Origin of the sequence: uncultured Christiangramia sp., assembly GCF_913046405.1 — a bacterium.
GTDB classification, from domain to species: domain Bacteria; phylum Bacteroidota; class Bacteroidia; order Flavobacteriales; family Flavobacteriaceae; genus Christiangramia; species Christiangramia marina.
The window spans coordinates 1-41,401 of sequence record NZ_CAJWRQ010000013.1; the positions used below are offsets into that span (position 1 = coordinate 1).

The 41,401-nt window shown below is 38.0% G+C and carries 44 protein-coding genes, 1 pseudogene and 1 riboswitch; of the genes and pseudogenes, 24 read left to right on the forward strand and 21 right to left on the reverse strand.

Going from position 1 to position 41,401, the window contains the following annotated elements:
- The 5 genes from priA to nadC form a co-directional block, all read right to left on the reverse strand.
- The coding region (gene priA / locus QZ620_RS03105; RefSeq protein ID WP_295178991.1) for a primosomal protein N' at positions 1 to 2,269 on the reverse strand (2,269 nt) is incomplete at its 3' end.
- Between the two features lie 130 nt (positions 2,270 to 2,399).
- Positions 2,400 to 2,825 (reverse strand): DUF2147 domain-containing protein, encoded by a 426-nt coding sequence (locus QZ620_RS03110; protein WP_295178993.1) that lies wholly within the window; start codon positions 2,823 to 2,825, stop codon positions 2,400 to 2,402.
- A gap of 1 nt (position 2,826) precedes the next feature.
- Entirely contained in the window at positions 2,827 to 3,387 is a 561-nt protein-coding gene (locus tag QZ620_RS03115) for a chalcone isomerase family protein (protein ID WP_295178995.1), read from the reverse strand.
- 26 nt (positions 3,388 to 3,413) lie between these two features.
- Complete coding sequence (locus QZ620_RS03120) at positions 3,414 to 4,337, reverse strand: YihY/virulence factor BrkB family protein (RefSeq protein ID WP_295178997.1); 924 nt, start codon at positions 4,335 to 4,337, stop codon at positions 3,414 to 3,416.
- A gap of 2 nt (positions 4,338 to 4,339) precedes the next feature.
- Positions 4,340 to 5,197: a carboxylating nicotinate-nucleotide diphosphorylase gene (gene nadC, locus QZ620_RS03125; protein ID WP_295178999.1), complete on the reverse strand. Its 858-nt coding sequence runs from the start codon at positions 5,195 to 5,197 to the stop codon at positions 4,340 to 4,342.
- A gap of 51 nt (positions 5,198 to 5,248) precedes the next feature.
- Between nadC and rlmH the strand changes: the two genes are divergently transcribed.
- From rlmH to QZ620_RS03145, 4 genes are all read left to right on the forward strand, one after another.
- Positions 5,249 to 5,722, forward strand: a complete 474-nt coding sequence (rlmH, locus tag QZ620_RS03130) for a 23S rRNA (pseudouridine(1915)-N(3))-methyltransferase RlmH (RefSeq protein WP_295179000.1) — start codon at positions 5,249 to 5,251, stop codon at positions 5,720 to 5,722.
- An 8-nt stretch (positions 5,723 to 5,730) separates the two neighbouring features.
- Positions 5,731 to 6,303, forward strand: a complete 573-nt coding sequence (locus tag QZ620_RS03135) for a non-canonical purine NTP diphosphatase (RefSeq protein WP_295179077.1) — start codon at positions 5,731 to 5,733, stop codon at positions 6,301 to 6,303.
- A gap of 173 nt (positions 6,304 to 6,476) precedes the next feature.
- Positions 6,477 to 8,267: a DEAD/DEAH box helicase gene (locus tag QZ620_RS03140; protein WP_295179002.1), complete on the forward strand. Its 1,791-nt coding sequence runs from the start codon at positions 6,477 to 6,479 to the stop codon at positions 8,265 to 8,267.
- Positions 8,268 to 8,342: 75 nt separating this feature from the next.
- Complete coding sequence (locus tag QZ620_RS03145) at positions 8,343 to 9,101, forward strand: carboxypeptidase-like regulatory domain-containing protein (protein ID WP_141877886.1); 759 nt, start codon at positions 8,343 to 8,345, stop codon at positions 9,099 to 9,101.
- Here the strand turns inward: QZ620_RS03145 and QZ620_RS03150 are convergent.
- Together QZ620_RS03150 and QZ620_RS03155 are read right to left on the reverse strand one after the other, a co-directional pair.
- Positions 9,098 to 9,628, reverse strand: coding sequence for an SRPBCC family protein (locus tag QZ620_RS03150; protein ID WP_141877887.1), 531 nt, complete (start codon positions 9,626 to 9,628; stop codon positions 9,098 to 9,100). The genes QZ620_RS03145 and QZ620_RS03150 overlap by 4 nt on opposite strands.
- A gap of 33 nt (positions 9,629 to 9,661) precedes the next feature.
- Positions 9,662 to 10,315: an RNA methyltransferase gene (locus tag QZ620_RS03155; RefSeq protein ID WP_295179007.1), complete on the reverse strand. Its 654-nt coding sequence runs from the start codon at positions 10,313 to 10,315 to the stop codon at positions 9,662 to 9,664.
- A 220-nt stretch (positions 10,316 to 10,535) separates the two neighbouring features.
- Here QZ620_RS03155 and QZ620_RS03160 point away from each other — a divergent pair, with 220 nt between their 5' ends.
- From QZ620_RS03160 to purB, 3 genes are all read left to right on the forward strand, one after another.
- The gene (locus QZ620_RS03160; RefSeq protein ID WP_295179008.1) at positions 10,536 to 11,213 is read left to right on the forward strand and encodes an NAD-dependent deacylase; all 678 of its coding nucleotides are present in this window, start codon (positions 10,536 to 10,538) and stop codon (positions 11,211 to 11,213) included.
- A 144-nt stretch (positions 11,214 to 11,357) separates the two neighbouring features.
- Positions 11,358 to 11,747, forward strand: a complete 390-nt coding sequence (locus QZ620_RS03165) for a hypothetical protein (RefSeq protein ID WP_295179009.1) — start codon at positions 11,358 to 11,360, stop codon at positions 11,745 to 11,747.
- A gap of 62 nt (positions 11,748 to 11,809) precedes the next feature.
- Positions 11,810 to 13,147 carry an adenylosuccinate lyase gene (purB, locus tag QZ620_RS03170; protein ID WP_295179010.1) on the forward strand — a complete coding sequence of 446 codons (1,338 nt, stop codon included), beginning with the start codon at positions 11,810 to 11,812 and terminating at the stop codon, positions 13,145 to 13,147.
- 87 nt (positions 13,148 to 13,234) lie between these two features.
- On the opposite strand, the gene QZ620_RS03175 is transcribed toward purB, so the two are convergent.
- Genes QZ620_RS03175 through QZ620_RS03190 form a run of 4 tightly spaced genes read right to left on the reverse strand, consistent with a single transcriptional unit; the run spans position 13,235 to position 15,320 of the window.
- Positions 13,235 to 13,828: a DUF4252 domain-containing protein gene (locus tag QZ620_RS03175; protein WP_295179012.1), complete on the reverse strand. Its 594-nt coding sequence runs from the start codon at positions 13,826 to 13,828 to the stop codon at positions 13,235 to 13,237.
- A 4-nt stretch (positions 13,829 to 13,832) separates the two neighbouring features.
- Positions 13,833 to 14,360: a DUF4252 domain-containing protein gene (locus QZ620_RS03180; protein ID WP_295179014.1), complete on the reverse strand. Its 528-nt coding sequence runs from the start codon at positions 14,358 to 14,360 to the stop codon at positions 13,833 to 13,835.
- A gap of 11 nt (positions 14,361 to 14,371) precedes the next feature.
- On the reverse strand, positions 14,372 to 14,824 hold the full coding sequence (locus QZ620_RS03185; protein ID WP_295179016.1) for a hypothetical protein: 453 nt from the start codon (positions 14,822 to 14,824) through the stop codon (positions 14,372 to 14,374).
- Entirely contained in the window at positions 14,811 to 15,320 is a 510-nt protein-coding gene (locus tag QZ620_RS03190) for a sigma-70 family RNA polymerase sigma factor (protein ID WP_295179018.1), read from the reverse strand. The genes QZ620_RS03185 and QZ620_RS03190 overlap by 14 nt, the downstream gene beginning before the upstream one ends.
- Before the next feature lie 137 nt (positions 15,321 to 15,457).
- On the opposite strand from QZ620_RS03190, the gene QZ620_RS03195 reads away from it, so the two are divergent.
- On the forward strand, positions 15,458 to 16,963 hold the full coding sequence (locus QZ620_RS03195; RefSeq protein WP_295179020.1) for a S41 family peptidase: 1,506 nt from the start codon (positions 15,458 to 15,460) through the stop codon (positions 16,961 to 16,963).
- A gap of 71 nt (positions 16,964 to 17,034) precedes the next feature.
- Here the strand turns inward: QZ620_RS03195 and QZ620_RS03200 are convergent, their stop codons facing one another.
- A complete protein-coding gene (locus QZ620_RS03200) occupies positions 17,035 to 18,078 on the reverse strand; it encodes a DUF5074 domain-containing protein (RefSeq protein ID WP_295179022.1) in 1,044 nt (347 codons plus the stop codon).
- Between the two features lie 6 nt (positions 18,079 to 18,084).
- Positions 18,085 to 19,920: a TonB-dependent siderophore receptor gene (locus QZ620_RS03205; protein ID WP_295179024.1), complete on the reverse strand. Its 1,836-nt coding sequence runs from the start codon at positions 19,918 to 19,920 to the stop codon at positions 18,085 to 18,087.
- Positions 19,921 to 19,951: 31 nt separating this feature from the next.
- A riboswitch (cobalamin riboswitch) is annotated at positions 19,952 to 20,164 on the reverse strand.
- A gap of 69 nt (positions 20,165 to 20,233) precedes the next feature.
- Here QZ620_RS03205 and QZ620_RS03210 point away from each other — a divergent pair.
- Genes QZ620_RS03210 through QZ620_RS03250 form a run of 9 tightly spaced genes read left to right on the forward strand, consistent with a single transcriptional unit; the run spans position 20,234 to position 28,171 of the window.
- A complete protein-coding gene (locus tag QZ620_RS03210; protein ID WP_295179025.1) occupies positions 20,234 to 21,367 on the forward strand; it encodes an ABC transporter substrate-binding protein in 1,134 nt (377 codons plus the stop codon).
- On the forward strand, positions 21,367 to 22,398 hold the full coding sequence (locus tag QZ620_RS03215; RefSeq protein ID WP_295179027.1) for an iron ABC transporter permease: 1,032 nt from the start codon (positions 21,367 to 21,369) through the stop codon (positions 22,396 to 22,398). Before QZ620_RS03210 ends, QZ620_RS03215 begins: the two co-directional genes overlap by 1 nt.
- Entirely contained in the window at positions 22,398 to 23,192 is a 795-nt protein-coding gene (locus QZ620_RS03220) for an ABC transporter ATP-binding protein (protein WP_295179029.1), read from the forward strand. Before QZ620_RS03215 ends, QZ620_RS03220 begins: the two co-directional genes overlap by 1 nt.
- A 58-nt stretch (positions 23,193 to 23,250) precedes the next feature.
- Positions 23,251 to 24,648 (forward strand): DNA recombination protein RmuC, encoded by a 1,398-nt coding sequence (rmuC, locus tag QZ620_RS03225; protein WP_295179031.1) that lies wholly within the window; start codon positions 23,251 to 23,253, stop codon positions 24,646 to 24,648.
- Positions 24,649 to 24,661: 13 nt separating this feature from the next.
- Positions 24,662 to 25,795, forward strand: a complete 1,134-nt coding sequence (locus tag QZ620_RS03230; RefSeq protein ID WP_295179033.1) for a serine hydrolase — start codon at positions 24,662 to 24,664, stop codon at positions 25,793 to 25,795.
- 1 nt (position 25,796) lies between these two features.
- A complete protein-coding gene (locus tag QZ620_RS03235; RefSeq protein ID WP_295179035.1) occupies positions 25,797 to 26,162 on the forward strand; it encodes a 6-phosphogluconate dehydrogenase in 366 nt (121 codons plus the stop codon).
- A 1-nt stretch (position 26,163) separates the two neighbouring features.
- Positions 26,164 to 26,715, forward strand: coding sequence for an acyl-CoA thioesterase (locus QZ620_RS03240; RefSeq protein WP_295179037.1), 552 nt, complete (start codon positions 26,164 to 26,166; stop codon positions 26,713 to 26,715).
- Entirely contained in the window at positions 26,712 to 27,668 is a 957-nt protein-coding gene (locus QZ620_RS03245; RefSeq protein WP_295179039.1) for a bile acid:sodium symporter family protein, read from the forward strand. The genes QZ620_RS03240 and QZ620_RS03245 overlap by 4 nt, the downstream gene beginning before the upstream one ends.
- Before the next feature lie 23 nt (positions 27,669 to 27,691).
- Positions 27,692 to 28,171 (forward strand): hypothetical protein, encoded by a 480-nt coding sequence (locus QZ620_RS03250; protein ID WP_295179041.1) that lies wholly within the window; start codon positions 27,692 to 27,694, stop codon positions 28,169 to 28,171.
- On the opposite strand, the gene QZ620_RS03255 is transcribed toward QZ620_RS03250, so the two are convergent.
- The 3 genes from QZ620_RS03255 to rpmH all read right to left on the reverse strand — a co-directional run bounded on the left by QZ620_RS03255 (position 28,172) and on the right by rpmH (position 31,765).
- The gene (locus tag QZ620_RS03255) at positions 28,172 to 28,570 is read right to left on the reverse strand and encodes a DUF423 domain-containing protein (protein WP_295179043.1); all 399 of its coding nucleotides are present in this window, start codon (positions 28,568 to 28,570) and stop codon (positions 28,172 to 28,174) included.
- A 68-nt stretch (positions 28,571 to 28,638) separates the two neighbouring features.
- Positions 28,639 to 31,491: a carbamoyl-phosphate synthase large subunit gene (carB, locus tag QZ620_RS03260; protein ID WP_295179045.1), complete on the reverse strand. Its 2,853-nt coding sequence runs from the start codon at positions 31,489 to 31,491 to the stop codon at positions 28,639 to 28,641.
- Between the two features lie 115 nt (positions 31,492 to 31,606).
- Positions 31,607 to 31,765 (reverse strand): 50S ribosomal protein L34, encoded by a 159-nt coding sequence (rpmH, locus tag QZ620_RS03265; protein WP_011708966.1) that lies wholly within the window; start codon positions 31,763 to 31,765, stop codon positions 31,607 to 31,609.
- A gap of 146 nt (positions 31,766 to 31,911) precedes the next feature.
- Between rpmH and QZ620_RS03270 the strand changes: the two genes are divergently transcribed.
- Together QZ620_RS03270 and QZ620_RS03275 are read left to right on the forward strand one after the other, a co-directional pair.
- Complete coding sequence (locus QZ620_RS03270; RefSeq protein WP_295179058.1) at positions 31,912 to 32,427, forward strand: DUF2892 domain-containing protein; 516 nt, start codon at positions 31,912 to 31,914, stop codon at positions 32,425 to 32,427.
- A gap of 116 nt (positions 32,428 to 32,543) precedes the next feature.
- Complete coding sequence (locus tag QZ620_RS03275) at positions 32,544 to 33,251, forward strand: redoxin domain-containing protein (protein ID WP_295179060.1); 708 nt, start codon at positions 32,544 to 32,546, stop codon at positions 33,249 to 33,251.
- Here the strand turns inward: QZ620_RS03275 and QZ620_RS03280 are convergent.
- Both QZ620_RS03280 and QZ620_RS03285 read right to left on the reverse strand, forming a co-directional pair.
- Positions 33,248 to 34,210, reverse strand: coding sequence for a lytic transglycosylase domain-containing protein (locus QZ620_RS03280; RefSeq protein ID WP_295179062.1), 963 nt, complete (start codon positions 34,208 to 34,210; stop codon positions 33,248 to 33,250). The genes QZ620_RS03275 and QZ620_RS03280 overlap by 4 nt on opposite strands.
- A 10-nt stretch (positions 34,211 to 34,220) precedes the next feature.
- Positions 34,221 to 34,901: an alpha/beta hydrolase gene (locus tag QZ620_RS03285; RefSeq protein ID WP_366935428.1), complete on the reverse strand. Its 681-nt coding sequence runs from the start codon at positions 34,899 to 34,901 to the stop codon at positions 34,221 to 34,223.
- A 110-nt stretch (positions 34,902 to 35,011) separates the two neighbouring features.
- Between QZ620_RS03285 and QZ620_RS03290 the strand changes: the two genes are divergently transcribed.
- Positions 35,012 to 35,725, forward strand: a complete 714-nt coding sequence (locus QZ620_RS03290; protein ID WP_295179064.1) for a pirin family protein — start codon at positions 35,012 to 35,014, stop codon at positions 35,723 to 35,725.
- A gap of 10 nt (positions 35,726 to 35,735) precedes the next feature.
- Positions 35,736 to 36,032 (forward strand): N-acetyltransferase, encoded by a 297-nt coding sequence (locus QZ620_RS03295; RefSeq protein ID WP_295179067.1) that lies wholly within the window; start codon positions 35,736 to 35,738, stop codon positions 36,030 to 36,032.
- Here QZ620_RS03295 and mtaB read toward each other — a convergent pair.
- The 3 genes from mtaB to QZ620_RS03310 all read right to left on the reverse strand — a co-directional run bounded on the left by mtaB (position 36,029) and on the right by QZ620_RS03310 (position 39,002).
- Positions 36,029 to 37,357, reverse strand: coding sequence for a tRNA (N(6)-L-threonylcarbamoyladenosine(37)-C(2))-methylthiotransferase MtaB (gene mtaB, locus QZ620_RS03300; protein WP_295179068.1), 1,329 nt, complete (start codon positions 37,355 to 37,357; stop codon positions 36,029 to 36,031). The two genes, QZ620_RS03295 and mtaB, sit on opposite strands and share 4 nt — an antisense overlap.
- Before the next feature lie 111 nt (positions 37,358 to 37,468).
- Positions 37,469 to 38,641 (reverse strand): GlmU family protein, encoded by a 1,173-nt coding sequence (locus QZ620_RS03305; protein ID WP_295179070.1) that lies wholly within the window; start codon positions 38,639 to 38,641, stop codon positions 37,469 to 37,471.
- Positions 38,642 to 38,747: 106 nt separating this feature from the next.
- Complete coding sequence (locus QZ620_RS03310) at positions 38,748 to 39,002, reverse strand: type B 50S ribosomal protein L31 (protein WP_026916023.1); 255 nt, start codon at positions 39,000 to 39,002, stop codon at positions 38,748 to 38,750.
- A gap of 149 nt (positions 39,003 to 39,151) precedes the next feature.
- Between QZ620_RS03310 and QZ620_RS03315 the strand changes: the two genes are divergently transcribed.
- The 3 genes and pseudogenes from QZ620_RS03315 to QZ620_RS03325 all read left to right on the forward strand — a co-directional run.
- Positions 39,152 to 39,682 (forward strand): DUF4199 domain-containing protein, encoded by a 531-nt coding sequence (locus QZ620_RS03315; RefSeq protein WP_295179073.1) that lies wholly within the window; start codon positions 39,152 to 39,154, stop codon positions 39,680 to 39,682.
- Between the two features lie 3 nt (positions 39,683 to 39,685).
- Positions 39,686 to 40,645, forward strand: coding sequence for a glycosyltransferase family 2 protein (locus QZ620_RS03320; protein WP_295179075.1), 960 nt, complete (start codon positions 39,686 to 39,688; stop codon positions 40,643 to 40,645).
- A 49-nt stretch (positions 40,646 to 40,694) separates the two neighbouring features.
- A pseudogene (locus QZ620_RS03325) lies at positions 40,695 to 41,401 on the forward strand (phospho-sugar mutase); the annotation flags it as partial.

Sequence of the window (41,401 nt, forward strand, 5' to 3'; positions counted from 1 at the left end):
TCTCGTATCTATGGAAAACATTCTCCAATGCTCTTGCCAACCACTCTGCTGCTTCATTTGTTTTGGAAAAATCCCTGCTTTTTAGTGTCAACCGTACGAGACGATAAAATGGCGGGTATTGATACTGGTAGCGATCCTCCAGTTGTTCCTCATACATCTCTTTATATGCGCCAGTTGACACCTGCTGAATGATCTGGTGGTGTGGGTTGTAGCTCTGTATCAAAACCTTTCCTCTTTTTTTAGTTCTGCCCGATCTTCCTGCTACCTGCAACATCAACTGAAAACTTCGTTCATGCGCCCTGAAATCTGGAAAATTAAGAAGGTTGTCTGCATTCATAATCCCAACCAGGCTCACCTTTCGAAAATCTAGTCCTTTACTAAGCATTTGAGTACCAATAAGAATATCGGTTTCGTGATTTTCAAAGGCTTCGATTATCTTTTCATAAGCATATTTTCCTCGGGTAGTATCCTGGTCCATTCTACCAATACTGTGTTTTGGAAAAAGCGCTTTTAGTTCAGTTTCCACCTGCTCAGTTCCAAATCCTTTTGTGGTAATCTCATTACTACCACAAGCCATACATTGGTGCTGCATTGCAATATGATAACCGCAATAATGACATCGCAACTGGTTATTATGCGAGTGATAAGTTAAACTAACGTCGCAATTTGGACATTGTGGTGAATGCCCGCAGGTATTACACTCCAGAATTGGCGAAAAACCTCTGCGATTCTGAAAAAGTATCACCTGTTCGTTTTCCTTCAGACTGGACTTAATCTCTTCAATCATTCTTTCAGAAAAATGGCCGGTCATTTTCTTTTTCTTATGCGCAGTTTTAATGTCGACCACCTCTACTTCCGGCATTAATACATCTCCAAACCTACTATGAAGTTCGACGAGAGCATACTTACTATGTACAGCATTAAAATAGGATTCAACAGAAGGTGTGGCCGATCCAAGTATGATATTAGCCTGAAAAATATTGGCTAGAACCACCGCCGCATCACGAGCGTGATATCTTGGAGCAGGATCAAATTGTTTGAAAGTAGCTTCATGTTCCTCATCTACTACAATAAGTCCAAGATCCTGAAATGGCAGGAAAATACATGACCTTGCTCCTATTACGATTTTACCTTTATCCTTATTTTCTTTTACATGTCCATATATCTCTACCCGTTCATTTACCGAATACTTACTGTGATACACCAGTACTTTATCACCAAAGTAATTCTGTAACCGTTTGATCAGCTGAGTGGTTAGCGCGATCTCAGGTAATAGGTACAATGATTGTTTACCTTTTTCAAGAGCTGCTTCTATAAGCTTAATATAGATTTCCGTTTTCCCGGAAGAAGTTACACCATGCAACAAACACACATGATCTTCAGCAAAATTTTCTATGATCTCTGTAAATGCTCTTTGTTGCTCGCTGCTGAAATTTATTTCGTGGTTACTAATTTCTGAATTGAATTGAATCCTGTCTGTAGACCGGTATTCTTCAATTAATATTTCCTTCTGAATTAATCCCTTTATCACTGCAGCAGAAACTCCGGATTCATTGGACAGTTCCTTTAATTTTAAAGCTTTTCGAGATTTTGCAGTTAAACTGAAGTAGCTTAGCAAAGCCGCACGCTGTTTCGGCGCTTTGGATAAATCATCCAGCAGGCTATGCATTTCAGCTTCTGCTTCATACATAGGATTAAGACTTACATAACGAACTTCCTTAGGTTTGAACTGCTCATAAATTTCCTGGTTGAGTTCTACCAGATTCTTTGCTACCAGTTTGTTTATAATAGGTAATACTTTTTTCCTGTCAAGTAACTGCTCGATCTCCTGTATCTTCATCGAAGATTGCCTTTGCAAGGCTTCAGTAACCAAATACTCATCATCGGTAAGCATTTCGTCCTCAATTTTGACTTCCGAAGAAAGTTTTACGATGCTTTCGCTTTCGAGTAAAAATGCTCCGGGCAAGGCTGCTCTCATTACATCGCCTTCGGTACATAAATAATAGGAAGCGATCCAGTTCCAGAATTTCAACTGGTTATGAGTAAGCAGCGGAGTTTCATCTAGGATCTGGTGAATTGGTTTGGCCTCGTATACTTCTGGAGGTGTACCGTGAATTTTAGCCACGATGCCTGTATAAATCCTGTTCTTACCAAAAGGAACAGCCAATCGCATTCCTTCCTGAATGAATTCTGCCTCTTCATTGGTGACAGCATACGTAAACCTGTTGTCCAGTGGCATGGGTAAAATAAGATCTACAAATTGTGACATATAAACTGAAATTGATAAAAACGAAAAGCTGCCTGAACAGCGACTTTTTCCAAGAAATCAAAAGTATTAAGAAACTTTAATTCTATGAAAATAAGTCTGACTTTCCAGGCAGCTTTATGCTTGTAGTTTATTATTCGGCTCTTTGCCAGGTTCTGGTTTGGTAGAATAAAGCGATATATCCACGAATATTCAACACATCCGGTTCCTCTTCATCGATCCAGATCTTACAGCGGTATTCCTTACCAGTTTTTGGGTCTACAATGGTTCCGTCACTGTATTCTTCGCCGTCCTTCACCAGGCCCTGCATAATTTCCATTCCTTCAACCGGTTTATTCTTAAGATCACCCTCGCATTCTGTGCAGAGTCTATCCCTGTCTTCCTCGCGCATAATTCGATCTACTTTTCCGTAGATCTTACCATCTTTCTCATAAACCTCGATAATACTATTTACCACACCTTCTTCGTTTCTATTCTCCCATTTCCCCAGAACATCCTGTGCGCGAAGATTATGAGTGAATAGTGGAAGAATTAAGAGAACTAATAAAAACTTCCCCATATTATTTACCTAACATGGCATCTTTTAGATCATCATCTGCCGGGTTTTTCGACAACCAGATTCCAAACAAAGCTTTCTTAAATTCCATTCCAGCAATAGTACCTAGTTCTTTATCGTTCTTGTATGCTGTCACACCAGTTCCTGGAAGATAAACAATGTCAAAAACATCATTCTTAGTGATTTCTTCCATAAAGAAACCTTTGAATTTTTTGATCTCTGCAGCAAGTGGTTTAGTGTTTCCATTCATAGAACTTTCAAAACCATCATTCACAGCATCCACCATCTTATCGCTACTAATTAGTTTGCTTACGATATGTAATTTAATGCTCATTGGCTTGTCTGAAGACATAATAGCATCAGCACTGGAAGATTTTTCAGAAAGATAGAGTCCGCCTGCGTAAAGGTCGATCCATAATTTCTCTCTGACTCCTGCTCCATTGAGCTGAAGGGTTTTCCCTTGGAATATTTCAGAATTTGGAAGTTTTACACCACCAACTTCTGTTTGAGCTGAAGTTAAGCCGAAGCTCATCATTGCAATAAATAAAACTGCTAGTTTTTTCATGTTTGTAAGTTTAGTTTGGTTTAAAGTTATTTAAAATTCCTTTTCAATTTGATCAATGAAGCATTTAGTTCAAAACCAAGTAATAAAAGGTTGGAATTGAGCCATATATAAAACATAAGGATCAATAAAGCTCCAATAGAACCATATAATTCATTATAATTTGAAAAATTCGTAATGTATAAACTGAATAAAAAGGTAGCAATAATAATAAGAATGGTAGTAAAGGTTGCTCCTACAGAAAAGAATTTTGCCTTCCTTGCTTCCTTGGTCCCAAAGTAATAGAGTATCGCCACAGATGTATAAATTAGAATAACAAATCCAATGTATTTTAATAGATGTGCTCCAGTTCCTTCTTTACTAACCAATCCCAGATCTGTTAGATCGGCGATAGCATAAGTTGTATATACAGCACCTATAACTGATATAAGCAACAACAATGCCAATATAAGTGCAACCCCCAATGCAACAGCATATTGCCGGGGAATTGACCGGTTTTTATTGGTATGATAACTAAATTCAAAGCCTGTGAAAATTGCGTTTACACCGTTGGTCATTAAAAATACTGAAAGTATAAATGCTACAGATAATAGACCTCCCCTTGGTGTACTTGCTATATCCTCGAAAATAGTTCCGAAGAAATCTGAAGTTTCAGGAGGCAATAGAGAATCCATAAATACCAGAAATTCTATCTGGAAATCATCAATGAAAGTAATGTAAGGGATCAAATTCAGCACAAATAGCAGGAACGGAAAGATTGCCATAAAAAAGCTGAATGCAATGCTACTTGCCCGGGTAGAAAAAGTTCCTTTTACGATCCCTCCCCAATAAATGATCCATAAATTATAAAGCGTTAATCCATCCAGGCCGGGTAAAACAACCCCTTTCGACCAACGTTTCCACCAGTCAGAAAGATCCTTTAATTTGGAGTTAAACGCTTTTTTTGGTGCCATTATTAAACGGCTTTTAAACTCAGATCTAAATTGTACACAGAATGCGTCAACGCACCACTACTTATATAATCCACTCCGCATTCTGCATAAGAACGCGCAGTTTCCAGGGTGATACCTCCACTACTCTCTGTTAAACATTTTCCATTTATTAGATCCACAGCTTTCCTAGTGTCCTCATAATTGAAATTATCTATGAGTATACGATAGATTCCATCTGACTTTAATATCTCCCTGATCTCATTCATGTTTCTTGCCTCGACGATGATCTTGAGGTCGAGATCCTTATTTGAAAGATATTCTTTTGTTTTATCTATTGCCCTAGTAATACCTCCGGCAAAATCTATATGATTATCCTTTAACATGACCATATCGTAGAGCGCAAATCTATGATTTTCGCCACCACCAATCTTAACGGCCCATTTCTCCAGAGCTCGGATACCCGGTGTAGTTTTACGTGTATCCAGGATCTTAGTTCCAGTGCCTTCTAACTTTTCCACAAAAGTTGCGGTTTTAGTTGCAATTGCACTCATTCGCTGCATAGCATTTAAAACAAGTCGTTCTGCTTTAAGAATAGATTGCGAAGAACCTTCTACGTAAAAAGCAATGTCTCCCTTCGATATCCTTTGTCCGTCTCGAATTTTAAGATCGATAGATAATTCTGGATCTACGTGATGAAACACCTTTTCTGCAAATTTTACTCCTGCGATAAGACCCTGATCCTTTACAAGCAGTTTTGCTTTGCCTTTTGCAGACTTCGGAATACAAGCGAGAGAACTATGGTCTCCGTCACCAACATCCTCACGAATGGCATTTTCTATAATTAAATCTATTTCTTTTTCGAATTGTTCCGGTGAGATCATTTTCTCTGCTTATTTTTGTAAATGTAGTAAAGTCTGTACTAAAATCACGGGATGACCATAAAATTAGTGTGTGTCGGGAAAACCGATAAACGGGAGCTAGAATATCTTGTAAACATTTATTCTGAAAGACTTCAGCATTATATCAAATTTGAAATGGAAGTAATCCCGGACCTTAAAAAAACTAAGAATCTCGATGAAAATCGGCAGAAAACCAAAGAAGGTGATCTTATATTGAGCGGAACTCAGAATTCAGATTTTATGGTATTGCTGGATGAGAACGGTAAGCAGTATGATTCCATTGCATTTTCAGAATATATTCAGAAAAGAATGAACACGGGATTGAAGCGATTGATTTTTGTAATAGGCGGCCCATACGGGTTTTCTGATGCCATCTATACAAGAGCGAACGGAAAAATATCTCTTTCCAAAATGACTTTTTCTCATCAAATGGTGCGCTTATTCGCTACTGAACAATTGTACCGCGCCTTTACTATACTAAAGAACGAACCTTACCATCATAGATAATGAATTCTATCAAATTAGTTTTTGCAACACATAATAAAAATAAGTTCAGGGAAATCCAGGCTTTAGTTCCAGATCATATTAAATTACTAAGTCTGCAGGAGATTGGATGTAATGAAGATATTGAAGAAACCGGTGATACAATCGACGCCAATGCCATCATAAAAGCAGAATATGTAAGAACTCGATATGGTTATGACTGCTTTGCTGATGATACCGGATTGGAAGTTGAATCCCTGGCGGGAGCTCCAGGCGTTTACTCTGCCAGATATGCTGGCGAAATTAAAGATGATAGCGCAAATCGCAGAAAGCTATTGAATCAGCTCGAGGAGCGTGATGATCGCACTGCAAGATTGAAGACTGTGATCGCATTAAATTTAAAAGAGAACGAAAATCTTTTTACAGGGATTTGTGAGGGTTCGATCACTAGGGAAGAACGTGGAGAAAATGGTTTTGGATATGACCCTATTTTTCAACCCAAGGGATTTGATAAAACCTTTGCCGAGATGAATCTGGAAGAAAAATCGGAAATTAGCCATCGTGCAAAAGCTTTCAAAGAGCTCATAGACTACCTATCTATTTAATATTCAGATATTTAAATAAATTACTATAAATTAGTTTGCTTCAGATTTAAACGTATCTTTGCGGCTTGAAATTCCTCAGGGTGAGGATGTGTTACTGGAAGTTTAGGTTTAAGTATGTCGATTCGCTTCTTATGTAACACTTACATACGATAATCGAATACTTACAAAAAAGAATGAACGCATTCCAAGCACTTGGACTGGACGCAGATTTGCTACAGGCCATAAACGACATGGGTTTCGAAACCCCAAGTGAAGTACAGGAAAAATCAATTCCTATTCTTCTATCCCAGGAAACCGACCTGGTTTCTCTGGCACAAACAGGAACAGGGAAAACCGCAGCTTTTGGTTTTCCACTTATCCAGAAAATAGATTCGAATTCTAAAAAAACTCAGGCTTTAATTTTATCGCCAACTCGTGAACTGTGTTTACAGATCACCAATGAGTTAAAGAACTACAGTAAATACAAAAGATCTCTAAATGTGGTTGCCGTTTACGGTGGCGCTAGTATTACAGATCAGGCAAGAGCGATTGAAAGAGGAGCTCAGATCATAGTTGCAACTCCAGGGAGAATGCAGGATATGATTAGAAGAAATCTTGCAGATATCTCTTCTATTAACTATTGTGTTCTTGATGAAGCAGATGAGATGCTGAACATGGGATTCTATGAAGACATCAAAAGCATTCTTTCACACACTCCAAAACACAAAAAGACATGGTTGTTTTCAGCTACCATGCCTAAGGAAGTTGCCAAGATCGCTAAGAAGTTCATGACAGATCCTGTTGAGATCACGGTAGGATCAAAAAACATGGGTACATCTAACGTGACTCACGAATACTACCTGGTAAATCACAGAAACAGATATGATGCTTTAAAAAGGCTGGCAGATGCTAATCCTGATATCTTCTCTGTAATTTTCTGTAGAACAAAAAGAGATACTCAAAAGGTTGCGGAAAAGCTGATAGAAGATGGTTATAACGCTGCTGCGTTGCATGGTGATCTTAGCCAGAACCAACGTGACCTGGTAATGAAGAGTTTTAGAAGCAGACAAATCCAAATGCTGGTAGCTACAGATGTTGCTGCTCGTGGAATTGATGTAGATGATATCACTCACGTAATCAACTACCAGTTGCCAGATGAAATAGAAACCTATACTCACCGTAGCGGTAGAACAGGTAGAGCTGGTAAGAGCGGTGTATCTATGGTGATCATTTCCAAAAGTGAGGTTCGTAAGATCCGTACTATTGAAAAGATCATTCAGCAGAAATTTGAAGAAAAGCAAATTCCTGATGGAAAAGAGATCTGTAAGATCCAGTTATTCCATCTAGCGAATGATATAAAGAAAACGGAGATCAATCATGATATTGATCCTTATCTTCCTAATATCAATGAGGCTCTGGAAGATTTCACTAAAGAAGAATTGATCAAAAAATTCTTTTCGGTTGAATTTACTCGTTTCTTTAACTATTACGAGAAAGCTCCAGATCTTACTGCAGAATCTGCAGGAGGTAGACCAGAAGTTTCAGAAGGAAATACAAGGTATTTCATAAATGTTGGTTCAAAAGATGGTTATGACTGGAAGAGTCTTAAAGACTTCCTTACAGGCGAACTAAACCTTGATAGGGACGATATCTTTAAAGTAGACTGTAAAGCAAGTTTTTCTTTCTTTAATACAGACGAGAAGCACGCTGATCTAATACTTAAAACATTTACAGAATACCAGCAAAATGGTAGATATGTGAATGTGGAAATCACTAAAGACCAGAAGTCTGATAGCGGCGGTGGTCGTAAAAGAGAACGTGGCGGTGGCGGCGGTCGTAAAGGCGGCGGAAAAAGCTTTAACGATAAAGGAAGCTTCAGAAAAAGACGTAGCGGTTCAGATCGAGGAGATAAAAAAGGTAACCGGAAAGGAAGCCGAAACAAAAATGTCGAGAGTTCTATAAAAAGAAGAAGATCGAAAGCGTAAAATAAAAGGTGCCAAACTTAAACTAAGTTTGGCACTGTTTTTTATGAAGATTTTCTATTTTTAGGCTCGATTGCTATGAAAACATATTTACCCCTATTATTTTTTCTACTTACAGGTATCTTATCTGCACAGGAAGTAGATATTGTTGCCGGTACGGTAATGAATGCGGCTAATGACAAGCCTATTGAAAATGTACATATTGTGAACCTTAACCAGGTTAAAGGTTCTACTACTGGTGAAGAAGGGGAATTCAAACTTCAGGCAACTGTGAATGACACTTTATATTTCTCTTACCTGGGATTTAGATCGATTAGAGTTCGAGTCACCAATGACTGGCTTAAGTATGGTAATGTAAAAGTTAAGATGACCGAGCTGGGTTTTGATCTTGAAGAAGTAACGGTCACTTCCAATAATCTAACAGGCTACCTTGAGATCGACGCTAAAAACATTCCAATTTATGATAATTACCGCTATAGTATTTCTGGTTTAAACTCTGGATATGAAGGTGGTGACAAATCTCCCAATGCTGTAACGAAGGCATTACGCTCCCTTTCCAATCCTGCAGATCTCGTCTATAATATATTTGGCGCAAGACCAAAACAGATGCGGAAACTCAGGGAGATGAAGAAGGATGAAGATATTAAAGATCTCCTTCGGAACAAATTTGATCGGGAAACCTTAATGGCGTTATTACAGGTAAACCGCGCTGAAATTGATGAAATCCTGAATAATTGCAACTATTCTGAAGATTTTATGCGAACGGCAAATGATCTGCAAATCTTAAATGCCATCAACGGCTGTTACGAAGAATATAAAGTTCTTCAGAAGAATTAGCGATTTTCTAGAATCTGTTTTAATTCCTTTAATCCCTGATCAAGGTTATTTCCCATTGCTTTTTCGGGGGAATAAAAAATGCTAATGATAGTAAGCGGAAACGCAAGGTTTCCTCTAGTACCCCAGACCATCTTGGTTTTCTCGCTATCCAATTCCTTAACACCTATATACGTAAGGGCATTAACCTTAACCGGTTTTATAAAAAGTATTTTAGTTTCAAAAACCCTGCCCTGCTTGGTCTTCACTATTTTCTGTATCCCCTCTCCCACTTTGTTATTTCCTTTCCAATAGAAAGAAGCACCCTCTTTACCGTCTGGCCCCTTATATTTTAAAACCGCATTAGGATCACGCTGAAATAATGGGTTCCATAAAGGTTGATTTTTTAGCTGACGAACAAAGCCATAAACTTCTTCTCTGGACTTATTAATCACCACGGTCCTGCTAACATCAAAGTCCTTTTTGGCCCATGCGTGCAGAAATGCAAAAAAAGTAATTAAGGCAATAATTAAGTAGAAAAACAGGGTCATTGCTCGGCTTTAGGATTTAAAAGTTACGAATATTTACTGATTACGAAAACGTTCAATAATCTCCTCTGAATTTTTTATGGTTTTCTTTGTCCAGGCCAGCCTTACTTCTTGCATTCGTTTTTCAGAAAACTGCCAATCTATATTAGAAGTGTCAAGTTTTTCTCTTAAAGACTGAAGTATGATCGCTGCAGAAACTGAGATATTCAGGCTTTCAGTAAACCCATACATAGGAATTTTAATGCTTGCATCTGCCTCTCTGAGAATTTCTTCTGAAAGTCCGTTTTGCTCTGTTCCAAAAAATATGGCGGAAGGTTTTGCAATATCAAAATCTGCCAGCATTGTAGAATTATTATGAGGAGTGGTGGCTACGATCTGGTAGCCCTTTTGCCGTAATTCATGTAGACATTCCCTGGAGGTATTGTATCGATGTACATCTACCCATTTCTGAGCTCCCATGGCAATTTCCTTGTCGATTCGTCTAGGCAGGTTTTCTTCTATTACATGTAAGTTCTGGATCCCGAATACATCACAACTACGAACCACCGCACTGGTATTATGCAATTGGTAAACATCCTGGGCTACTACGGTAAAATGATCTGTTCTTTGAGTCAGAACTTTTTCGAAGAGATCGATCCTGCGCTGGGTCAACAATCCCTGCAAATGTTCAAGTAATTTCTGGTCGGTCATGGCTGTACTAAAATATAAAAACTGTGCTCTTTTAGAAGCGTTTCGCTGGTATTTATCTTCGACACCAATAATATACCTGATAACACCTGATTCTCAATAATTAATAGTTGAATAATTTTAAGGTAGATGAATTGAGAGTGCAATTATCTGGAAGCTTAATCATAATTTCTTTGTATTTTAAAACTTCAAGCTGACGTTACTAATCAGAAATCCTTAAGAAATGAAGAAAATAGTTGTACTAAGCGGAGCAGGAATTAGCGCTGAAAGTGGCTTAAAAACTTTCAGGGATGAAAACGGTTTATGGGAAGGTCATGATGTGATGGAAGTTGCCTCACCAATGGCTTGGGAAAATAACCAAGAATTAGTACTGGATTTTTATAATCAACGAAGAAGACAACTTCTGGAAGTAGAACCAAATGCCGCTCACGATGCCTTAGTAGATCTTGAAAAACAATATGAAGTACAAATCATTACTCAGAACGTAGATGATTTACATGAACGAGCAGGTAGCTCGAATGTATTACATCTTCATGGTGAATTATTAAAAGCCAGAAGTACTTTCGATGATAACCTGGTGATGGACTGGAGAAAAGATATTCGAAGTGGAGATTTCTGTGAACACAACAAACAACTTAGACCTCATATTGTTTGGTTTGGCGAGGCCGTTCCAATGTTTCAAAAGGCGGCAGATCATTGTGCAATGGCAGATATTCTTATCATTGTAGGCACATCCATGCAGGTATATCCTGCTGCCGGATTGGTAGATTTTATTCCGAAGAAATGTCCGGTATATTTTATCGATCCTAAACCAAATATTAGTGAAAATGCATCGCTTGAAATAATAAGTAAAAAGGCTGTGGAAGGTATACCAAAGCTTGTAGCACAATTATTAGCTTAATGCAAGAGTTGAGAAAATTCTGGAAAACACCAGTTTGAAACTTGCTTCCCGTCAGCATGCTTCAGAATTAGTCCTAACTAATATCTTTTGCCACAAACTATAGAATTCATCAAGCTCCCTCAGCAATTATCAATGAAGGCATGGATGATAATTGAGATAATTGGACGTGATAATGTTGATATACTGGGTGAATCTATTTCTGCTATTATTAATAGTGGACAATTGTATTCTGATGGCTCTTCGAAAAGGTGTATGATGAAAATATTCAGTTTTCTAGTTAAATCACATTTCCATAAAAGCTCTTCAATTCATCTTCATCATGCTGAAATAAAGGAAATTATCAGGCTTTCCTTTCAATATTCAATGAACGATGAGAAAACTGCAATAAAAGTTTTTGCTATGCAGAATATTTATGATCTCAGAAAGGAAGAAAAATGGATTGAAACTGAATTAATATCGCTTCTGGAAAAGAATATTTCTACTTCAACTCCGGGTTATAGATCACGGGCTTTGAAGATCCTGAGGAAATTGTAACATCTGTTTTTTAGTCAATCAGGAAGAAGTATCTTTATGCTTTAATTTTTTAAAACCAAAAAATGACATCGCTCTCTGCAGTATCTCCAATAGATGGAAGGTATAGATCCAAAACCAAGCAACTTTCAGCATACTTTAGTGAAGAAGCATTGATACGCTATCGTATCCTGGTAGAAGTTGAATATTTTATTGCACTATATGAACAGGGCTTACCTCAACTTCAGGATGTAAATTCCGCAAACTTCCCGAAGCTAAGAGAGCTGTATCAAAATTTCACTTCGATAGATGCACAGGCTATAAAGAAGATCGAAAAGGTTACTAATCATGATGTGAAAGCAGTTGAATATTTCTTGAAAGAAGAATTTGAAAAGCTTGGAATGCAGGATTCGAAGGAGTTTATTCATTTTGGTCTTACCTCTCAGGATATTAATAACACGGCCATTCCACTAAGTTTAAAAGAGGCTACGGAAGAGGTATACCTTCCAGAACTGGATGAAATTGTAAAAAAACTGGAATCCCTGGCTGAAGAATGGGAAGATATTCCGCTCCTGGCGCGTACCCACGGTCAACCAGCTTCACCTACCCGACTTGGAAAAGAAATTCAGGTATTTGTAGTTCGAATCAAAGAGCAGCTACGATTTTTTAAAGATATTCCTAACGCAGCTAAATTTGGAGGAGCAACTGGAAATTTCAACGCTCACAAAGTAGCATACCCAGATACCGACTGGAAAGCTTTTGGACAAAATTTTGTAGAATCGAAATTGAAGCTTCACCACTCCTTCCCTACTACACAAATAGAACATTATGATCATGCGGCATCATTATTTGATGCTTTCAAACGCATCAATAATATTTTACTGGATCTGGATCGCGATATCTGGACTTATATTTCGATGGATTACTTTAAGCAGAAGATCAAAAAAGGTGAGATAGGTTCTTCAGCAATGCCACATAAAGTAAATCCAATAGATTTTGAAAATTCAGAAGGAAATCTTGGTATTGCCAATGCGATATTCGAACATCTTTCAGCAAAATTGCCGGTAAGCAGGCTACAACGTGATTTAACCGATAGTACAGTTCTTAGAAACATTGGTGTTCCAATGGGTCATACGATCATCGCTTTTAAATCCACCTTGAAAGGGCTGAATAAATTGCTCCTAAATGAAGATAAACTACATGCAGATCTCGAGAATAACTGGGCTGTTGCTGCTGAAGCTATTCAGACGATTCTAAGAAGAGAAGGTTATAAAAATCCTTATGAAGCATTGAAAGGTCTTACAAGAACCAATGAAAGAATTACGAAGGAAAGTATTTCCAGGTTTATTGACGAGCTGGACGTGACTGAAGAAGTTCGAACTGAACTTCATAAGATAACGCCACAAAATTACACCGGAATATAAATATCTCTTTTCAACTCATTAAAAAAGCCTCCGGACGTTCCGGAGGCTTTTTCTTTCAACTAACTAAAAAAAATACTATTTACTATTCTATAAAGTATCTGCAGCTATTTCCATTTCAACTTCAGTAGAATCTTTTTGCTTCGGTTTAGAATTCCCGAAAATATCGATCACTCCTTTTATTCCGCCTGTATTAATATCTTCAGATTTTAATGATTGCATCATTTCCATGATCTTCTCAGGATCCATATTTTCCCCTAATACCCGAGCAACTCCAAGCCCTTTTTCATTATCATATCCATATACGATTAGCTCATCGATAGCATCTTCCTCACCAATAAAGTACAGAGCCGCCTTGCGGTCGCTACCACCGTATCGCATCAACAATTGATATTTCTCATCCTGGAAGATCTCATCCAGTTTAATTTTTTCTTCTTCAAATTTCTGAGGATTCGCCTCTTTTTCGAGAGCCAGTACATTTATTTTCTTGATAGTTTCCATGGTAGACTTTTGCTCTTCATCAAGCGCATCTGCATTGGTGAATAAACTGGTAGGAACATCTACAGCGAGAAAGTCGGTGTCCTGCTGATTCTCTACATAATACTTCTGTAAAGATTTTTCGTTATTACAGGATACTGCAAGTAAGGTAATGGTGCTTAAGACTAATAATTTGATTGATTTCATAAGATTAAGATTTTTTGTTAGCTTTCTTTAATTCTTCGGCTCCAGGAACTTTTAGGTCTGCCGTTAATTTCGATAATTGTGAAAGATCGATCTGGCCCGTAATGCTAAGAATGATATTCATAGGCTCTGATCCTTCGGTTCCTTCAAGAAACATAAAAAGTTCGCTTACATAATTATCATTCTTTCCAGGCAGAGAATAAAATTTAATATTCTTACCATCGTCATTCACTCGCATGAGCTCTTCAAGACTGCCTTTAGCCAGGTAAGATTTTACATCACTTGACATTTGGGACATCACTTTAGGGTTTGATGATTTATAGATCTGGATTCTTTCCAAATTCTCTATAAGCTTCATATACTGTTGAGATTCCGGATCATTTTCACTGAGGTCTACTTTAGCCAGCATTTTAAACATTTTACTGGTCATCACCATCGCATCGACTTCTTTCATATTCTCATATTTCTCGAAGTTTTGAGCCTGGCTAAACATTGGAGCTGCAGCTAACAGCAGGGCAATTACTAACTTATTCATATTTTATAGATTTAGTTTAATTCAATTATTTGATTTTTAGTTTTATTAAATTCCTGCAAATAAACAAGGTCTGCGGTGCCTTCATTCATCATTGCTGAAACCATTTTCAAGGTTTGTTTCGTCTTTTCAAGAACTTGCTCCTGTTCGGTGATAGAACTCATTTCCGAATTTGTTAAAGATGCCTGTGGCTGGTTGAAGTAAAAAAGACCTAAGGCAACGATGATCACTGCAGCTATTGAAGTCCATGCAAACCAGTAGTTTCTCTTATCTAGTTCTATGGGTTCACTCTCCTCATATGTAGTGCTACTTTCTTGTGATTGAAATTTGAAAAGCAATGCATACGTTTCCAAATGTTCAGGTATTTCTTCCTGACTAAAATATTCTCTCAACTCCTTTTCTTCAGCAAGAGTTGTCTCACCTTCCTCATACCGACTGATTAACTTTTCTAACCTATTTAATTCCATAGTTATGTTTTTTTATCAGCTTTTCTCTTATAGCTTTTCTGGCTCTGGAAAGCGCAACGCGTATAGCTGTATGATTCATATTTGTAATTTCAGCGATTTCATCGTAGTCATATTGTTCCACATCTCTTAGCTGAAAGATCAATTTTTGTTGTTCAGGCAAACTGTCAACAATCCTGCCTAACCACTGCATTTCATCATTTACTTCAATTTCTGTCTGTAAAGGAATTTGTTTGCTTTCATAATTTTGATGTACAATTCTCAGATTATTATTTTGCTTTAGTTTTAATTGATCCAGACAGTAATTTTTGGTGACCGTCATCGCAAAAGCTTCTACATTGGCATAATGCTTGATCTTATCCTTTCGGCTCCATAGTTTTAATATCACTTCCTGAGTAGCATCTTCTGCCGCATCTCTTGATGTGAGGAGTCTCAACGCCAATCGATATATTTTATCCTTTACAGGATTAATATAATTAAGAAAGATTCGCTCTTGCATTAAATGTTGGTTAGTTTGATACTGCCTCGTTATACTTACGACGAATAGGAACTAGAAATGTTACAATAAATTTTTTATTTGCCTTTATGTAAGTATTTTTAAAAAAAATTTAGAAAAATTTAACCCTTTATTATATTATGAAAATAAGTAAATACTTAATGCTTTTTGCTGTTGCAGGAAGTTTACTTACCGGATGTTCTAGTGATGATGATGGATCTGGAGTAACTGAAAAACCCGTAGAGCCACCAGTAACTGGTGAAACTCCAGAAGAAAATCTTGAATTGGAGATCAAGGATTTTGTTTGGAAAGGAATGAACGAGATTTATGTTTATAAAAGTCAGGTTCCTGAACTTGGAAATAGCTTTTTTGACACACAAAGCGAACTCAACGAGTATTTAATGACATTCGATTCTCCTGAAAGTCTTTTCAATGATGGTTTGACGATAGACCAGGACCGTTTTAGTTTTATTACCGATGATTATATAGCCCTAGAGAATAGCTTTGCTGGTGTTTCTGAAACGACGGGCGTTGATTTCCGACTTTATAGATTTTCTGGAAGTGATGATCTTTTTGGTGTAGTTCGTTATATAATTCCTGGATCTAACGCCGAAAATGCTAATATAGAAAGAGGAGACCTGTTTACCACATTAAATGGACAAACGCTTAACATTTCTAATTATCGCGGATTACTAGAGGAAACTACACTTACCTTTGGTCTTGCTACTATTGAAGATAATACTGTATCTTCAACTGGAGAAGAAGTAACTATCGATACTCAGGTATTAACAGAAAACCCGATCCTTGTCACCAATGTACTTGATGTAAATGGAACCAAGGTTGGATATATGCTTTACAATAGCTTTGTAGCCGACTTTGACGATGAAATGAACGCTGCATTTGCAGATTTCCAGGCTGCGGGGATTACCGAATTGATTCTTGACCTGCGTTATAATGGTGGTGGCCGTGTTAGTTCAGCTACCAGATTAGCTAGTATGATCACAGGACAGTTTACCGGTGAGATATTCGCTAAACAACGGTGGAATGCAGATTATCAGAATTACTTCCTTAGCAATGATCCAGACAGGTTGTTCAATAGATTTACTACAACTCTTGAGGGAGGTGAGGCGATCAACAGTCTAAATCTTACAAGATTATATGCAATCGTTTCCAGTTCTACAGCTTCGGCCAGTGAACTGGTTGTAAATGGGCTTGCTCCTTACATAGATGTGGTTACAATAGGAGACCAAACTGTAGGGAAATCACAGGCATCTGTAACCCTATATGACTCAAGTAATTTTGGAAGAACTGGAGCTAATCCAGATCATACGTATGCGATTCAGCCATTGGTTTATGAGTCTGTTAACTCAAATGATGTAGGTGTGCCATTTGACGGAATTACTCCAGATACTGAAATAGTTGAGAGCATATCAGATCTTGGAGTTCTTGGAGAAGCTTCAGACCCATTGCTGAATGCTGCTCTAAATGTTATCGCTGGAAACAGAGGTATGATTTCCACTCAGAAAGAGTACTGGTATAACGAATTCAGCGAGTCTGGAGTTCAAAAAGCGACGTATCAGAAAATGTATATTGACGAATTACCTGAAATTCCAGGTCAGAATAAAAGATTACAATTCTCTAAATAATTGAGAATTAAATAATAAAAAAAACCCAGCTCATTGAGCTGGGTTTTTTTATTTTAAAATCGATTGACCAATTAATCGATGAAATAAAAACTATTTGGATTAACTCCTACTTCAAATTCATTCTCTAATTCACCTGAATTATTGTAAATTCTTACTGTACCTGCAGAAGCGTAGTCTTTAGCATCTCCTGTCCAGATGAATCCATCTTCCACATCAAACGCATATAAAGTAATTACGTCGGTAAATTCGAATAAACTTTCTTCTGGAAATGTTGTGGCTGTCTCAGCTAAACCATATACCGCTAATCCTGATGTAAAATAAAACATGTCATTTTCAAAAACGAGATTTCTAGCACTATTCACTTCTTCAGGAAAATCAATATGGTAAGTCTCCTCTCCGGAATCTAAATTAAAAACCTGCAATTGTGACGAGGACAAAGCAAATAGCTGCTCACCTTCAATTTCAAAAGAATTTACCCCTTCCACAGTAGTATACGTTTTAGTTATTGAATTGGTTGCGGGATCAAAAGCATGGACTGCATTCCCAGTTCCAAATGAAGCTCCTTCAACATAAATAACGCCATCTTCTTCATCTACAAAATCAAGATAAGTACCAGCCACTACTGTTTCTTCCACTTCAAGAGAAGTAAGATCAATAACTGCAATAAAGTCATCGGTTCCTGTACTAAAGTCGGCCAGATTTGTTACATAAGCCTTTCCGTCATAGACCACTCCATAATACGGAATATTTAGACCACTATCTACCTGACCTTTATATTCAAACGTGTAACGATCAACTACTGTAATTAGATTGGAGCCATTGGCAATAATGTACGCGTTATCTTCATCAAAGAACATAGATTGTACAAATTTACCAAGATCCATTTCTGGATTTACCGTTTCAAAAATATTGTTCTCTATAGAAGTACTGGCGGCATCTAAGAAGGAAACGGTCCCGGTAGATTGAGAGCCTTCATTTACCACAAAAACACCATTGGTATAGGCAGCACTTTCAGGCGGTGTTGGTTCTACAATATCGTTATTATCATCACTACTACAGGAGTGTAATAAAAAAGAACCTATGAGGCTCAAAGTAAAAAGTTTGGTGATTTTCATTGTTAATTAGAATTTAAAATTGATATAAAAATTAAAATTGATTCCCGGCATCCACCGGTCTTCGACGTTTTGATAGGCTGTATCAAATAAATTGTTTGCTCTTCCGCCCAGCTCCCACTCTCTTTCCCTGCCCATAGTGTAAGCCAATGCCAGATTGGCTAGAAAATACCCAGGGAGCTCTTCGCTATGATCTGTCCTGGTATATACTAAGCCATTATATAAAACCTGTATAGAAGGCGTGAAATGATGAAAACTGTAACTCAAATTTCCTGTTGCTTTGTGGAATGGGACGTAAATTAACTGCCTGCTGGTTTCCTGATTTCTAGAAATTGTATAAGCATAGCTAAGCCTGGCATGGAAGTTTTGATCTTTTGAAAAAGTTTTATTCCAATTAAAAAAAGACTCCAATCCATAGATATTTACTTCGTCTTCATTTCCTGGTCGCCATATTCCATCGGTTCCGGGTAACCATCGTATCATATCACTTACGTCATTATAATAAAAAGTAACTCCGGCTTCCATATTTTGAACACTAAACTGGTTCCCAAGTTCAGCCTGTAAAGATTTTTCAGTATTTATGTCAGGATTTCCTGCGGAAGACCAGTATAAATCATTATACGTCGGAATCCTGAAGTTTTTTGAAGCATTTAATTTCAGCGTATAGAAATCTGTCAGCTCATAATTCACTCCGAGCGAAAATAAGAGCGGACTCTCATAATTCCCGGTAATTTCCTTTCTAAGTCCCGCTTCATACTGTAAGACATCTGTAATTTGATGTTTTCCCAAAATAGCTGCTGAAAAAATATTCCGGTCGTTATTCCCAATGTTGCTTCCTTCCCCATCGGTATAGGTGTTTTGAATTACGGTGTTCAGCAGAATATCAGAATTTAGATTATAATCGAGATCGTATTTGGCGATTAAGCTTTTTGTTACTCCGAAAGAGTAACTATCAGACTCAGTATTCGCAAAATATTTATATTCTTCATTGATAAGAGCTAAACTCGTAGTTTGCTGGAAATCTGAAAGATCAGCATGCCATTCCAACAAATTTCGATTGTTGAGATCCAGGTATTTGGTTCTGTTTTCTGAAGGACGTATTAAGGAAAAATGACGTTTACCACCATAGGTTTCACTAATAAATTTTAAAGTATGGTCTGAATCAATTCTATAACCCAATGCTATATTCACGCTATGATTGTAATACGCTCCATTTAAATTTTCTCCGCGATCGCCGGGAAACTCATAATTATTGTCGCTACTATTCCTGGCAAGTGCTAAATTTAAACTCCAATTATTCTTAGCCAGTTTAAAATTGTATCGAGTATCTACTGTATTAAAACTTCCGTACTGCAATAGCAACTGGTGTTCCTGTTTATTTCTAAATGATACTGAATTATTAAAATGAACGCTTCCGCCAATAGCTCCGGTACCATAAACCACACTACCCCCACCACCCCTAATTGAAATCTGATCATAGGCACCTGTATTCACAGTGTTAAAATCGAGCTGACCATTAAATTGTGAATTGATATTAATTCCATTCCAAATTACTGCTGTTTGGGATGCAGTAGTTCCTCGAAATGAAGGGGAAGAGACCATTCCACGACCATTTTCCTTGAAATAAATTGAGGAATTAAAATTTAAAATATCGGTTAATTGCGGCAGATTCTTTTTAAGTAGGGAGTCTGAAATTTTTGTAATATGCTGACCCGTTGAAAATTGCTGAAGCTTTACATCACTTAGCTCTACCTCCTGTAGCCAGTGAATGGAATCACTTTGAGCACGAGCTGATATACAGCAAATGCCAATAAGAATTAAAAAAATGTAGTTCGTTCTGTTCATAATCTGCCGACCTTTATCCCGAAAGTCACTCGATACTAGTTGAAATTCGGGCAGGTCTCCTGGCTCGCGTACTACAATTTACCTTCCCGCCTGTTGGCAGTGGTTTGAAGAATAATTGCAGCCACCCAATCGGGCTAAGCTTACAGTTGCGGGAACAGCTCAGGCTATTGATAAAATCTCTCCTGATTCCCTTTTAATTAACGCAGAAATAAATCGACGTCAAACCAAAATTTCGAGGCGAAAATAAACAATTAAGTTTGGTAAGTCTTTCAAAAATTTAAATAATCTTACTTTTGGTGACCAAAAAACATTCGTGAAGCAGTTTATTTTTATAATTCTTTGTATCGTTTTAATTTCCTGCAAGGACAATTCATCCCGGCAGGAAACTGTAAATCAGTCAGTTGAAACTACCTCAATTAAATATGCAGAGGGCTTTAGCATAAAATCCTATGAAAATTATAAGATCCTGGAAGTAGCCACCCCATGGCCAGGAGCAAAGAAAACTTTCAGGTATGTACTTCACCAGTCCGGTGCCACTATCCCAGACAGCATCGACTTTGATGAAAAGCTGGAAATTCCCGTAAAAAATATCGTAGTCACCTCCACAACCCATATTCCGGCGCTCGAAGCTTTAGGTCTGGAAAATAAATTGACTGGCTTTCCTGGTACCCGGTATATCTCTTCAGAAAAAACCAGGAAACTGATCGACTCAGGAAGTATACAGGAACTTGGTCAAAACGAGAATATCAATACAGAGATCCTGATCGACCTATCGCCCGATGTAGTTGTTGGATTTGCGATCGATGCCACTAATAAAAGTCTTGAAACAATAAAAAAAACCGGAATTCCTGTACTTTACAACGGAGACTGGACTGAAAAAACACCTTTAGGTAAAGCTGAATGGATCAAGTTTTTTGGTGTGTTGTTTGACAAAAATGAGGAGGCTGAAAAAATTTTCGATGATATTGAAACCTCCTACCTTAAAGCAAAAGAATTAGCTTCTCTATCTAAAACTAAACCAGTAGTCATAGCCGGTTCCATGTATAATGACAAGTGGTATGTTCCCTATGGAAATAGCTGGCAGGCGCAATTTATTAAAGATGCTAATGCAAGTTATCTATATGCTGATACTGAAGGAGAAGGAAGTTTGGCGCTTTCATTCGAAAGTGTACTTGACAAAGCTGGTAATGCCGATACCTGGATAAGTTCCGGCCAGTTTGAGAGCTATGCTCAACTAACTGAGAACTCGGTTCACTACGATAAATTCAAAGCGGTAAACGATAAAGAGGTTTATACCGTGAGCTTATCAAAAGGCGCTACTGGCGGAGTTCTTTTTTATGAACTTGGTCCACAACGCCCAGATCTAATCTTAAAAGACCTAATCACAATCTTTCATCCTGATCTTCTTCAGGATCATGAGAATGTATTTTTCAAACCTCTCAACTAATGTGGAGCAGGAAAAAGTATACTTTAACCATAGTCTTCCTGGGAGTTGCCCTTCTATGCTGCCTGCTACTCAATATTAGCCTGGGATCGGTAAGCATACCTTTTTCTGAAGTAATTGCCTCTCTTACTGGTTTTGCAGTAGAAAAAGAAACCTGGAGATATATAATTCTGGAATTCAGATTACCGAAGGCGATAACAGCGATTATCACAGGATCTGGACTGGCGGTTAGTGGTTTGCTTATGCAGACTTTATTCAGGAATCCCCTGGCAGGACCGTATGTACTGGGATTGAGCAGTGGTGCCAGCCTTGGAGTTGCCATCGTATTTATGGGATCTGCACTGTTCGGCGCTGGTTTTGCCGCAATATTATTATCAAAATGGAGTCTGGTCATAGCATCTAGTCTGGGGAGCTTACTGGTATTGTTAGCTGTGATAGTTGCCTCCCTCAAATTAAAGGACACTATGGCGATATTGATCATAGGTCTTATGTTTGCCAGTTTCACTGCTGCGATCGTAAGTGTCCTGGCCTACTTTAGTCCCGCTGCAGATCTTCAGCAGTATATATTCTGGTCCTATGGCAGCCTGGGTAACCTGAGTTGGGAAGAAGTAAGTATCCTGGCCATTTTCTGGACCGCAGGCATTCTGATAACTCTGGCTTCCATTAAAAATCTCAATTCCTTGCTTCTTGGCGAACAGTACGCAAAAAGTATGGGAACCAATATCAAAAGAAATAGATTCCTGGTGATTTTGGCAACCAGCCTGCTCGCTGGCAGTATTACCGCATTCGCTGGTCCAATTGCATTCATAGGGCTGGCGGTACCGCATTTAATAAGACAGATCATCCCTTCTGCAAACCATATTATTTTGTTCCCGGCGATAATTTTTGGTGGAGCTATCTTAATGTTATTGTGTGATATTGTTTCTCAGTTACCCGGTAGTGAATTTAGTTTACCAATAAATGCCATCACTTCGCTTATTGGAGCACCCGTTGTTATTTGGCTTCTAATAAGAAAACGTAGATTTAATTTCTAATGGAGAACAAAAACTCAAATAGCATTTTAAAAACTAGCGGACTCTCCATAGGTTATTCTGAAAGATCTACAGCTAAGATCATTGCTGAAAATATTGATTTTGAGAGCGATAGGAACGAGCTTACTGCAGTTATAGGAGTAAATGGCGCTGGAAAATCTACTTTACTCAAAACATTAAGTGGATCACTTGAACCTCTTAAGGGTGAGGTTATTGTAAATAATAAAAATATAAGCAACATCGGTTCAGAAGAGCTTTCAAAACAGCTTAGCCTTGTACTTACTGAACAAAATGTTTCAAGGAATTTAAGCGTCCGGGAATTGATCGCTCTGGGTCGGCAACCATACACGAACTGGATCGGAAAACTGGATCGGGAAGATAAAGAAGCCGTACAGAATGCAATAGAACTTGTTAACATAAAAGAACTCGCAAAGACAAAGTGTTACGAACTTAGCGACGGACAGTTTCAGAAGGTCTTAATAGCCAGGGCGATTGCACAGGACACTTCTTTGATCATCCTGGATGAACCTACCACTCATCTTGACATTTATCATAAAGCGTTTATGCTGAAACTACTGAAACAACTTACAGAAAAGACCGGTAAGGCGATCATCTTTGCAACTCATGAGATCAACCTGGCCATACAACTTTGTGATAAGCTAATCATTTTGAAAGATAGTAAATCATTTACTGGTACGCCGAAGGAGTTGATGGCCTCTGGTGTATTCGATTCGTTATTTCCTTCTGAACTTATTACCTTCGACAGGCAATCGGCTAGCTTCAGAATAAGCAGCTAAAACCGATAAAATACGCTGAAGAATTTCCGAATTAATTATATTTAGCAAACTACGATTTATGCCTGAACCGGTCTTCCTGATGATTCTCTGTCTGTTTGTTTTCGCCTTAGGTTTCGCCCTTGCATACTTTGTGAAAGGCACAAAATCAAAAGAGGTTTTAAAAAATGCTGACTATCAAATTGATCAACTTAAACTTCAGATAGATAGTGATAGAAAACTTTACACCAGTCAGTTAGAAGATCATAAAACGAACATATCACAGCTTAAAAATGAAAGCATAGAAGTGCTTCAGAAAAAAGAAGAGCAATTGGAAACTCTTAGAAATGAGCGTGGAAAAATTCAGATTCTATTGACACAGAAAGAAGCCGAAAATGAGCACCTACTAGAGAAAAGTAAGACCCTGAACCTGGAAATTGAGAAACTGCACGCAAAATTTAACGAGCAGTTTGAAAACCTCGCTAATCGCATCTTCGAACAAAAATCCGAAAAGTTCACGGATCTGAATCAGAAGAATATTTCTGCGATTCTGAATCCGCTTGATAAAAAATTAAAAGAATTTGAAGATAAAATTAATGATAGCAACCTGGCTTCAGTAAAAAGACATGCAGAACTGGGAGAAAAATTACGATTTCTGAATGAGCAAAATATTAAAATTAGCGAAGAAGCGAACAATCTCACCAAGGCTTTAAAAGGGAACACCAAAATGCAGGGAAACTGGGGTGAAATGATCCTGGAGCGGGTCCTGGAAAAAAGCGGACTTACCAAAGGCAACGAATATGATGTGCAGCAAAGTATTTCCACACAGGAAGGAAAACGAGTAATCCCGGATGTAGTGATCAATCTGCCGGGTGATAAAAAGATGATCGTGGATTCTAAAGTTTCGCTTAATGCTTATGAAAGGTATGTAAATGCCGAAGATCTCACTGAGCAGTCTGCTCATCTTAAAGATCATCTGCTCGCCTTAAAACAGCGTGTTCAGGAATTAAGTAAAAAGAATTACCAGATGCTTCACCAGGAGGCAAGCCCCGATTTTGTACTGTTGTTCATCCCAATTGAAGCGGCATTTGCGGTTGCTAGCAATGAAAACCCTAATCTTTACAACGAAGCTTTTGAGCAAAACATTATTCTGGTAACTCCTACCACCCTGCTCGCGGTACTAAGAACGATTGAAAGTATGTGGCAGAACGAAAAGCAAAAGCAAAATGCGATAGAGATCGCGAACGAGGCCGGTGCTTTGTATGATTCATTTACAAATCTCACCATAGAACTGGAAAAAGTTGGCAGACAGATTGGTACAGTTCAGAATTCGTATGACGGAGCCATGAAAAAACTAACTGGAAAAGGAAATCTTATTAGAAAAGTGGAGCGATTGAAAAAACTTGGAGCTAAAGCCTCAAAACAGATCGACCCTAAACTAATTCGAGACTCAAATTCAGAAACTTTGAACGAGAATTAAATATCTTGCAGCCATGAAATTCTGGATCAGTTCAATTTTATTCATCTTTTTATGCACCACCCAGGCGCAGGAGATCTATTTTCCTGCAGATACACTCTGGGAATCAAAGTCACCCGAAACTTTCGATCTCAGCCTGGATGCAGCAATCAACTTTGCTAAGAAAAATGAATATTCCGGAGCCCGAGACCTTGAACAAGCCATTTTGAAAGGTTTTGAACGGGAACCTTTTCACAAGATTATGGGACCCGTAAAGCGCCGTGGTGGTCCGGCAGGATTGATATTAAAAAACGGCTATAAAATTGCTGAATGGGGCGATATTCAAAGAGTGGATATGACCTTTAGTGTTACCAAAAGCTTTCTTTCTACTACCGCGTTAATTGCTTTACAGAAAAATATCATTCGCAACCTCAATGATACCGTATCAGGATATGTCTGGGATGGCACATTTGACGATCCACACAATTCTAAAATTACATGGAAACACTTACTTCAGCAAAATTCTGACTGGAGTGGTGAGTTGTGGGATAGCCATGACTGGGCAGACAGACCCTCGGCAAGTGGAAATATTGATAGCTGGAGATCCCGCAAGTTAAATGAACCGGGTACATTTTTTAAATATAATGATGTACGAGTAAATGTACTCGCTTATAGCCTGCTGCAAGTCTTCAGAAAGCCTTTGCCTGCCGTTTTGAAGGAAAATATTATGGACCCAATTGGGGCATCACATTCCTGGCGCTGGTTTGGTTATGACAATTCCTGGACAACCATCGATGGCTATAAAATGCAATCTGTAAGCGGCGGAGGTCATTCTGGTGGTGGCATGTTTATCAATACTAAAGATATGGCCAGGTTCGGATTATTATTCCTGAATAATGGCGTGTGGAACAATGAAAAACTTCTTGAAAAAGATCTTATTAGAGAGGCTTTAACACCTTCTACTTCCAACACGAATTATGGTTATATGTGGTGGCTGAATGCCGAAGGAGACCGACATATGGATGGTTTAGATAAAGATCTTTTTTACGCAGCTGGATTTGGAGGTAATTTTATCATCATTGACCAAAAACAAAAATTAGTAATCGTGACCCGATGGCTTGAACCTTCCAAACTGGAAGAATTCCTCAACCTGATCTATAAAAATCAATAATATGAAAAAAACATTAATATATATACTAGGTGGTATATTCATACTCTGGCTGCTTTGTTATGCATTTGTATATTTTGTGCCTTATAGTGAAGGAACCAGAAGCGGTGAGCTCATCAAATTCAGCCGCAAAGGAGTGATCACAAAAACCTGGGAAGGCGAAATAAGCCAGGGAATAAGCGGTGCTCAGATATTTAGTTTTTCTGTTCTCGATAAAAATGACGAAGTGATCAAAGATCTTCAGGAGTATGAAGGGAATTACGTAAAGCTCACCTACATCGAACGCTATTCCACCTTCTTTTTCTGGGGAGACAGCAAATATTTTATTACTGAAGTAGAACAATCTCAAAGTCCACATTTTAGAAGATAATATGCAGCAAAATTATAAAAGCGTTGAAGTAAGCCAGGTCGTTATCTCCGAATTGATGCTACCCTCTCACTCCAATTTTAACGGCAAGATTCATGGTGGCTATATATTATCACTCCTTGATCAAATAGCCTTCGCATGTGCCTCGAAACATTCAAGGGCCTATTGTGTTACTGCAAGCGTGGATACCGTTGATTTTCTGAAGCCTATTGAGATCGGTGAACTGGTGACAATGAAAGCTTCTGTAAATTATGTGGGTAGAAGCTCTATGGTAATAGGAATTCGCGTGGAATCTGAAAATATTCAAACGGGTGCTATTAAACATTGCAACAGTTCGTATTTCACAATGGTTGCAAAGGATAAAGAAGGGAATTCCATTGAAGTTCCAGGTTTAGTCCTGAAATCTGATGATGAAATTCGGCGTTTCGCTAAAAGTATCAAACGTAAGGAAATGAAGGATTTCAGAGTAAATGAATTTCATGAAACCGATTTTGCTTCTGAAAAATATTTGCATATTCTGGAAGATCATAAGGCTAAAATTGAGATGCATTCGTGAGATCGAACTGGTTTATCATAGCGATATTTGTTGCGATCGCAATAGCATACTTTCTTCCGAAGGGCCCGGAAATTCTACCTTTAAAAAACATTACCGACATAGGAATTGGACTCATATTCTTTTTCTACGGACTCAAATTATCGCCGGCAGAGTTTAAACAGGGTTTGATGAATTATAAGATTCATATCATTATTCATTTAGCCACTTTTGTTGTTTTCCCACTTCTGTGTATCGCTTGTCTACCTCTATTTGAAGAGGGGCTGCAATCTGAATCCTGGATTGCGCTGTTCTTTCTGGGAACCCTGCCTTCTACCGTCTCATCATCTGTAGTAATGGTCGCGCTGGCGAAAGGAAATCTGCCTGCGGCTATATTTAATGCTAGTTTATCCGGACTTATTGGAATACTTGCAACGCCACTATGGTTGGGACTGGTACTGGAAAGCTCAACAGATTTTGACTTTTTTAGCGTATTGCAAAAATTGATGCTGCAAATCGTAGCACCTTTGCTAATTGGATTATTTCTTCAAAAGTTTCTGGGAAACTGGGCCAGAAAACACGGTAAGAAGCTTAGTAATTTTGACAAGGCTACGATTATATTAATCATTTATACAAGTTTCAGCAATTCATTTTCCTCAAACATCTTTGTTAATATTAGCTGGAGTGAGATCTTAAAAATGGCAGGAATCGTTATTGTTCTTTTCTTTCTGGTGTATTACGGCACCCTGTTCGCGAGTAAGGCATTAAAATTGAACACAAGCGATACCATTACTGCTCAATTTTGCGGAACAAAAAAATCCTTAGTGCATGGCTCTGTAATGGTTCGGGTGATCTTCGGAAGTACAGCAAATTCTGGATTGATACTACTTCCCATCATGCTGTATCATTCCACTCAACTTATTTTGATCGCATGGTTCGCTGAAAAATATAGAAGCAGGAAATCAGATCTTCAATAATTATCCTATTTTTATGCTGAATTATGAAAAACACTACCTACATTTTCTTTTTTATCAGCTTCTTTTTATTTGGCTGTAAATCTGAAGTACCCGAAAAAATTGAGAAGGTTTCAGTAGAAAAACAGGAAATAGCGGCTCCGAAGACCGAAAGTATTCAAAAGATCGAATGCTACACTTACCTTGAAAGTAAGGATACGATCTATATGGCTTTAAGGATCAAAGATGATACTATTGTAGAAGGCGATCTGTCTTATTCACTGTTCGAGAAAGACCAGAACAAAGGTAGTATTAGAGGAAGAATTTCCAATGATTCTCTTTTTGCCAGCTACCAATATACTTCAGAAGGAAAGGAATCAGAAAGAGAAGTATTCTTTTTGAAAAGCCCTGATGGCTTCGTTGAAGGCTTTACAGAAACAGAAGAATCTAATGGAAAAGCCAGCTTCAGAAACAAAGATTTTAAGCTGAATGATCGCTACACTTTACAGCGTACAGATTGCCGATAATCAGACATTTAGATAAACAGCTATTTCAACAATATTTATTGTGAAAAAGATCCATCCCAGGATTAGGAACAACCCACCAAGAGGAGTAACCGGACCAAGTATTTTTAGCTTTTTATTGATCGAACTACTATAGGTAAGACCATAAATACTGAAGGAAAACAGCAAGATCCCGATCATAAATAACCAGGCGGTGAGCTGCTGTCCAGTTTGAGTAAAAGGAAATACAATTCCTGTAATGATCAATATGATCGCATGATACATTTGATATTTTACACCGGTTTCAAAACTCTTTAATTGATCATTGTTAAAGGTTTTTTTAAGGGCGTGAGCTCCAAAGGCTCCCAAGATTACAGAGAGGGCACCCATGATTCCGCCAAAGATTAAAACGAATTCTTTCATTTTCGACTATTAAAAAAGGTCATTCTGAACATAGCATTCAGAATGACCTTTAGCTTATAAAATTTTAATTACTTACTTAAGTACATTTTTCTTCTGGAATATAGATCGTAGAACTCATCGTCCTTCAAACTATCAATGAACAGGATACTTTCTCCGGTACTCTTCATTTCTGGTCCAAGCTGTTTATTCACATTGTAGAATTTATTGAATGAAAAGACAGGCTGCTTAATGGCGTAACCTTCCAGCTGAGGATTAAAGTTGAAATCCTTTACCTTCTTTTCCCCAAGCATTACTTTGGTCGCGTAATTCACGTAAGGCTCCTTATAAGCCTTCGCGATGAACGGTACAGTTCTCGAAGCTCTGGGATTCGCTTCGATAATAAATACTTTATCATCCTTAATCGCAAATTGAATATTGATCAATCCAACTGTATTAAGCGCCAGAGCGATCTTGCGAGTGTGATCCTTGATTTGCTGCATTACCAGGTCTCCCAGGTTAAATGGCGGCAATAAGGCATGAGAATCACCAGAATGTATTCCACAAGGCTCGATATGTTCCATGATCCCTATAATGTACACATCCTCTCCATCACAGATAGCATCTGCTTCAGCCTCTATTGCTCCATCAAGGTAATGATCCAGTAGTAATTTATTGTTAGGAATTTTTCTAAGAAGGTCTACCACATGAGCTTCCAGTTCGTCCTTATTGATCACGATCTTCATTCCCTGACCTCCAAGTACATAAGATGGTCTTACCAGGATAGGGAAATCCAGTTCTTCAGCAAGTTTAAGGGCTTCGTCTGCATTTTCTGCAGTTCCAAAGTCTGGGTAAGGAATATCGTTCTTTTGTAATAAAGTTGAGAAACTACCTCTATCTTCAGCTAAATCCAGGGCTTCATAACTGGTTCCCATGATCTTGATTCCGTAGCGATCAAGTTTTTCTGCAAGTTTAAGAGCCGTTTGCCCCCCAAGCTGTACTATAACTCCTTCAGGTTTCTCATGCTGAATAATGTCATAAATATGCTCCCAGAACACAGGTTCAAAATACAACTTATCTGCAGTGTCGAAATCTGTAGATACTGTCTCAGGATTACAGTTGATCATGATCGTTTCGTAACCACATTCTGCAGCAGCAAGAACACCATGAACACAGCTATAATCAAACTCTATCCCCTGTCCTATTCTATTGGGACCTGAACCAAGCACTATGATCTTTTTCTTATCTGAAACCTTGCTTTCGTTATCCGTATAATGCGTTCCGTCTTTGGAACGAATTCCTTCCTCGAAGGTGGAATAATAATACGGAGTCAAAGCCTCAAATTCCGCAGCACAGGTATCCACAAGTTTATAAACCCGGTTAATCTGTAATTCTTCTCTCTTCTTATAAACTTCGCTTTCCAGACAGTCAAGCATATGTGCAATTTGTCTATCAACAAAACCTTTCTGTTTGGCTTCCAGCAGAAGGTCTTTCGGAAGATTTTCTTTATCATATTTAGTGATCTCCACTTCAAGAGCGTGAAGATCCTCATATTGTTTCAGAAACCACATATCGATCTTCGTGATCTCGTGAATTCTACTAAGAGGTATTCCCATTTGTATGGCATCGTAGATCACAAAGACACGATCCCAGCTTGGGTTGGTTAATTTATCTATGATCTGGTCATAATCCTTATAACCCTTTCCATCTGCACCCAATCCATTTCGTTTGATCTCAAGCGATTGTGTAGCTTTATGAAGAGCTTCCTGGAACGAACGCCCGATTCCCATCACTTCCCCTACAGATTTCATCTGAAGACCTAATGTGCGATCTGATCCTTCGAATTTATCAAAGTTCCAGCGAGGGATCTTAACGATCACATAATCAAGTGAAGGTTCGAATAATGCTGAAGTTGATTTGGTGATCTGGTTCTCAAGTTCATCAAGATTATAACCTAAAGCCAGTTTTGTAGCGACCTTTGCAATAGGATATCCTGTTGCTTTAGAAGCTAAAGCTGAAGATCTAGATACCCGCGGATTGATCTCAATTGCTACGATATCCTCTTTTTCATCGGGACTAACCGCAAATTGCACATTACAACCTCCGGCAAAATCTCCAATACTACGCATCATTTTAATCGCGAGATCACGCATTCTTTGATACGTTTTATCGCTAAGTGTCATCGCAGGAGCAACTGTGATCGAGTCACCGGTATGGATTCCCATTGGATCCATATTTTCAATGGCACAAATAATTACTACGTTATCGTTTCTATCGCGCAGTAGTTCCAGTTCATATTCTTTCCAGCCTAACAATGCTTTATCAATCAACACCTCATGAATTGGAGAAGCTTCAAGACCTCTGGAAAGCATCTCGTCAAAATCTTCAGCACGGTGCACAAAACTGGCTCCACCCCCACCAAGAGTAAATGACGCTCTAATAACTAAAGGAAATCCAAATTCCTGGGCAACTTCCTTTCCTTGCAAATAAGAGGTCACCGTTTTGGCCGGAGCGACTGGCACTCCAAGTCTTCCCATTAGCTGTTTAAACTGCTCACGATCTTCACAAATATTGATCGCATCGATATCAACACCAATAAGTTTTATATTAAAATCATTCCAAATACCTTTTTCATCTGCTTCTATACATAAATTCAATGCAGTCTGGCCACCCATAGTTGGTAGAACAGCATCAATCTCGGGATGATCTTTCAGAATTTCAATAATGGATTTTGTAGTAAGTGGCTTAAGATATACATGATCGGCCATGGAAGGGTCGGTCATGATGGTTGCAGGATTGGAATTGATAAGTATGGTTTTAATCCCGTCCTCTCGCAGAGATCTAAGAGATTGAGTACCTGAGTAATCGAACTCACAGGCCTGGCCAATGATAATTGGACCAGATCCAATGATTAAAACGCACTTGATGTTGTTGTTTTTAGGCATGATTAAGATTTGATCGTGTTGTTAGTTGTGTACTATAAAATTAAGAAGCGTCGGGGTATAAAAAAAGGCGTTACTCAAAAAGTAACACCTTTAATATTTCAATTAATGATAATCATTAATGCTTATGTCTGTTTTCAGAAGATACAGATAGTTTCTTTCTTCCTTTTGCTCTTCTTCTGGCAAGGACTTTTCTACCGTTGGCACTTGCCATACGCTCCCTAAAGCCGTGCTTGTTTTTTCTTTTTCTTTTGGATGGTTGAAACGTTCTTTTCATTGTGAATATCTTTTATCTTCTAAAATTCGTTTATCTGTCTTAAAAACTGCGTGCAAATATACAAAGCTTTTTATGTACTGCAAATACTAAACATAAAAAATTTTAATTGTTTTTACTACCTTTGCCGCCGGAAAACAAACTTATCTATGTTCAATAAGATTATCAAACTATTTATCGCAGGATTACTTATCGCCGTTGCTGTCTGGCAATTTATTGAAGGGGAAATTGGAAATGGAATTGCTCTCATTCTACTTTCCGGGATTTTTATCTTCCTGTATTTTAAGAATGAAATGATACTTTTGGCGTTTCTTAGACTTAGAAAACAAGATTTTCCTGGCGCAAAAAAATGGCTTGATAAGATTAAAGATCCCGAAAAGGCATTAGTACCAAAGCAACAGGGATATTACTGGTACCTGCACGGTCTAATGGTTTCTCAAACCAATATGACCCAGGCTGAAAAGTTCTTTAAGCGTGCTATCAAACTTGGACTTTCAATGGATCATGACCTTGCCATGGCAAAACTAAACCTTGCTGGAATCGCCATGACCAAAAGAAGAAAGAGAGAAGCGACTACACTACTTAGTGAAGCTAAAAAACTTGACAAACATGGAATGCTAAACGACCAGATTCGAATGATGAAAGAGCAAATGAAAAAGATCTAATTAAGAGTTTTTTTTAAGATATTTTCTTTCAACAAGTAAATTGGTATTTAAACGAGTATTTTTCTGAATCGTCTTTATTCATAATACTTTTAAGGGGTAAGCCCCAAAGATAAATTATGAAGAGACTGTTACTTTTGTTAACGCTTCTTTTTATTACGCCCCATTTATTCGCCCAGCAAGATCTGGACGATAAATATTATTTTACTGAAGCGCTTTTTGAGCATTTATCTGACTATAATAAAAAGGCCGATGCTGCATTTAGAGCTAATAAATATGAAGAAGCCCAGGAGCTCTTCGAAAAATTCACTTCGGAACAACTTGCAGGTTCTTACATGAATAATTTTAAATTCAAGAACCTTCGAAATCGTGAAGTTGAGCTTTACGATTTTAATAAACCAACTTTCCTTATTACTTATGCCAGCTGGTGTATTCCTGCTAAGGGAGAAATTCCTGCAATTAACAAATTAGCGAAAGAATACTCTGATAAGGTGGATTTTGTGGTGTTGTTCTGGGATAAGCGAAAAACTGTAAAGAAACTTTCAGATCAATTTGATTCAGAAATTTCAGTAGTTTATGTGGATGAATCAGAGAATAACGGTGGTTACGTTGTGAAACAACTGAAACATTCCTTGGGACTTCCAACTTGCTTCTTACTTTCCGAAGATAAAAGGATCACCTCCATTCGAAGAAGCGTATTCTCAGGACCGGCAACCGATCTCGAAACGGCTTATCAAAAAAACTATATCGCACTGGAAACCTCGATTTCAAAAAACCTGGTTCCCGAGTACGATGAAGTTTATGCAGATAATGTGAGTGTAAACTAATCTAGTTTGGGATACTGACCTTTTTCAGGGATCTCAATATAATAAGTCCTTCTTGACGAATTATTGAGATGATCATCCCTTAACCAGGGGTTATGAATCTTTAAAGTTTTATAGTTGATTCCGAATTCTCTCGCAAAATTTGGGAAATTCTCTACAGCAGTGTCTACTTTAATTTTATTAAGCTGAATTGGCGCGTAAAGATCTTCTTCTTCGTAATCGAATCCATACTTCTCCGGATTGTTCATGATCTCTTTCAAGGCAAGAATTCTAAACACATATCTACCGGTCTCTTCTCCAAGTAATAACTCATAGTATTCATCAACCTTCTGTCTATCCAATTGCTTATCAACACCATACTGACCTGCATTATATGAAGCCGCGGCCAATGTCCAGGAACCAAAGCGTGCCTTTGCTTTCTTCAGGTAATCTGCAGCTACACGGGTGGACTTCTCAATATTATACCGTTCATCAACATTAGAATTGATCTCCAATCCATACTCCTTCCCTGTTCCTTCAAGGATTTGCCAGAAACCTACTGCCTTTGCAGGTGATACAGCCTGAGTCAAACCACTTTCTATAACCGCAAGATACTTGAAGTCGTCAGGAATCCCTTCTTCTTCTAAAACCGGCTCGATGATCGGGAAGAACTTATTAGCTCGTTTTATAAGCAGCAAAGCATTCGACTGCCAATAAGTATTCACCAAAAGTTCCCTATCCATTCTTTCATAAACATCAGGATCTTCCAATGGAACGGGCTCTCCTGCAAAATCCAGGTTTTCTGGCACAGGCAACGCCTTGATTCGGTAGCTAGTTGCAACACTACGATTCCTGATCGTATCAGCTAATATACTACCGGATTCACTTGAATTTAATTCCCCATCCTGTACATATGCATTAATACTTATTCCCAGGACTGTTAGAATCCCTACAAAGATCAATGCGCTTTTCAATAAATTCATATGTTTTTATTTAAGTTCTTTTAATCAATTTACCGGTTTCGATAATTCCAGGTAGATTTTCATTGAACCACCTGAATCTATTTACTACCATAATATGCGTTCCACCTTTAACGATGATCGCATTGTCAATGTTTTTTACTGGAAAAACTTCATCCTGATCACCATGAATATGAATTACCTTTTCATCAGGCTTTTCACACTTCCAGCTCACCATCTGTTTTATAGACCAGTCCAGATACTGCTTGTCTGTAATTGAAATATACTGTTTATATAATTTCGCACGTTTTTTAAGAAAAGGTCCAATGGCATACTTCTCGAAATGGTCTACATAATTCGCCAGACTTGTGGGCACAATTCTAAATAAGCCCGTTCTAGCCGCAAACTTCATACGGGGAGGTAGCTCATGCTTGCATTTCACGCTGGAAATGATAATAAGTCTCTGTAAGTCCAGAAACTTTGCCATCTCCTGTACAATAACCCCTCCAAAAGAAACGCCTATCAATACAATATTTTCGTGTTTGATAAACTGAAGCATTCTTTTCGAATAATCTTCAAGTGATTCATCTGTCTCAGGAATTACCCACTCAAGCAAATGTGTTTCATACTTTTCTGCAGGTAAAATCAGGTTTTCAAAAATTGTTGGAGCTGCTGCCATACCCGGCATGAAGTAAACATGTATACGCTTCTGCAAACTAATCTTTTTAACATGCGAGTTACATGAAATGCACTCACAAAATCGTAAATTGAACAATCAAAATTAGCCTTTAATCTTAGACTTTCAAATCTTATAACTCATAAATAATGGATAAAATATTTCACGCTGCAGGATCTCGTGGTACCGCTAATCATGGCTGGTTGAACGCTAATTTCTCCTTTAGCTTTGCTAACTATTTCGATCCTAATAAAACAAATTTTGGACTGCTTCGTGTACTTAATGACGATTACGTTAAATCCGGAATGGGTTTTGGTACCCATCCACATAAGGATATGGAGATCATTTCAATTCCTCTCAAGGGTGCAATAAAACATAAAGATTCCATGGGCCACACTGCAGTCATTGAGCAGGGCGAAGTACAGGTAATGAGCGCCGGAACAGGTGTGGAACATAGCGAATTTAATTCGTCTACTGAAGAATTGAACATGCTCCAAATCTGGATCTTCCCGGATAGGAACGGACATGAACCCCGCTATGACCAAAAGAATTATAGCAAACAGTTAGATGCTGGTGAAATGGTTACAGTAGTAGCTCCAATGGGTCATGATGATGAAAATGCCTTGAAAATACATCAAAACGCCTTCCTATCAATCCAGAAGACCGAAGCTGGCAGGAATATTGAGTATAACCTAAATAACCAGGCCAATGGTGTTTACATCTTTATGATAGAAGGAGATTCAGAAATTGATGACTTAAAGCTTTTAAAACGCGATGCTGCTGGTATCTGGAATACTGCTAAGATAAATGTTGACGTTAAAAATGAATCAATGGTGCTTTTTATTGAAGTGCCTATGAATTAAAACTTAAAATATGAATGTAGAAGAAATGAAGATTACAGACAATGAATTTTTGAGACAGTTTGAAACTGAGATTAATGGAGAACTCTGCATTATAGAATATTCTCAACAGGATAGAAAGATCTTCTTAACCAAGATCAAAGTATCTGAGAAAGTTCTGGACAGGCAAAATGATTTTATAGAAGCGGTTCTTTCCACGATTAGCGAAACCAATATGAGAGTGGTTCCTACAAACCCGACCATTGCTGGTTTTATGCGGACAAACAGAAGAAAATATAAAGATCTACTTCCTGTAGGTATTAATATTTAAACCAATTCTTCCTGAAGCATTTCGAATCTTACCAGGCCATCTTCATCGATCTCGGTAAGATTCACTTTTTTAAGTGTATTTACCATCTCTGGATTCCACGGTGCCTTTACCTTTACATAGTTTTCTGTAAATCCATGGATATAACCTGATTTGTTCTCGCCTTCGAATAAAACCGTTGATGTATTCCCAAGCTGACTTTCATAAAAAGCTCTGCGTTTTTTAGCAGATAAGCCTCTTAGCATTTTGCTTCTCTTTTTTCGCACTTTTAATGGGACTACTCCATCCATCTCTGCTGCTGGAGTATTATCTCTTTCTGAATAAGTGAAAACATGCAGGTATGATATATTCAATTTCTGAAGAAAATTATAGGTCTCCAGAAAATGCTCATCAGTTTCACCTGGAAAGCCAACAATGACATCTACGCCAATACAGGCATCTGGCATGACTGATTTTATCTTATTTACACGATCCGCATATAGATCACTCAGATAGCGCCTACGCATACGCTTGAGCATATCGTCACTTCCACTTTGAAGTGGAATGTGAAAATGAGGCACAAAAGTATTACTTGAAGCTACAAAATCGATCGTTTCATTTTTTAGCAGGTTTGGTTCTATGGATGAAATACGAAGTCTTTCAATCCCTTCAACTTCATCCAGTGCCTGTACGAGCTCAAGAAAAGTATGCTCATGCTTTTTATTTCCGAATTCACCTTTCCCGTAGTCTCCAATATTTACTCCTGTGAGAACGATCTCTTTTATTCCCTGTTCTGCAATTTCCGAAGCATTCTGAAGGACATTTTCAAGGCGGTCACTTCTCGAAATACCTCTGGCTAAAGGAATGGTACAATATGTACACTTATAATCACATCCGTCCTGAACTTTCAAAAAAGCCCGGGTACGATCACCTATAGAATAAGAACCCACGTAGAAATCGGCTTCATCGATCTCGCAGCTATGAACTTCACCATGATCATTCTTGGTGAGGTCGTTCAGGTAGTCTGTAATTTTGAATTTTTCAGTAGCACCCAGGACCAGATCCACACCATCTACCTCGGCTAGTTCTTCTGGTTTCAATTGAGCATAGCAGCCTACCGCAATAAGAAATGCATCTTCATTTGCCTTCTGTGCGTGCTTTACAATAGTTTTGAATCGTTTATCTGCATTTTCAGTAACAGAACAGGTATTGATCACGTAAACATCTGCTGCTTCATCAAACTCCACCCTCTGGAATCCTTCATTCTCAAAAGATCTAGCGATCGTGGAAGTTTCAGAAAAATTCAGCTTACAGCCAAGGGTATAAAATGCTACTTTTTTTGCGCTCATGATCAATTCGTCTAATCCTGTATTTCGGGCTGCAAAGATACCAACTTAAAGTGTTTCTGAAAAATCATTTATGAAACTGAAAATCAAATGATCAGACGGGGTTTCTAGAATTTAATCCCGTCGCCATTTCGCGGAATAATCGAAAATATGCTCCATGATCTTTTCATCGGCTGCGGTGAGCTCTACTCCCCGGCGTTGCATTACCAGTCTGGCGGTTTCAAAAACCTTAGTCAGTTTATATGTAGTTGTTCCTGCACTTCCACCCCAGCTATAAGAAGGAATAAAATTTCTAGGGAAACCACTCCCAAAAATATTAGCACTCACTCCTACTACGGTCCCGGTATTAAACATGGTATTGATACCACATTTACTGTGATCTCCCATTATAAGTCCGCAGAACTGCAACCCGGTATCTGCAAATCTTTCTGTCTCGTAATCCCATAAGCGGACGGCGGCATAATTATTCTTAAGATTGCTGTTATTAGAATCGGCACCTATATTGCACCACTCGCCAAGTACAGAATTTCCTAAAAAGCCATCATGCCCTTTATTAGAATTCTGAAGCAACACAGAGTTGCTGATCTCACCTCCCGCTTTGCATGAAGGTCCAATGGTAGTAGCGCCATAAATTTTAGCACCCATTTTGATCGTTGCAGATTCTCCTAGCGCGAAAGGACCTTTGATAAGCGATCCTTCCATAACTGTAGCATTTTTACCTATATAAATAGGGCCATCGCTGGCATTTAATGAACAATTTTCTACGCTTGCACCTTCCTCAATAAAAATGTTTTCTGAATTCTTGGTGTAATTTGAAGAGTCAATGTCCTGAGAAGTTCTTCCTTTGGTCAAATGATTAAAGTCTAACTGAATAGCTTCAGCATTTTTAGAGAAGATATCCCAGGTATGAGCAACTATAAAAGGCTTTCTGGATGATTCTTTAAGCTGAAGATCTTCAATAGATAGTTCTGAATTCCCTTCAAACTTATATGCAATTAGGATATCTTCAAAAACTAATTTTTCGCCATGCTGAAGTACTGAAATTTCCTCCAGTAATGTATCATCCGGTAACACAGAAGCATTGATAAAGATATTTGAACTCTCTAACTTCAATGGCCACTTTTCAGACAGATATTCTTCAGTCTTAGTTGAAGTAGTAGCATTTAATCGTTGCTCCCATTTTTCACGGATAGTTAGTATCCCAATCCGTAGATCGGCTACTGGCCTGGTGAATGTAAATGGTAATAGATTATTTCGGAAAGTACCGTCAAATAGAATATAGTTCATATCGTATGCTTTGATTCAGCAAAAATAAAGTTTCCAATGAAACGGACTGCTTCTAAAACGAAAAAAGCCGCTAAAAGCGGCTTTGTATATCGAAAATTCGGAAGAATTACTTCTTCTTGAATTTTGAGTATTTGTTCTTGAACTTGTCAATTCTACCTGCAGTATCCAATAATTTGGTCTGTCCAGTATAGTATGGGTGAGAAGTTCTGGAAATTTCCAGTTTTACCAACGGGTATTCAGTTCCGTCAACTTCAATAGTTTCTTTTGTTTTTGCTGTAGATTTAGTTAAAAACACGTCTTCGTTAGACATATCTTTAAATGCTACTAATCTATAATTTTCCGGATGGATTCCCTGCTTCATCGCTTTGATCTTTTAATTTTCGAGGTGCAAATTTAACTAATTACTACTTATGAACAAATAAAATTGAAAAAAGTTTTTATTTATTATTGAGTGTAACGTTTCCTTATATTTGTTAACTAACTGCTAAACTAATCAATCTACAACTTACAATGGAACAATCAACAAAAAAACTAGCTACGAGTTATGGCCTTTATCTAGGTATTGCACTTATTCTAATCTCGGTCTTAGTGTATGCATTCGACATTTCTTTAATGACTGAATGGTATTATACACCAATTGTATATATTATAATCCTTGCGCTAGCTATCATGGCAGTAAATAAGGCTAAGAAGTTCAATACTGGGATTTTTAGTTTTAAGGAAGCTTTTTCTACCTATTTTATTACAGTAGTAATTGGATTGGTTTTATCTACCTTATTTAGTGTTATACTTTTCAATGTAATCGACCCTCAAGCGGCAGATACGTTGCAGGAAATTACGATGAGTAAGCAGGCAGAAATGTTCGAAAAGTTTGGAATGACTGAAGCTCAGATTAACGAGACGATGACCGAAATGCAAAAAGAAAATTTCTTTTCGTTTAAAAATGTTATGATTAGTCTGGCAATCCAGTTAGTTATATTTTCAATTATAGGATTAATCGTAGCTTTGATCTTTAGAGAGAAAGATAAGACAAACGCATAATATATGCAGATATCGGTAGTTATACCATTACTCAACGAAGAGCAATCTTTGGTTGAATTATATAATTGGATCGCAAAAGTATTGCGATCCAATTCCTTTTCTTATGAGATCATCTTTATTGATGATGGCAGCACAGATGGTTCCTGGAAGACGATCGAATCACTTTCTGAAGCCGATGATCGTGTAAAAGGCATACGTTTTAATAGAAATTACGGGAAATCCCAGGCATTACATGCTGGTTTTATCGAAGCCCAGGGTGAAGTGATCATCACCATGGATGCCGATCTTCAGGATAATCCTGATGAAATTCCAGAATTATACGCCTTAATTAAGGAGCAGAAATATGACCTTGTTTCAGGATGGAAAAAGAAGCGTTATGATAATGTGATCACCAAAAATCTTCCTTCCAAACTATTTAATGCCGCTGCAAGAAAAACTTCCGGAGTAAAATTAAATGATTTTAATTGCGGACTAAAGGCTTACAAAAAAGAAGTGATCAAGAACATCGATGTCTATGGTGAAATGCATCGATACATTCCTGTACTTGCCAAAAATGCCGGTTACAGCAAGATCACCGAAAAAGAAGTTAAACACCAGGCCAGGAAATATGGTAACACAAAATTTGGCGCCAGTAGATTTCTAAATGGCTTCCTGGACCTAATTAGCATTTGGTTTCTTTCCAAATTTGGACGCAGACCTATGCACCTTTTTGGAGCACTGGGCGTTCTAATGTTTATCATTGGTTTTGTCTCTGCATTTCTTATTGGTGTCTCCAAGCTTTATAAACTTTATCATGGCCTACCTAACGTACTGGTAACTCAGAATCCATGGTTCTATATTTCACTTGCAGTGATGATCATAGGAACACAGTTTTTTCTTGCTGGTTTTCTGGGAGAGCTTATTCTTCGTTCAAAACGCGAGAAAGAGCGCTACCTGATACGAAAAACCACCAGTAATATTTAGTACCTTTCTCGTATTAATCATTATTTTTGTTTAGCAAAATTAACTAATTATGGCAACTAATAAACCTGAAATTCTTCAGAAGGCACAGGCGTGGCTTACTGATATCTTTGATGCAGACACTAAAACCGAGATCAATAGACTAATAAATGCTGATCCAGGGGAGCTGGAAGAAAGCTTTTACAAAAATGCTGAATTTGGTACAGGTGGAATGCGTGGTGTTATGGGTGTTGGTACAAATCGTATCAACAAATATACTTTAGGTAAAAATACCCAGGGACTTTCAGATTATTTGAAAAAATCTTTTCCTGGAGAGCAGGTTAAAGTTGCGATTGCTTACGACTGCAGGCATAATAGCGATACGTTAGCCAAAGTTGTTGCAGATGTATTTTCGGCGAACGATATCAAAGTATATCTCTTTTCTGAACTACGACCGACTCCTGAATTGTCTTTTGCAGTCAAGGAATTAGAATGTCACTGTGGGATCGTGCTTACCGCAAGCCATAATCCACCAGAATACAATGGTTACAAGGTTTATTGGCAGGATGGTGGCCAGTTAGTTCCACCGCAGGACAAAGAAGTGATCGAAATCATTAATAATCTTGACTATACTGAAGTTAAATTTGAAGCGAACGAATCATTGATCGAAAAGATCGACCAAAAGGTTGACGATTCATTTGCAAAAGCTTCCGTAGAAAATGGAAGTTTTGATACTTCAGCTACCGCAAAGAGCAATCTTAAAGTAGTATTTACTTCTCT

What these genes read in the sequence shown, in the direction of transcription:
- QZ620_RS03110 (WP_295178993.1), bottom strand. Translation starts at nt 2,825, where the DNA reads ATGGGGAAGTTTTTATTAGTTCTCTTAATTCTTCCACTATTCACTCAT.
- QZ620_RS03115 (WP_295178995.1), bottom strand. Translation starts at nt 3,387, where the DNA reads ATGAAAAAACTAGCAGTTTTATTTATTGCAATGATGAGCTTCGGCTTA.
- QZ620_RS03120 (WP_295178997.1), bottom strand. Translation starts at nt 4,337, where the DNA reads ATGGCACCAAAAAAAGCGTTTAACTCCAAATTAAAGGATCTTTCTGAC.
- nadC (WP_295178999.1), bottom strand. Translation starts at nt 5,197, where the DNA reads ATGATCTCACCGGAACAATTCGAAAAAGAAATAGATTTAATTATAGAA.
- rlmH (WP_295179000.1), top strand. Translation starts at nt 5,249, where the DNA reads ATGACCATAAAATTAGTGTGTGTCGGGAAAACCGATAAACGGGAGCTA.
- QZ620_RS03140 (WP_295179002.1), top strand. Translation starts at nt 6,477, where the DNA reads ATGAACGCATTCCAAGCACTTGGACTGGACGCAGATTTGCTACAGGCC.
- QZ620_RS03145 (WP_141877886.1), top strand. Translation starts at nt 8,343, where the DNA reads ATGAAAACATATTTACCCCTATTATTTTTTCTACTTACAGGTATCTTA.
- QZ620_RS03150 (WP_141877887.1), bottom strand. Translation starts at nt 9,628, where the DNA reads ATGACCCTGTTTTTCTACTTAATTATTGCCTTAATTACTTTTTTTGCA.
- QZ620_RS03155 (WP_295179007.1), bottom strand. Translation starts at nt 10,315, where the DNA reads ATGACCGACCAGAAATTACTTGAACATTTGCAGGGATTGTTGACCCAG.
- QZ620_RS03160 (WP_295179008.1), top strand. Translation starts at nt 10,536, where the DNA reads ATGAAGAAAATAGTTGTACTAAGCGGAGCAGGAATTAGCGCTGAAAGT.
- QZ620_RS03165 (WP_295179009.1), top strand. Translation starts at nt 11,358, where the DNA reads ATGATAATTGAGATAATTGGACGTGATAATGTTGATATACTGGGTGAA.
- purB (WP_295179010.1), top strand. Translation starts at nt 11,810, where the DNA reads ATGACATCGCTCTCTGCAGTATCTCCAATAGATGGAAGGTATAGATCC.
- QZ620_RS03175 (WP_295179012.1), bottom strand. Translation starts at nt 13,828, where the DNA reads ATGAAATCAATCAAATTATTAGTCTTAAGCACCATTACCTTACTTGCA.
- QZ620_RS03180 (WP_295179014.1), bottom strand. Translation starts at nt 14,360, where the DNA reads ATGAATAAGTTAGTAATTGCCCTGCTGTTAGCTGCAGCTCCAATGTTT.
- QZ620_RS03185 (WP_295179016.1), bottom strand. Translation starts at nt 14,824, where the DNA reads ATGGAATTAAATAGGTTAGAAAAGTTAATCAGTCGGTATGAGGAAGGT.
- QZ620_RS03190 (WP_295179018.1), bottom strand. Translation starts at nt 15,320, where the DNA reads ATGCAAGAGCGAATCTTTCTTAATTATATTAATCCTGTAAAGGATAAA.
- QZ620_RS03195 (WP_295179020.1), top strand. Translation starts at nt 15,458, where the DNA reads ATGAAAATAAGTAAATACTTAATGCTTTTTGCTGTTGCAGGAAGTTTA.
- QZ620_RS03200 (WP_295179022.1), bottom strand. Translation starts at nt 18,078, where the DNA reads ATGAAAATCACCAAACTTTTTACTTTGAGCCTCATAGGTTCTTTTTTA.
- QZ620_RS03205 (WP_295179024.1), bottom strand. Translation starts at nt 19,920, where the DNA reads ATGAACAGAACGAACTACATTTTTTTAATTCTTATTGGCATTTGCTGT.
- QZ620_RS03215 (WP_295179027.1), top strand. Translation starts at nt 21,367, where the DNA reads ATGTGGAGCAGGAAAAAGTATACTTTAACCATAGTCTTCCTGGGAGTT.
- QZ620_RS03220 (WP_295179029.1), top strand. Translation starts at nt 22,398, where the DNA reads ATGGAGAACAAAAACTCAAATAGCATTTTAAAAACTAGCGGACTCTCC.
- rmuC (WP_295179031.1), top strand. Translation starts at nt 23,251, where the DNA reads ATGCCTGAACCGGTCTTCCTGATGATTCTCTGTCTGTTTGTTTTCGCC.
- QZ620_RS03230 (WP_295179033.1), top strand. Translation starts at nt 24,662, where the DNA reads ATGAAATTCTGGATCAGTTCAATTTTATTCATCTTTTTATGCACCACC.
- QZ620_RS03235 (WP_295179035.1), top strand. Translation starts at nt 25,797, where the DNA reads ATGAAAAAAACATTAATATATATACTAGGTGGTATATTCATACTCTGG.
- QZ620_RS03240 (WP_295179037.1), top strand. Translation starts at nt 26,164, where the DNA reads ATGCAGCAAAATTATAAAAGCGTTGAAGTAAGCCAGGTCGTTATCTCC.
- QZ620_RS03250 (WP_295179041.1), top strand. Translation starts at nt 27,692, where the DNA reads ATGAAAAACACTACCTACATTTTCTTTTTTATCAGCTTCTTTTTATTT.
- QZ620_RS03255 (WP_295179043.1), bottom strand. Translation starts at nt 28,570, where the DNA reads ATGAAAGAATTCGTTTTAATCTTTGGCGGAATCATGGGTGCCCTCTCT.
- carB (WP_295179045.1), bottom strand. Translation starts at nt 31,491, where the DNA reads ATGCCTAAAAACAACAACATCAAGTGCGTTTTAATCATTGGATCTGGT.
- rpmH (WP_011708966.1), bottom strand. Translation starts at nt 31,765, where the DNA reads ATGAAAAGAACGTTTCAACCATCCAAAAGAAAAAGAAAAAACAAGCAC.
- QZ620_RS03270 (WP_295179058.1), top strand. Translation starts at nt 31,912, where the DNA reads ATGTTCAATAAGATTATCAAACTATTTATCGCAGGATTACTTATCGCC.
- QZ620_RS03275 (WP_295179060.1), top strand. Translation starts at nt 32,544, where the DNA reads ATGAAGAGACTGTTACTTTTGTTAACGCTTCTTTTTATTACGCCCCAT.
- QZ620_RS03280 (WP_295179062.1), bottom strand. Translation starts at nt 34,210, where the DNA reads ATGAATTTATTGAAAAGCGCATTGATCTTTGTAGGGATTCTAACAGTC.
- QZ620_RS03290 (WP_295179064.1), top strand. Translation starts at nt 35,012, where the DNA reads ATGGATAAAATATTTCACGCTGCAGGATCTCGTGGTACCGCTAATCAT.
- QZ620_RS03295 (WP_295179067.1), top strand. Translation starts at nt 35,736, where the DNA reads ATGAATGTAGAAGAAATGAAGATTACAGACAATGAATTTTTGAGACAG.
- mtaB (WP_295179068.1), bottom strand. Translation starts at nt 37,357, where the DNA reads ATGAGCGCAAAAAAAGTAGCATTTTATACCCTTGGCTGTAAGCTGAAT.
- QZ620_RS03305 (WP_295179070.1), bottom strand. Translation starts at nt 38,641, where the DNA reads ATGAACTATATTCTATTTGACGGTACTTTCCGAAATAATCTATTACCA.
- QZ620_RS03310 (WP_026916023.1), bottom strand. Translation starts at nt 39,002, where the DNA reads ATGAAGCAGGGAATCCATCCGGAAAATTATAGATTAGTAGCATTTAAA.
- QZ620_RS03315 (WP_295179073.1), top strand. Translation starts at nt 39,152, where the DNA reads ATGGAACAATCAACAAAAAAACTAGCTACGAGTTATGGCCTTTATCTA.
- QZ620_RS03320 (WP_295179075.1), top strand. Translation starts at nt 39,686, where the DNA reads ATGCAGATATCGGTAGTTATACCATTACTCAACGAAGAGCAATCTTTG.